Genomic DNA, 54,475 nt, shown 5'->3' on the forward strand with positions numbered 1-54,475 from the left:
TTCGCGACGAGCAAAGCGCGCGACAACTCGGCGAGGTCGCCCTTGCCGGCCAGTTTCCGGACGAATTCCACCCGCTCAGCAGGCTCCCACGGGGACGTCACCAAATCCATGGCGGGAGAGTACGGGCTGCCACTGACAGCGCACGAGCATGTTCCTCGAAGGGCTCGCTTGCCGTACCGACCCGGCTCGTCGCGACGTGTGCCGGTCAGCCCGGTCAGCTGAGTCCTGGCCACTTGAAATTGCACGTCGGAGGAGGTCAGACCGGTCCGCAAACAGTCCGCAGCGCAGTCGAAAACGGCCGTCGGAGGCCAACGCTAGCCATCGGAGAAACACCAGCTCAACGCATAAACGGCAGCTCCACCGCAGGTCAGAGGGGTGGCCGAATGGTTCATCACCAACTCCGCCACGACCCTGGACCGGTCGAGGATCGACGTCTGACCTGCGGCCGGGCCGGGCGTCAGGGGGTTGTTGGGTTCTGGAGGGTGCGGCGGAGGCGGGCGGCGGGGGCGGGGCGGTCGGCGGCGGTGAGGAGTTCTATGAGGCGGGAGCCGACGCGGTGGTGGAGGGCCGGGCCGCCCTGGGGGGAGATCGCGTAGAGGTCCATGATCTCGGTGGCCTCGTCGAAGAGGGCGAGGGCTTCGTCGAGGCGGGGGTCGGCCCGGGTGACGCGGACTTCCGCGGCGATGAGCAGGGCGCCCGCGAGGCGGTGGAGGGCCAGGGGGTCCTTCTCGGTCATGCGGCGGCAGACCATGACGCACTCGTCGGCTGTGTCGGTGGCCTCGGCGAAGCGGCCCGTGACCATCAGCGCGCCGAGCAGGACGCCGAGAGCCTCGGCCAAGGTGTGCTGTTCGGCGATCGCCTCGCGGGCGCTGACGCGGCGGAGGATCGCGACGCTCTCGTAAGCCGCGGTCAGGCTCTCCTCCGGGCGTTGGGCGACGAGCAGGCGTACGGCGAGTCCGTTGAGCCCGTCGGCGAGTTCGCGCTCGTAGGCGGCGGGATTGACCCGGGCGAGGTCGCGGTAGAGCTCGACGGCCTCGTGGGCCAGCGGGACGCTGTCGGGATCGCCGACACGTTCGAGGGCGGCGGCCAGGTGATAGAGCGCGTTGGCCAGGGACATGGCGTGGGCGGACGGGTCCTTCGCGTGCAGACGGCGGCGCAGGGCGACGCTCTCCCGGCCGTGTGAGACCGCCGACCGCGGACGGTCGATACGCAGGTGGCACACGCCGAGGGCGGCCAGGGCGGCGGAGAGGTTCGACTCGTGCTTGCCGGGCTCTTCCGCGGCCAGCGCGCGCAGGAGCGTCACGGACTCCTCCAGGGCAGCCGTCGCGTCGTCCCAGCGCTGCGCGTACGACAGATCCCGTCCGATACCGAGCAGGCCGCTCGCCAGGTCGGGGCGGTACTGCTCGTCGTACGCGGCCAGCCTGCGCTGTACGGCGACGGCTTCCTCGGTGGCGGCCAGGGCCTCTGCCCGGCGCCCGACCTCGCCCAGGCGGTCCGCGTACGCCTTGAGGGCGAACGCCAGATTGCCTTCGACCACGGGGACGAGCGAGGGATTGGGGACGCCGTCACGGGCGATGGCCCGGAACTGGGCCAGGACGGCCTCGGATTCGGCCAGCGCCTCCTCCAGCCGACCGGCGTGGTGGAGGCGGACGCCGTGCTCGTGCCGCTCCGCGGCCTGGTCGTTGGGGTTTCTGGCGCGCTCCAGGCGGTGCGGGAGCAGCCGGGTGCTGACGGCGGCGATTCCGGGGTCCAGGTCGGGACTGCGCCGGTTGAACGGCGGGAAGAACATCGCGACGGCTTCGAGGAGTTCGGGGCTGATGTCGTCAAGGGCGGCGAGCGTGGCCAGCGCGGCGCTGCCCCCGATGACGGCGAGTTGAGGGGCCGTGCCGAGCAGCGGGAACAGGTGGAGGGGGCCGACGTGGGGCCAGCGCTGGGCGGCGGCGGTCAGAAAGACCACGGCGCGCGGCATCCAGCTTCCGGTGACCGCGTCGCTCACCACGTCGGTGCCGCTGAGCATGGCGCTGACGGTGCGCCCGGCCCAGTCCTGGGCCGGGTAGTCGGCCCTGTGGCCGGGAAGGGTCAGCGCCAGGAAGTCCTCGGCGAGCCGGTCCGGGTACAGCGGTTCCAGGACGGTGTCGCGGTCGGCCTCGGCCGGTGGGTAGCAGACCGCGTGATCCGCGAGGATGCGATCGGCCGGCAGCCGGACCGCGAGGTCGCTGATGGCCACCCGTCCCTCCTCCGGGCTGACCGGCCCGGTGAGCGCCGCGGTGAACACGGTGCGGTTCATGAGCGCGGGCGAGGTGCGGAACGCCGGTGCGGACGGGGCGATCTCGTGATCCGGGTCGCCGTACAGCCGCGCCCAGTGCAACTGCTCCCGGTCCAGCAGATAGCTGGACAGGCCCGCGAGGTCGGTGGGCGCGCGCAGCCCGTGGGCGTCGGCGTCCACGGCGACCAGGGCGGCCATGTGCACGGCCAGGGTCAGGCCGAAGGCCGCGTCACCGAGCGGAGCCGGTGCCGCGATGCCGCCGGGGGAGACGCCGTAACGCGCGGCGAAGCTGTCGCGGGCCACGGCGAACATCTCGGACCGCGGGGATACGGCGGCGCCGTCACCGCCGACCTCGTCGGACAGCGGCGCGAGCCGTTGCAGCGAGGTCCTGGCCTGCTGGTTCGTGAGAGCGGCGCGCACGCTCGGCCAGACCTCGTCGCCACGGGCGATCAGCAGCACCCGGGCGCCGCGCTCGCTGTCGCGGTGCACCAGCGCGTTGCCGAACAGCCACATGAGATGGGTCAGCGGCCAGCGGTCGGCGTAGTCGACGATCAGCAGCACACCCGCGTCGCCCCGGTCGCGGAGGTCCTGACTGCCAGGAGGCGGCAGCACGCTCCCCGGTCCGTGGGTGGCGGTGACGACCTGCCAGCCCTCGGCCAACGACTCCTGCGCGAAGCGGTCGGCGAGACGGGTCTTGCCCTGTCCGCCCGGCGCGCACAGCCACTGCACGGCGAGCGGACCGCCGCCGTCGCGCCAGCGCCGTAACGAGGTCAACTCGGCGGTGCGTCCGGTGAACTCCACGACCCGGAAACGCGCGTTGAGCATCCGGCTCGGTACATTCAGCAGAAAGCCGTCGTCCGGCAGGACCGGCGGCTGCCAGCGTTGCAGCAGGTAGACCGGGACGCCGTCGCCGAACACGTGGATGTCCGCGCCCACGACCCCGTAGGCGAAACCGCTCTCGGCGCGTACGGACTGGCTCACGCTCCCGCCTCCCCACCGTGCGGTGTCCGGCGCTCCACGTTCCGCTGGCCGAGATCCGACACGGTGCCCTCCCCGTTGTCCGACGATCCGATCGCCGGTCGCTGGAAAAGCGTACGCAGCACCGCCCCCCGGACGCAGGGGATCCGCTCACCGGGCGGGCGCTCGGACCGGCGCCGGACCGGTGCCGGACCGGTGCCGGACCGGCGCGTTCGCCCACAGCACGGGGGCGTTGGTGGAGGGGGCTCCACCCGGGGGTGGAGAGGGAGATTCAACCCCCGGTTTGATCCGCTGAGCTGGGGGTTTCCGTAGATTCTGAGATGTCGGCGAACCCGCCGGCCTCGTGGGAGTCGCTTTACGGAGGCGTCCGTCATGTCCGGTCTGATCGATGCGCTGGTGATCGTGGCGGTCATCGGTGTGGTGGTCACCCGCCAGTTGCGGCCCAGGAAGGTCACGGGCGGCCGGCGGTGGTGGCTGATACCGGCGGTGCTGGTGTTCATGTCGCTGCGGCAGCACGGGCTGATCGACCCGGAGCACCGGCAGACGGCGGTCGCGCTGCTGGCCGTGGAGTTGGTGGTCGCTGTGGGGATGGGGTTGGCATGGGCGTGGACCACGCGGTTGTGGACCGAGAGGGACGGGACGGTCTGGGCGCAGGGAGGGAAGGTCACCGTCGCGGTCTGGGCGGCGGGGGTCGCGGTGCGGATCGGGCTGTACGGGGTGGGTACGGCGATGGGGGTCCACCAGGACAGCGGCTCGTTCCTGATGGCGCTCGCGGCCACGCTGCTGATACGCGCCGGGGTGCTCGCCTGGCGGGCCCAGAGCGTGGCGCCGTCGTACCGTACGGCCTCATGAGCGGTTGGACGTCCTGGCCTTCGAAGGAGGCGCTGTCCCGCGAGAGCCGGTCGTCCGCGCGGCGGGCGTTCGGCCGGGGAGTGCGGCTGCTCTTCGCCGCCGCGGCGCTCTGGGGGATCCTGGCCCGCACGGACCTCAACGGGTGGCTGACCGCGGCGTCCGTGCTGGGGCTGGCGGTGGCGGCCGTCGTGGTGTGGGCGTTCTTCCGGTTCACGCTCGAGCACCGGGCGGCGCCGTCCGTCGCACTGATCGCACTGATGCTGGGCGCCGCCTTCGGGCTGCACGCGGTGGGCGCCGATGTGCCCGCGACGCTGCTGTGGTGCGGCTGCGCGGTGCTCGGGTTGGAGCGACTGCCGTTGGCCGCGGCGGCGCCCCTCACCGGTACGGCGCTGGCCGCCTACGCACTGGTCGGCGACTCCGGCGGCTGGCTGGTCACGACGCTGACGGTGGCGGGGCTGGGGCTGATCGGGTACGTCGTGCGGCTGGACGCCGAGGCACGGGGGAACACGCAGCGGCTGCTGGTCCAGGAGCGGGCGGCGCGGGCGGCGGAGGCCGAGTCGGCGGCGTTGGCTGAGCGGGCCCGGATCGCGCGGGAGATCCACGATGTGCTGGCGCACAGCCTGTCGGCGCAGACGGTGCACCTGGAGGCGACGCGGCTGCTGATCGAGCGGGGCGTCGAGCGGGACGTGGTGCTGGGACGGGTGATCGCGGCCCGGCAGATGGCGCGGGAGGGGCTGGCCGAGACCCGGCAGGCGCTGTCGGCGCTGCGCGGGGAGATGGCACCGGTGGAGGACTTCCTGCGGGAGCTGGTCGCCTCGGAGGGGGCGGACCTGGAAGTGGAAGGGGAGGCGCGGTACCTGCCCGCGGAGGCGGGGTTGGCGGTGCGGCGGGTGGCACAGGAGGCGATGACGAATGTGCGCAAGCACGCGCCGGGAGCGAAGGTCGCGCTGCGGCTGGAGTACCGGAGTGAGGAGGTGGAGCTGGAGTTCCGGGACTTCGGGAGCAGGACGCCTGTGGATAACTCTTTGAGGGCATCCGGATCGGGCTACGGTCTTCTGGGGATGCGGGAGCGCGCGGAGCTGCTGGGCGGCGCGCTCGACGCCGGACCGGCCGAGGAGGGCTTCGTGGTGCGCTTGCGGGTGCCCGCGTGACGCGGGTGGTGGTCGCGGACGACCAGACAGTGGTGCGTGAGGGAATTGTGATGCTGCTGGGGCTGCTGCCCGACATCGAGGTGGTGGGAGCAGCGGCCGACGGGGAGGAGGCGGTACGGCTGGTGGGGGAACACCGGCCGGAGGTGGTGCTGATGGACCTGCGGATGCCGCGCTGCGACGGGGTGGAGGCCACGCGGCGGATCAGGTCGCGGTATCCGGGGACGCAGGTGGTGGTGCTGACGACGTTCGCGGACGACGGCTCGCTCTTTCCCGCGCTGCGGGCGGGGGCGCGGGGATATCTGACCAAGGACGCGGGAGGGGAGGAGATCGCGCGGGCCATCGCGGAGGTGACGGCCGGGCGGGCGGGGCTGTCGCCCGCGGTGCAGGGCAGGATGCTGGACGCGCTGACCGGGGCAGGCCCCGAGCAGCGGCCGGAGGGACGGGGGAGCGGACCGGGCGGACCGGGCGGACCGGGCGGGGCGGGAAAGCCGGGCCAAGGGGCGGCGGGACGGGGGGAGTTGCCCGACGGGACGGCCCGGGAGGCGGAAGTGCTGGCCTTGGTGGCCGAAGGGCTGTCCAACGCCGAGATCGCCGCGCGGCTGCACGTGAGCATGGCGACGGTGAAGACGCACATCAACAACCTGTTCGCCAAAACCGGGGCGCGGGACCGCGCACAGGCGGTCGGATATGCCTACCGGCACGGCATCACCTGATGGGGTGAAGGTTTCTACTTGTTCGTTCTGGATCTTCCCGCTCTGTCCATGATTGGGCACATCGGCCGATCGGCCGATGGAACGAGGAGTGTTCGGTGGACAAGCACGACGGGGGCGACCCCGGGGCGCTGCGGGTGAACGACCCGTGGCAGGACGCGGCGGACGCCGGTCTCTGGGTCCCGGATCAGACGGCCCCCGACCCCGCGCCGGGGCGGACCCGGCCCGAGGGCACACCGCAGGCGGGCCAGGACGGACGGCCGGTGGACCGGTCGGCGGTGTATCTGGAGGTGCAGGGCAGCGCGGCGTTCCAGGAGGTGCGCGACCGGTACCGGAGCTTCACCTTCCCGGTGGTGGCGGGCTTCCTGGCCTGGTACCTGCTGTACGTGGTGGCGGCCACCACGGCACCGGGCCTGATGGGACATCAGGTTGCGGGTGACGTGAATGTGGGGATGGTGGCGGGGCTGGCGCAGTTCGCCACGACGTTCCTGCTGACGTGGGCCTACGCCCGGCACGCGCGGCTGCGCAGGGACCGGGCGGCACTCGATCTGCGCTGGACGCTGGCGACCAGGACCGGGCAGGAGCGGGTGCGTTGAACAGCGGTCGGTTCAATGGCGGGTATCTGGCGGATTCGGCCGGGGAACATCAGGGCCTCGCGATCGTGCTGTTCACGATCTTCGTGTCGGTGACGCTGGCGATCACGGCGTGGGCGGGACGGCGGCGGAGCTCGTCGGTGGAGTTCTTCGCCGGGGGACGGTTGTTCACCCCGATGGAGAACGGCCTGGCCATCGCGGGCGACTACATGTCGGCGGCGTCCTTCCTCGGCATCTCCGGGCTCATCGCGCTCTTCGGGTACGACGGCCTGCTGTACTCGGTCGGGTTCTTCGTCGCGTGGCTCGTGGTCCTCATGCTGGTCGCCGAGTTGGTGCGCAACTGCGGGCGGTACACGCTCGCCGATGTGCTCTCCGCGCGGATGAGACAGCGGCCGGTGCGGATCGCGGCGGGCACGTCGTCCGTGGTGGTGTCGATCCTGTACCTGGTGGCGCAGATGGTCGGCGCCGGGAGCCTGGTCGGGCTGCTGCTCGGCGGGCACGGCGCGGCGCGCACCTGGACGGTGATCGGGGTCGGCGCGCTGATGGTGTTCTACGTGTCCTTCGGCGGGATGCGGGCGACGACGTGGATCCAGATCGTCAAGACGGTGCTGCTGATCGGCGGCACGGTGACGCTCACCGTGATGGTCCTGGTCCGCTTCCACGGCAATCCGGGGAGTCTGCTGCACGCCGCCGCGGCGGGCAGCGGGCACGGCAACGCCTTCCTGGCTCCCGGGTTGAAGTACGGCGGGAGTTGGGCGTCGAAGCTGGACTTCATCAGCCTCGGCCTGGCGCTGGTACTCGGGACGGCGGGCCTGCCGCACATCCTGTCCCGCTTCTACACGGTGCCCACGGCACGCTCCGCGCGGCGGTCGGTGGTCTGGGCGATCGGGCTGATCGGCGCCTTCTACCTGATGACGATCGTGCTCGGTTTCGGAGCGGCGGCGGTCGTCGGCACCGACACCGTCCGCTCGTCCAACGCCGCGGGCAACACCGCGGTGCCGCTGCTCGCCGAGATCCTGGGCGGCGGGGAGGGGACGACAGGGGGCACCGTGCTGTTCGCGGTGGTCGGCGCGGTGGCCTTCGCGACGATCCTGGCCGTGGTGGCGGGCATCACCCTGGCGTCGTCGGCCTCCGTGGCCCACGACCTCTACGCCACGCTGCGCCGCCGCCCCGTCGCGGAAACGCAGGCACGGCAGAACAGGCGCGCCAGGCGCGAGGCCGCGGCCCCCGGCACCGCGCGGGTCACCGCCGACGCGGTGGAGGAAGGGGCGATGGAGGAGGACGAGGTGCGGGTGGCCAGATTCGCGGCCGTCGGGATCGGCGCCGTCGCGATCGGGCTCAGCCTCTTCGCGCAGGACCAGAACATCGCCTTCCTGGTCGGCCTCGCCTTCGCCGTCGCCGCGTCCGCGAATCTGCCCGCCCTGCTCTACTCCCTGTTCTGGCACCGGTTCACCACCCGCGGCGCGGTCTGGTCGATCTACGGCGGCCTCGTACCGGCCCTGCTCCTGGTGGTGTTCTCGCCCGTCATCTCCGGCAGGCCCGACGCGCTCTTCCCCGGCGTCGACTTCCACCTCTTCCCGCTGGAGAACCCGGGCCTGATCTCCATCCCGCTCGGCTTCCTCGCGGGCTGGCTCGGCACCCTGCTGTCGCCGGAGGAGGCGGACGCGGGCAAGTACGCGGAGACGGAGGTGCGTTCGCTCACCGGCGCCGGGGCCGCGTAACGGCGGTTCAGCCGGTGGCGGCCCAGGCGTAGCGGTGTTCGGGACGGCCCGTGTCGCCGTATTTGAGGGTGAGGCTCAACCGCCCCGCCTGCTCCAGGTACTTCAGGTAGCGCTGGGCGGTGGAGCGGCTGAGCCCGGCGCGTTCGGCGACCTCGTGGGCGGACAGCGGGCGGCCCGCCTCGTGCAGGACGCGGCGGATCAGGTCGGCGGTCGGCGCGGAGTGCCCCTTGGGCAGTTCGGCCGAGGACGCGCCCGCCGTACGCAGGGCGCCGAAGATCCGGTCGACCTGCTCCTGCCCGGCCTCGCCGCGCCCGCCCACCCCCTCCAGGGTGCGGCGCAGCGCCGCGTAACCGTCCAGCTTGGCCCGCAGACCGGCGAAGCTGAACGGCTTCACCAGGTACTGCAGCGCGCCGAGCCGCATCGCCGCCTGCACGGTGGCGACATCACGCGCCGCCGTCACCATGATCACGTCCGCGTGGTGCCCGTGCTGCCGCATCCGGCGGACCAGCGTCAGACCCGTCTCGTCCGGCAGATAGTGGTCGAGCAGCACCAGGTCGATCCGGGTGCGCTCCAGCACCGACAGCGCGTGCGCCGCGGTGTGGGCCCGCCCGGCCACCCGGAAGCCCGGCACCTTGCCCACATAGGCCGAGTTGATCTCCGCCACCCGGAAGTCGTCGTCCACCACCAGTACGTCGATCATCGCGCCGCCTCCCCAGCCGCGGAAAGCACTCCTCCGGCCAGCGCCCCACCGGCCAGCACTCCTTCGGCCAGCGCCTCGGGCAGCACCACCGTGAACACCGCGCCACCGCCCGCCCGCGCCGTCACCCGCGCCAGACCCCCGTACCGCTCGGCGAGCCTGCGCACCAGCGCGAGGCCCAGACCGCGCCCCCGGTGCGGCGGACGTTCCTTCGTCGACCAGCCCTCGGTGAAGATCAGTTCGCGCGCCTCCGGCGGCACTCCCGGCCCCGTGTCCGACACCCGCAGCAGCAGGGTCGTGTCGTCCTCGGCGCGCAGTTCGACCTCCACGAAAGGCGCGGCGGACATCGCCGGGGACACGCGGTGCCCGGCGGCGGCGTCCAGCGCGTTGTCGATGAGATTGCCCAGCACCGTCACCAGATCGCGCGGGTCCACCACCCGGTCGGGCAGCAGCGTGCTCTGCGCGACCCGCAGCGACACCCCGCGCTCCGCCGCGATGGCGGCCTTGCCGACCAGCAGCGCCGACACCAGCGGATCGTGCACCCGGTCCGCGATCACCTCGGCCGACGCCCGATGGGTGTCGGCGACCTCCGCGACATAGCCCACCGCCTCCTCGTGCAGGCCCAGTTCCAGCAGCCCCAGCACGGTGTGCAGCCGGTTGGCGTGCTCGTGGTCCTGGGCGCGCAGCGCGTCCAGCAGCCCGTGGGTGGAGTCCAGTTCGCGGCCGAGCAGCTCCAGCTCCGTACGGTCCCGCAGCGTCACCACGGCCCCGCCGTCACCGGTCGGCATCCGGTTGGCGACCAGTACCCGCCCGCCGCTGACCGTCAGCAGATCCGCGCCCTCGACCCGCCCCGCCAGCACGTCCGTCGTACGGCCAGGCGGCAGCAGCTCGTCCAGCGGCCGCCCGGTGGCCGCGCCGTCACCGGCGCCGTCGAGCCCGAGCAGCCGCTGCGCCTCGTCGTTGACCAGCCGCACCCGCCCCTGCCGGTCCAGTGCGACCACACCCTCGCGGACGCCGTGCAGCATCGCCTCCCGCTCGTCGAGCAGCGCCGATATGTCGGCGAAGGCCAGCCCGTGCGTCGCCCGCTGCAACCGCCGCGAACCCCACACCGCCGCCAGCACGCCCACGCCCAGCGCCGCGCCCGCGTACATCAGCAGACCCGGCACCAGGCCGATCGCCCGGTTGAGGATGCCGTCGTACCTGATGCCCACCGACACCGCGCCCACGATCCGGTGGGAGGAGTCGTACAGCGGCACCTTGCCGCGGGTGCTGCGCCCCAGCGTGCCGCGGTCGATCTGCATGATCTCGTCACCGGCCAGCGCCACGCTGGGATCGGTCGAGACGGGTTCGCCGATCCGCTTGGGGTCGGTGTGCGACCACCGGATGCCGTGGGTGTCCATCACCACGATGTAGAGGGCCTTCGTGGCGATCCTGACCCGTTCCGCCTCCGCCTGCACCGGGCCGTCCGGCGTCGGCCGGGACGAGACCACGGCCCGTGCGACCTCGGGATCGACGGCCACGGTCTCCGCGATGGCCAGCGCCCTGTGCATCGCCTCTTCGTCGAGCTGGTGGCTGAGCGGCGCCAGGAAGAGCCCGGTGGCGAGCGCCGTGACGCCCGCCGTGATCGCCAGTTGCACCAACAGGACCTGCGCCGAGACACGGCGCGGCCATCCGATCCGCATCGTGGGGCTCCTCCGCATTCCAACCGGTCCGCCGACAGTCGCGGCGGCCGACCCGCGTCCCCACCCCACGCGTACGTCGACAGCCCTGTCGTCAACGCAAGGTAAACCCCGCAGAGCCGGATGGGCAGACTCCGTTTCGCTTTCGTTGTGCGCGGGCGAGCAAAACGAGCAGAAGACCGGCTTGCGCGCAGAAGGCTCCTTGCGCCCACAAGACTGCCGCCGCCGCGGTGGTCGCTCCTAGCCTCCACCGCCATGAGCAGCGAAACGAGCCCCGCCATCGAGCTGCGGGGGGCGAGCAAGGCGTTCAGGACTCCGTCCGGCGCCCTGCACACCGCCGTGAGAGACCTGGACCTGACCGTGGAACGCGGTGAGTTCGTCGCGGTCGTCGGACCGACCGGCTGCGGCAAATCGACGACGCTGACCCTGGTCAGCGGCCTGGAGGAGCCCACGGAAGGCGAGGTGCTGGTCTCGGGAGAGGCCGTGAACGGCATCAACCCCGGCGTCGGCTTCGTCTTCCAGCAGGACGCCGTCTTCCCCTGGCGGACCGTGCTGTCCAACGTCATGGCCGGGCCGCGCTTCCGCGGTGTCGGCAAGGCCGAGGCCAAGGAGCGGGCCCGCGACTGGCTGGCCCGCGTGGGCCTGACCGCCTTCGAGGACCGCTATCCGCACCAGCTCTCCGGCGGCCAGCGCAAGCGCGTCGCGCTCGCCGCGACCTTCGTCAACGACCCCGACATCCTGCTGATGGACGAGCCGTTCTCCGCGCTCGACGTGCAGACCAGGGCCCTGATGTCCGACGAACTCCTGGAGCTGTGGTCCGGTACCGGGTCCTCGGTGGTGTTCGTCACCCACGACCTGGAGGAGTCCATCGCACTGGCCGACAAGGTCGTCGTGATGACCGCGGGGCCCGCCACCGTCAAGGAGGTCTTCACGATCGACCTGCCGCGGCCCCGCAAGGTCGAGGAGGTCAGGCTCCAGCCGCGCTTCGTGGAGATCTACCGCGAGATCTGGTCGTCGCTGGGCGAAGAGGTCCGTATCACCCGCGAGAGGAGCGTCGGACATGCCGCCTGAGTCCGCAGCCCCGGCCGCCCCCCGGACCGGGGCCGCCCCCGAGGACGCCGTCCCGGCCGGGCCCGGCGCCGGCACCCAGCGCACCGAGGCCCGCGCCCGCGCCGTCCGCAACCGCACCCTCCTGGTGTACGCCAGCCGCCTCGCCGTCCTCGTCCTCGTGCTCGGCCTGTGGGAGTGGTCGGCCCGCACCGGGGTCATCGACCCGTTCAACTTCTCCATGCCGTCCAAGATCTGGGACCAGATCCGGCAGTGGACGATGCACGGCACACCGCAGGGCCCCCTGGGCGAGCAGATCTGGTACACGCTCTACGAGGCGCTGTACGGCTGGGTCATCGGCGTCGCCGGCGGCGTGGTGCTGGGCATCGCGCTCGGCCGGATCCCCTTCCTCTCGGACGTCTTCGGCCCGTACGTGAAGGTGCTCAACGCGATGCCGCGCATCGTGCTGGCGCCGATCTTCCTCATCTGGTTCGGCCTCGGCCCGGCCTCCAAGGTGGCCTCCGCCGTCGTCCTGGTCTTCTTCCCGGTGTTCTTCAACGCTTTCCAGGGCGCCCGCGAGGTCGACCGCAATCTGGTCGCCAACGCCCGCGTCCTCGGCGCGAGCAACCGCCGCGTCACCCTCCAGGTGGTGATCCCGGCCGCCACGTCGTGGATCTTCACCAGCCTGCACGTCAGCTTCGGCTTCGCCCTGATCGGCGCGATCGTCGGCGAGTACATCGGCGCGACCAAGGGCATCGGCCTGCTGGTCTCCGCCTCGCAGGGCACCTTCAACGCCGCCGGTGTCTACGCGGCCATGGTGATCCTCGCCGTCGTCGCCCTCATCGCCGAGGGCCTGCTGACCTACCTGGAGAAGCGGCTCTTCCGCTGGAAGCCCGCCCAGCCCGGCGCCGAACGCTGAGCCGCGGTCGCCCTCCCCGAAATCCCGCGCCCCCGCGCGCGCCCACCCTCCGCTCTCACAAGGACGTGACCATGCGCCAGTACGCCAAGCTCCCGGCATTCGCCCTCGCCGGGGCCCTCGCCCTCACCACACTCACCGCCTGTGCCAACGACGCCGCGTCCGGCTCCGGCTCCGGCTCGGATTCCACCGGGGACGCGGGCTCCACGGCCACGGCGGGCAAGAACGCCGAGAAGGTCAAGATCATGGTCGGCGGCCTGGACAAGGTCATCTACATGCCCGCCATGCTCACCCAGAGACTCGGCTTCTTCCAGGCCGAGGGCCTCGACGTGACGCTGCTGAGCGAACCGGCCGGTGTGCAGGCCACCACGGCGCTGGTCTCCGGTGACGTGCAGGGCGCCGTCGGCTTCTACGACCACACCCTCGACCTCCAGACCAAGAACAAGATGATCGAGTCCGTCGTGCAGTTCGCACAGGCCCCCGGTGAGGTCGAGGTGGTCTCCACCAAGGCCGCGGGCGACATCACCTCCGCCAAGGACTTCAAGGGCAAGAAGCTCGGCGTGACCGGTCTCGGCTCGTCCACCGACTTCCTCACCAAGTACCTCGCGGTGCACAACGGCCTCAAGGTCAGCGACTTCACGCCCGTCACCGTCGGCGCTGGCCAGACCTTCATCGCCGCCCTTCAACAGGGCTCCATCCAGGCCGGTATGACCACCGACCCGACCGTCGCGCAGATCCTCGACAAGGGCATCGGCAAGGTGCTGTACGACATGCGCACGCCCGAGGGCTCGCGGGAGGCGCTCGGCGGCCTCTACCCGTCCTCCAGCCTCTACATGAACACCGACTGGGTGAACGGCCACAAGGAGACCGTGCAGAAGCTGGCCAACGCCTTCGTGAAGACCCTCAAGTGGATGTCCACGCACACCCCCGAGGAGATCGCCGCGAAGATGCCCTCCGACTACGCGCAGGGCGGCGCCAAGCTGTACGCCGACTCCATCAAGGCCACGCTGCCGATGTTCACCACCGACGGCGTGATGCCCCCGGACGGCCCGGCCACCGTGGAGGCGGTCCTGAAGTCCTTCAACCCGAACCTCAAGGGCAAGAAGGTCGACCTGGAGAAGACCTACACCACGGAGTTCGTCAAGAACGTCAAGTAGCGCCTGCTCACATAGCGCCTGCTCACATAACGCCTGCTCACGTAGCGCCTCGCCACGAGCGCCCGGCGAAGAGCCCTACGACGCGCGGCCCCCGGCCACCCGCTCGATCCCCGTGACCTCCATCCGGGCGGGTGTGCCGAGGGCCGCGCCGCAGCTCTCCGGCCGCGGCGGCAGCGACGCGACCTGCGCCACCGTCACCTCCCAGACCCGCCCGTCGTCGTGCGCCACCCGCACCGCCCAGGCGCCGTCGCCCGAGGGCGCCGGGTCCGTACGCTCCACGGCTTCCACGACCACGGCCGCCGTACGGTCCTCACCGGTCAGCTCCCGTACGGCCAGATCCGCCGCCTGTCCGGGACGGTCCCACACCGAGCGGCCCCGGCAGCCGTCCAGGACCATTCGCCCGGAGCGCGCCGCCTCCAGTACGTCCTTCGCGTGGTGCGCGTCCACCCGGCCGTACGTGTAGCCGTAGGGCAGCACGAGCATGGTCGGCGCGAAACGGTGTCCGCCGAGGTGGGTGACCTCCCAGACCTCGCTGCCGCCCGAGGCGGTCAGCTCCGCGGCGAGCGGCCGGCCGCGCACCGCGCAGCAGCGGTCCCGCTTGCCGTTGGTGCACACCAGGGCGAGGGGCGCGCCGTCGTACGCGTCGCCGAATCCGTTGTGCGCGCCCGCGCCCAGCGCGGTGAAGTCCAGCGCGGTCAGCTCCGCCGGGTCGGCGACCTCGGCGGTACGGACCCAGGAGGCGCCCGGCGCGGTGTGCGCGAGGTAGACCCGGTGCCGACGCGGAAGGTGCAGGTCGGCGTGTCTGCCGGGGCGGCGGATCAGGGCGACGCGGGTGCCGGTGTCGTCGGCGAGCCGTTCCAGTTGGCGGCCGGTCGCCGGGTCCAGCCGGCTCGCCCCCAGCGCCTTCGCCCCCCACGGGCCCGGCTGCTCGATCAGCAGCCACGTCCGTGCGGTGGCCGCGGTGGCGGCCACCGGTTCGGCGAGGGACGCCGAGGCGCTGGTGCAGGTGCTCACCCGGCTGAGCCTATTGCCTCCCGGCGGCCCCCGAATCCCGGGGCGCGGCGGCCCCCGCCACCGCGCCCGTATCCAGCGACCTGTACGACAGCCTGTACGACCGGCCGTACGACAGCCTGTACGACCGGCCGCACGACACCCTGTGCGACAAGCCGCACGCCCCCGTACGACCGGCCCGCGTACGGCCCGGCGCTACACCGGTCCCGCCACCACCGCGACCGGCTTGACCAGCGGCACCCCCGAGCCGTCGCGGCGCGGGTCCTTCGGCGGCAGCTCGGCGGGAGTGCCGGTGGGCGTGGCGGCGCGGGCGGGCGCGGGACCCGCCCAGGCCAGCGCGAGACCGACCTCGCCGCGCAGGAACCGCTGGCAGCGCACACCGCCGGTGGCGCGCCCCTTGCGCGGATACTGCTCGAACGGCGTCAGCTTCGCGGTGCCCTCGGTCGTGTCGTCCAGCGTGCCCTCGGCGCGCGCGACGGTGAACACCACCGCGTCCACGGCGGGATCGACGGCGGTGAAGGAGATCACCTTGGCGCCGTCGGCGAGCTTGACGCCCGCCATGCCGCCCGCGGGCCGCCCCTGCGGGCGTACCTGCGCGGCCGGGTAGCGCAGCAGTTGCGCGTCATCGGTGATGAAGACCAGGTCCTCCTCGCCGGTGCGCAGCTCCATCGCGCCGACCACCCGGTCACCGTCCTTGAGGCCGATGACCTCCAAGTCGTCCTTGTTCGACGGGTAGTCGGGCACGACGCGCTTGACGACGCCCTGTTCGGTGCCGAGCGCGAGGCCGGGCGAGGACTCGTCGAGCGTGGTCAGGCACAGCACCCGCTCGCCGTCCTCCAGGGTGAGGAACTCCGACAGCGCGGCGCCGCCCGCCAGCGACGGCGCCCCGGCCGTGTCCGGCAGCATCGGCAGGTCGATCACGGTCAGCCGCAGCAGCCGTCCGGCGGACGTCACCGCGCCGATGTCGGCGCGCGCCGTGGTCGGCACCGCCGAGACGATCACATCGTGCTTGGCGCGCTTGGCACCGCCGTCGCTGAAGTCCTCGCCGTTGGTCGTACGGGCCAGCAGCCCGGTCGAGGAGAGCAGCACACGGCACGGGTCGTCGGCCACTTCGAGCGGCACCGAGGACAGCGGCGCGCCCGCCGACTCCAGCAGGACCGTACGGCGCTCGGTGCCGTACTGCTTGGCGACCGCGGCCAGTTCGGCCGAGACCAGCTTGCGCAGCTCCGCGTCCGAGTCGAGGATCCGGGTCAGCTCGGCGATCTCCGCGTTCAGCCGGTCGCGCTCGGACTCCAGCTCGATCCGGTCGAAGCGGGTGAGGCGGCGCAGCGGGGTGTCCAGGATGTACTGCGTCTGGATCTCGGAGAGCCCGAAGCGCTCCATCAGGCCTTCCTTGGCCGCCGACGAGTTGTCGCTGGCCCGGATGATCGCGATGACCTCGTCGATGTCGATGAGGGCCACCAGCAGACCGTCCACCAGGTGCAGCCGGTCGCGGCGCTTGGTGCGGCGGAATTCGCTGCGGCGGCGGACGACCTCGAAGCGGTGGTCGACGTACACCTGGAGCAGTTCGCGCAGGCCCAGGGTGAGCGGCTGCCCGTCCACCAGGCACACGTTGTTGATGCCGAAGGAGTCCTCCATCGGCGTCAGCTTGTAGAGCTGCTCCAGGACGGCCTCGGGGTTGAAGCCGTTCTTGATCTCGATGACCAGCCGCAGGCCGTGCTCGCGGTCGGTGAGGTCCTTGACGTCCGCGATGCCCTGGAGCTTCTTCGCGTTGACCATGTCCTTGATCTTCGCGATCACCTTCTCCGGGCCGACCGTGAAGGGCAGTTCGGTGACGACCAGGCCCTTGCGGCGCGGCGTCACGTCGTCCACCGCGACCGTCGCGCGGATCTTGAAGGTGCCCCGGCCCGACTCGTACGCGTCCCGGATGCCGGTCAGTCCGATGATCCGGCCGCCGGTCGGCAGGTCGGGGCCGGGCACGAAGCGCATCAGTGTGTCGAGGTCGGCGTTCGGGTGCCTGATGAGGTGGCGCGCGGCGGCGATGACCTCGCCCAGATTGTGCGGCGGCATGTTGGTGGCCATGCCGACGGCGATCCCGGAGGCGCCGTTGACCAGCAGGTTGGGGTACGCGGACGGCAGGACCGCGGGCTCCTGCTCCTGGCCGTCGTAGTTGGGGGCGAAGTCGACGGTGTCCTCGTCGATCGACTCCACCATGAGCTGGGCCGGGCCGGACATCCGGGCCTCGGTGTAACGCATCGCCGCGGGCAGGTCGTCCAGCGAGCCGAAGTTGCCGTGTCCGTCGACCAGCGGGAGCCGCTGCGAGAACGGCTGGGCCATCCGCACCATGGCGTCGTAGATCGACGCGTCCCCGTGCGGGTGAAGCTTGCCCATCACCTCGCCGACCACGCGGGCACACTTGACGAAGCCGCGGTCGGGCCGCAGCCCCATCTCGTTCATCTGGTAGACGATGCGGCGGTGTACCGGCTTCATCCCGTCACGGGCGTCGGGAAGCGCCCGCGAGTAGATCACCGAGTAGGCGTACTCGAGGTAGGAGGCCTGCATCTCGTCCACGACGTCGATGTCGAGGATGCGCTCCTCGAAATCGTCGGGCGGCGGGGTCTTCGCGGTGCGGCGGGCCATCTCGGCGGCTGCTCCTTCATCTGGACGGGCGGACAGGCGATCGGTCGGGCGGTCGGGCGGTGGCCGGTCGGACGATCGGACGGGCGATCAGCCGAACGGTCGGACGATCAGTCGAGCGATCAGTCGAGCGGTCGGACGGGCACAAGGCTCGGGTGGGACGCCGACCATTGTGGACCGCACTACCGACATCGCGGACCACCACCCGGTACGAGCGTGCCGTGGACGGCACGTTCACCCACGACGCGACGGGCACGTTCACCCACGGCGTGACCGGGAACTTCGCGGACGGTCGGCTCCCTTGCCTAGAGTGGCAGCACTCTACGCAGTCACGCAGCAGCGACCGGAAGGACAGCTTGCCCATGGGTCACACGGCCACGCCGGAGGCACACTCCAGCGGCCTGACAGCCACCGAGCACCGCCTGGCGAACGGCCTGCGGGTGGTGCTCTCCGAGGACCACCTCACTCCGGTCGCGGCCGTCTGCCTCTGGTACGACGTCGGTTCCCGCCACGAGGTCAAGGGCCGTACCGGCCTCGCCCACCTCTTCGAGCACCTGATGTTCCAGGGCTCCGCCAGCGTCAAGGGCAACGGGCACTTCGAACTGGTGCAGGGCGCGGGCGGCTCGCTGAACGGCACCACCAGCTTCGAGCGCACCAACTACTTCGAGACCATGCCCGCCCACCAGGTCGAACTGGCCCTGTGGCTGGAGGCCGACCGGATGGGCAGCCTGCTCACCGCGCTCGACCTGGAGAGCCTGGACAACCAGCGCGACGTGGTGAAGAACGAGCGCCGCCAGCGGTACGACAACGTCCCCTACGGCACGGCCTTCGAGCGGCTGACCGCGCTGGCCTACCCCGAGGGGCACCCGTACCACCACACGCCGATCGGCTCGATGGCCGACCTGGACGCGGCGTCGCTGGAGGACGCGCAGGCGTTCTTCCGTACGTACTACGCGCCCGGCAACGCGGTGCTGGCCGTGGTCGGCGACATCGACCCCGAGCAGACGCTGGCGTGGGTCGAGAAGTACTTCGGCAGTATCCCCGCCCACGACGGCAAGCCCGCACCGCGTGACGGCTCGCTGCCCGAGGTGATGGGCGGCCAGCTCCGCGAGGTGATCGAGGAGGACGTGCCCTCGCGCGCGCTGATGGCGGCCTACCGGCTGCCGGAGGACGGCACCGCCGACGGCGACGCGGCCGACCTGGCGCTGACCATGCTCGGCGGCGGCGAGTCGTCCCGGCTGCACAACCGGCTGGTACGGCGTGACCGCAGCGCCGTCGCCGCGGGCTTCGGCCTGCTGCGCCTCGCGGGCGCGCCGTCGCTCGGCTGGCTGGACATCAAGGCGTCCAGCGGGGTCGAACTGAGCACCATCGAGGCCGCGGTGGACGAGGAGCTGGCCCGCTTCGCCCAGGAGGGCCCCAGCCCCGAGGAGATGGAGCGCGCCCAGGCGCAGATCGAGCGCGAGTGGCTCGACCGGCTCGCCACCGTGGGCGGCCGGGCCGACGAACTGTGCCGTTACGCGGTGCTGTTCGGCGACCCGCAGCTCGCCCTCACCGCCGTCCAGCGGGTGCTGGCCGTCACCCCCGAGCAGGTGCGGGCCGTGGCCGCCGCGCGGCTGCGCCCCGACAACCGCGCGGTCCTCGTCTACGAGCCCACCGGCGGCGACGCGGCGGAGGACGCCACCGACGAAGCCACCGACGACACCACTGACGAAGCGACCGACGAAGCCACCGAGCAGGAGGGCGAGCTGTGAGCGAGACCGCGGCCGTCATGACGTTCCACCCGCAGCCGCAGGCCGGGGAGCCCCGGCCGTGGGCGTTCCCCGCCCCCGACCGCGGCACCCTGGGCAACGGTCTGACGGTGCTGACCAGCCACCGCCCGGGACAGCAGGTCGTCGCCGTCGAGGTGCTGCTCGACGCGCCGCTGGACGCCGAGCCCGAGGGTCTGGACGGCGTCGGCACCATCATGGCCAGGGCGCTGTCGGAGGGCACGGAGCAGCACACCGCCGAGGAGTTCGCGGCCGAGCTGGAGCGCTGCGGCGCCACGCTGGACGCGCACGCCGACCACCCCGGTGTGCGGGTCTCCCTCGAAGTGCCCGCCTCCCGGCTCGACAAGGCGCTCGCCCTGCTCGCGGAGGCGCTGCTGACCCCGGCCTTCCCCGAGGACGAGATCAAGCGGCTGGTCGCCAACCGGCTCGACGAGATCCCGCACGAGCTGGCCAACCCCGCCCGCAGGGCCGCGATGGCGCTGTCCAAGGAGCTGTTCGCACCGGAGCTGCGCTGCTCCCGGCCGCGCCAGGGCACCGAGGAGACCGTCCGCAGGATCGACGCGGCGGCCGTACGCGCCTTCTACCGGGCCCACGTCCGCCCGTCCACCGCGACCGCCGTGGTGGTCGGCGACCTCACCGGCATCGACCTGCCGCGGCTGCTCGACGACACCCTGGGCGGCTGGAGCGGCTCGGCCGCCAAGCCCCGCCCGCGCCCGGCGATCACCTCGGACGACACCGCGCGCGTGGTCATCGTGGACCGGCCGGGCGCGGTGCAGACCCAGCTCCTCATCGGCCGTACCGGCGCCGACCGGCACGACCCGGTGTGGGCGGCCCGCGTGATCGGCACCTACTGCCTGGGCGGCACCCTGACCTCCCGCCTGGACCGCGTGCTGCGCGAGGAGAAGGGCTACACCTACGGCGTACGCGCCTTCGGACAGGTGCTGCTCGGCTCCGCCGACGGTACGGGCGCCGCGCTGCTGGGCATCAGCGGCTCGGTGGCCACCGAGGTCACCGGGCCCGCGCTCGCCGACACCTGGCAGGTCATCAGGACGCTCGGCGAGGGCGGCCTGACCGACGAGGAGCGGGACGTCGCCGTACAGAATCTGGTCGGTGTGGCGCCGCTGCGCTACGAGACGTCGGCGGCCGTCGCGGCCACGCTGACCGACCAGGTCGAGCAGCAGCTCCCGGACGACTACCAGGCCGAGCTCTACGCGCGGCTGGCGGCCACGGGCACGGTGGAGGCGACCGCCGCGGTCGTCAACGCCTTCCCGCTCGACCGGCTCGTGGTGGTCCTGGTCGGGGACGCGTCCGTCATCGCCGGGCCGGTGGGCGAGTTGGGCATCGGACCGGTGAACATCATCACGTAGTACCGGACGGTCGGACCCGCGTCACGCGGGTCACGCGCCACCCGGCGCGAGCGGTCGGCACCGCTCGCGCCATCCTTCCCCGGAACCCCGGCAGCCCCCTGCGGCGCCGGGGTTCCGGGCGTTTTCGACCGCCGCGCGGGCGTTTTCGAGCGCCGTGCGGGAGTTGGGGAGGGCTTGCGGGGGAGTGTCAGCGAAGTGTGGCGTACGCAACAAATCAGCTGATCTGTTTGGCGGATGGGCGAAACCGCGGTTAGCGTCTTCGCTCGTTGCCCGTCAGCAGCAGCCGCGTCCGGCGGCACGCGGGCACACATCGCCGAGTCCCCGTCAGGGGAGCCGGGGACCCAGCCCTCTCGCGAGGGAGCAGTCCCTGGGGTGAATCGGGACCGACCGCCGAGCGGCGGGCGGACCCGTAGGAGACCTTCCTGCTCCGAACCCGTCAGCTAACCCGGTAGGCGAGAAGGAAGGAAAGGAGCGACGCCTCTTCATGGCGTTCACCGTTCTGCCCGCGCCCAGCGGGAAGCACCGCCGTCCCCGTCGCGGCGCCGCACGCACCGTCCGCGGTGGCGGCACGCTCGCCGGAGTCGCGGTGCTCACCGCGACCGGAGCGTTCGGGGCCACCTCGATGACCGCCACGGCCCACGCCGAGAGCGCGCACGACGCCGTCGCGAACACCGTCTTCGCCCGTACCGCCGATGTGACCGGCTCGCTCGCCGACTCCCTGGCCGCGCAGGCGGAGGCCCAGCGCAAGGCCGCCGAGGCCGCGAAGGCCACGGCGGAGGCCGACCGCAAGCAGGCGGAGGCCGCCGCCCGCGCCAAGGCGGCCAAGGCCAAGGCCGACGCGGCAGCCGCGAAGGCCAAGGCGGAGGCCGCGGCCAAGGTCCGGGCCGCCCGCGAGGCCAAGGCCCGCGCCGACCGCGCCGCCGCCGAGCGCAAGCGTCTCGGCTCCTTCGTCCTGCCGGTCGACAGCTCCTACGTCTCCACCGCCTACCACTCCTCCAGCGGCCTGTGGTCCTCCGGCTACCACACCGGCATCGACTTCCACGCGGCCAGCGGCACCACCGTGCACGCGGTCGGCTCCGGCACCGTGGTCGAGGCCGGCTGGGGCGGCTCGTACGGCAACAACATCGTGATCCGGATGTCCGACGGGATGTACACCCAGTACGGCCACCTGTCCTCGATCCAGGTCTCGGTCGGCCAGAGCGTCACGCCCGGCCAGCAGATCGCCCTGTCCGGCGCGACCGGCAACGTCACCGGGCCGCACCTGCACTTCGAGACCCGTACCGGACCCGACTACGGCTCCGACGTCGACCCCATCGCCTACCTGCGCAAGCACGGCGTCTCGGTCTGACCCCAGGACCCCGCAGGGGTCCCGCCACCGCCCCCCTGGAACCACCGCACCACCCCCCTCAGCGCGAAGGCCCCGGCTCCCCCCGCCGGGGCCTTCGTCCGTCCCGTACCCGTCCCGTACCCGTCCCGTACCCGTCCGCATCGGTCCCGCGCGCCAAAAGAAGTCCCATATTCGGGACTGTGATCGGAATCCCTGGTGTGCTGGAATAGGGTTACCGCAGAATGTGCGGAAAGAATGGGGTCCTGCGATGCGGAATCGGATGTGAACGGGACGGACGGCACGGGGCGGCGTATCTCCGCCCAGGTGGTGTGTACGGCCATCCGCGACGACATTGTCAGCGGTTTCTTCCCGCCGGGCGGCCGGCTGACGGAGGAACTGCTCGCGCAGCGGTACGGGGTGTCGCGTGTGCCGGTCCGCGAGGCGCTGCGCACCTTGGAGTCCGAGGGCTTCGTCCGCACCCGCAGGCACGCCGGCGCGTCGGTGGCCGAGCCCACCGAGCAGGAGGCGGCCGACCTTCTGGAACTGCGCGGCCTGTTGGAGCCGCTGGGCGCCGCGCGCGCCGCCCAGCGCCGTACCGACGCGCATCTGAAGGTGCTGCGCGGGCTCGTACGCCTAGGTCAGGAGCGCGCGGTCCAGGGCCAGTTGTCCGACCTGCCGTCGCTCGGCGGCTGGTTCCACGAGACGCTGGCGCAGGCGTCGGGCAGTCCCACGCTGGCCGCGCTGCTCACGCAGCTGCGCCACAAGATCGCCTGGGTGTACGGCGACGACGTGCCCACGCGCGCGGTGGAGTCGTGGGAGGAGCACGCGGCGCTCGTGGACGCGGTGGCGCGCGGTGACGCCGAGCGGGCCCGCAAACTGGCCGCGGGGCACGTGGAGCGGAGCGCCGCGGTGAGGATTCTGAAACATCCCGTAAACGCGGTGCGCCGCCGCCATTAACAATCGCACCGTATACAAGTGCGTAGAATTGCGGCACCCGTAAATGCAATAAAGCGGGGCCGGTGCAATCCGGGTGGATTGTCCGGCCCCGCTGAATTCCGCTGTCCGGTGGCGGGACAAAGATCCCCGGACGTGTTCCGGCCACGCGAAGGGCGCTTCGCGCGGCAGGGCGCACCGCCCGAAGGCCCGGTCGCGCGAAAGCGCGGCCGGGGAGGGCGGGCGCGCCCCGCCGCGTCTCAGACGGTCTCGGGGAGCTCTTCCAGGCCCTCGGCGACGAGCTTCGCCAGCCGGTCGAGCGCGGCGTCGGCGCCGTCGGCCTCCGAGGCGAGCACGATCTCCTCGCCGCCCTGCGCGCCGAGGCTGAGCACGGCCAGCATGGACGCGGCGTTGACCGGGCCGCCGTCGGCCTTCGCGATCGTCACGGGGACGCCCGCGGCCATGGCCGCGCGGACGAAGATGGACGCGGGGCGGGCGTGCAGGCCCTCCGCCCAGCCGACGTTGACACGGCGCTCAACCATGGTGCTGCCCTTCGGGTCGTTCCAGTTGTCTAGACCAGTTTCGCACGGCCGGAGCGCTGCTCCGGCACGTCGGCACGATCGCGGCCCCCACCAGACTGCCCCCTGCGCGTCGGCTCCGCGAGTGTGACGCGCCCGCCGGGCCACCCGCTTACGCTGGGGCCATGAGCGAGCAGACGGCGCATCCGTACCCCGTCCACTGGGAGGCGGACGTCGTACTGCGGGACGGCGGGATCGCCCACATCCGGCCGATCGGGCCCGACGACGCGGGACGGCTCGTCGACTTCTACGAGCAGGTCTCCGACGAGTCGAAGTACTACCGCTTCTTCGCGCCCTACCCCCGGCTGTCCGACCGGGACGTGCACCGCTTCACGCACCACGACTACAACGACCGCGTCGGCCTGGCCGCCACCGTCGGCGGCGACTTCATCGCCACCGTCCGCTACGACCGCACCGACGACGCGGGCCGGGCCGTCTCCGCCGACAAGGGCACCACCGGCACCCGCGCCGAGGTCGCCTTCCTCGTCCAGGACGCGCACCAGGGCCGCGGCGTCGCCTCCGCGCTGCTCGAACACATCGCCGCCGTCGCCCGCGAGCGCGGCATCCTGCACTTCACCGCCGAGGTCCTGCCCACCAACCGCAAGATGGTCAAGGTCTTCACCGACGCGGGCTTCACCCAGCAGCGCAGCTTCACCGACGGCGTCGTCCACCTCGAACTCGACCTGGAACCCACCGAGCAGTCCGTCCAGGTGATGCGGGCCCGCGAACACCGCGCCGAGGCCCGCTCCGTCCAGCGGCTGCTGCGCCCCGGCTCGGTCGCCGTCGTCGGCACCGGCCGCAGGCCGGGCGGCGTCGGCCGTACGCTGCTGCGCAACATCGTCGCGGGCGGCTTCACCGGCCACGTCTACGCCGTCAACCGCTCCTTCCCCGACGGCGGAACCGACATCGACGGCGTGCCCGGCCACCGCTCCGTCCTCGGCATCGGCGCGCCCGTCGACCTCGCCGTGATCGCCGTGCCCGCCGACCGGGTCCCCGAGGCCGTCGCCGACTGCGGCGCCGCGGGCGTCCAGGGCCTGGTGGTGGTCGCCGCCGGATACTCCGAGACCGGCGAGGAGGGCAGGGCGCGCCAGCGCGAGCTGGTCCGGCAGGCCAGGAGCCACGGCATGCGGGTGATCGGCCCGAACGCCTTCGGCGTCCTCAACACCGCCGCCGGGGTCCGGCTCAACGCCTCCCTGTCGCCCGAGATGCCGCGCAGCGGACGCCTCGGCCTGTTCACCCAGTCCGGCTCGATCGGCATCGCCCTGCTCTCCGGACTGCACCGCCGCGGCGCGGGCCCCTCCTCCTTCGTCTCCGCGGGCAACCGCGCCGACGTCTCGGGCAACGACCTCCTCCAGTACTGGCAGGACGACCCCGACACCGACGCCGTCCTGATGTACCTCGAATCCTTCGGCAACCCGCGGAAGTTCACCCGACTCGCCCGCCGCACCGCCGCCGCCAAACCGGTGGTCGTCGTCAAGGGCGCCCTGCACTCCGGCTCCGTCCCGGCAGGACACGCCGTGCCCGCCACCCGCATCCCCGACTCCACCGTCTCCGCGCTCTTCCGGCAGGCCGGGGTGATCCGCGTGGACACCGTCACCGAACTGCTGGACGCCGGACTCTTCCTGGCCCTCCAGCCGCTGCCCGCGGGCGACCGGATCGCCGTCCTCGGCAACTCCGAATCGCTCGGCCTGCTCACCTACGACGCCGCGCTCACCGCGGGACTGCGGCCCGCCGCGCCCCTCGACCTCACCACCGCGGCCACCCCCGACGACTTCGCCGCCGCCCTCGGCGCCGCGCTCGCCGACCCCGGCAGCGACGCCGTCGTCGTCACCGCGATCCCGCGCGTCGGCTCCGAGGACGCCCCCGACCCCGAGTCCGGCGACGACCCGGCGCTCGCCGAGGCGCTGCGCCGTACGACCGCCGCCGCGGGCGGCGGCAAGCCGGTGGTGGTCGCCCACCTCGCCCTGGAGACCCTGGCCGACCGGCTCGGCGCGCCCGGCGACGAGGCCGCCTCCCGTATCCCCGCCTACTCCGCGCCCGACCGGGCCGTGCGCGCGCTCGCCGAGGCCGCCGCCTACGCGGCCTGGCGCGCCGGATCGGCGGACCCGGGCCGCATCCCGCAGTTCGACGACATCCAGGAGGCCGCGGCGGCCGACGACGTACGCCGCCTGCTGCCGCCCGGCGAGGCGCCCGAGGGCGGGATCTCGCTCGGCGACGCGGACACCGCGACGCTGCTCGGCCGGTACGGCATCCAGGTGCGCGGCGCGCTCCCCGCCCCCGACGCCGACACCGCCGTGGCCGCCGCCGCCCGGCTCGGCTACCCGGTCGCCCTCAAGACCACCGCCCCCCACCTGCGGCACCGCGCCGACCTCGGCGGCGTACGCCTGGACCTGGCGGACGAGGGCGACCTGCGGCGCGCCTACGACGAGCTGACCGCGCGGCTGGGCACCCCGCGGGAGCTGCTGCCCGTCGTGCAGGCGATGGCGCCGCGCGGGGTGGACACGGTGGTACGGGCGGGCGTCGACCCCGCCGCGGGCGCCGTGCTGTCCTTCGGCCTGGCGGGCGCGCCCTCGGAGCTGCTCGGCGACACCGCCCACCGGCTCGTCCCCGCCACCGACCGGGACGCGGCCGAACTGGTCCGCTCCATCAAGGCCGCGCCGCTGCTGTTCGGCTGGCGCGGCGCCGAGCCGGTCGACACCGACGCGCTGGAGGAGCTGCTGCTGCGCGTGTCGCTGCTGACCGCCGACCTCCCGGAGGTCGTCGCGGTCGACCTGGAACCGGTGGTGGTCTCCTCGCGCGGCCTGACCGTCCTCGGCGCGTCCGTCCGCCTGGCCAGGCCGCCCGCCCGCACCGATCTCGGGCCGCGGGCGCTGTCCTCGTTCTGACCCGGCGCCCGCTCCCGCGCCCGCCCGCACGCCGGGTCGCGCTCCGAGCACGTCGCGGTCGTACCTGGCCCTTAGGATGGTCGGCATGGCGAAGACCGGTACTACGACTCAGGGCCTGCGCACGGCCATCGAGCGCAGCGGCTACTACCCCACCCTCGTGGCGGAGGCCGTCGAGGCGGCGGTGGGACGCGAGCCGGTCTCCTCCTACCTGGTCCACCAGGAGACCAGCTTCGACGCCAACGAGGTCCGTCGTCATGTGACCGTGCTGGTGCTCACCGACAGCCGCTTCATCGTCAGCCACACCGACGAGCAGGCCGCCGACGACACCTCGCCGACGCCGTACGCCACCACGTCCACCGAATCGGTGAAGATCGGCCGGATCTCCTCGGTCGTGGTCAGCCGGGTGGTCGCGAACCCGGAGTCGTACACGCCCGGCACGCTGCCCCGCGAAGTGGTGCTCACCATCGGCTGGGGCGCGGTCTCGCGGCTCGACCTGGAGCCCGCCGCCTGCGGCGACCCCAACTGCGAGGCCGACCACGGCTACACCGGCTCCTCGACCGCCGACGACCTGTCGCTGCGGGTCAGCGAGGCGGGCGACGGCCCGGACACCGTCCGCCAGACCCTGGCCTTCGCGCAGGCGCTCTCCGAGGCGACAGCGGCCACTGACTGATGGTCCAGCCGCTGCACGGCGGGTACGGTTCCGCGCCGCTCGATCCGCGTACCGCTCCCGTACCCGACTACGGCACCGGCGCGCTCTGTGACGTCATCCCGGCCGCCGTCGCCGGATTCGCCGTCCCCGGCATGCCGGCCACCGGCCTGGAACTGGCGCCCGCCGACCGGGTCTGCGTCTTCCTCGTGGACGGCCTCGGCTGGGAGCTGATCCTCGCCCACCCCGACGAGGCGCCGTACCTCACCTCGCTGCTGCCGACCTCGCGCGGCGGCACCGGCCGCCCGCTGACCGCCGGATTCCCGGCGACGACCGCGACCTCGCTCGGCTCGGTCGGCACCGGGCTGCCGCCGTCCGCGCACGGCCTGGCGGGCTACACCACGCTCAATCCGGCCACCGGCGAGCTGATGAACCAGCTGCGCTGGCAGCCCTGGACCGCGCCGCACGTCTGGCAGCCGCACCCCACCGTCTTCCAGCTCGCCGACGCCGCCGGGATCGCCACCTGCCAGGTCTCCTCGCCGACCTTCGTCAACACCCCGCTGACCAAGGTCGCGCTGTCCGGCGGCACCTTCCACGGGCGTCTCACCGGCGAGGAGCGGATGGACCTGGCCGCCGACCGGCTCGGCGCCGCCGACCGCACGCTGGTCTACACGTACTACAGCGAGCTGGACGGCATGGGGCACCGGCACGGCGTCGACTCCGACGCCTGGCGCGGCCAGCTCATGATGGTCGACCGGCTGGCGCAGCGGCTCGCCGAGCAACTGCCGCCGCGCAGCGCCCTGTACGTCACCGCCGACCACGGCATGATCGACATCCCCTTCGACGAGCGGTCCCGGATCGACTTCGACGAGGACTGGGAACTGCGCGCCGGGGTCGCGGTGCTCGGCGGCGAGGCCCGCGCCCGGCACGTCTACGCGGTGCCCGGCGCCGCCGCCGACGTGCACGCGGTGTGGAGCGAGGTCCTCGGCGAGCAGATGTGGGTGGCGACCAGGGCCGAGGCGATCGAGGCGGGCTGGTTCGGACCGCCGCCCGACGAGCGGGTGTTCGGCCGGATCGGCGACGTCGTGGCCGTCGCCCGCGACGACATCGCGGTCGTCGCCCACCGCACGGAATCGGGGGAGTCGAAGATGGTCGGCCTGCACGGTTCGATGGCCGCCGCCGAGCAGCTCGTACCGCTGCTCGAAGTACGCTCCTGAGGCCCGCCCGCCCCCGCGCTCTCCCGCCCCCGCGCTTTCCCGCCCCCCATCGAAAGGCCGTCGTCCTTCCCATGCCCGAGCTGGTCTTCTTCTCCGGAACGATGGACTGCGGCAAAAGCACCCTCGCCCTCCAGATCGTCCACAACCGCACCGCTCGCGGCCTCCAGTCGGTGATCTTCACCAGGGACGACCGCGCGGGCGAGGGCAAGCTCTCCTCGCGGCTCGGCCTGGTCACCGACGCCGTCGAGGTCGCGGACGGCATGGACCTGTACGGCCACGTGGTCGGCGTGCTCAGCCGCGGCGGCCGGGTGGACTACGTGATCGTGGACGAGGCGCAGTTCCTCGCGCCCGAGCAGATCGACCAGTTGGCGCGGGTGGTCGACGAACTCGACCTGGACGTCCACGCGTTCGGCATCACCACCGACTTCCGCACCCGGCTCTTCCCCGGCTCGCAGCGGCTGATCGAACTCGCCGACCGGGTCGAGGCCCTTCAGGTCGAGGCGCTGTGCTGGTGCGGCGAGCGCGCCACCCACAACGCCCGTACGGTCGACGGCGTGATGGTCGTCGAGGGCGCGCAGGTGGTGATCGGCGACGTCGACCGGTCCGGCGAGGTCGGCTACGAGGTGCTGTGCCGCCGTCACCACCGCCGCCGGATGACCAGCGCGACCGCGGGCGCGGGCACGCTCTCGCCCGACGTGCTGCCGGTCACCCACTCCTGACCGCGGCGGTCACCCGCTCATGACGACGGGCCCGGCCGGCCGCACGACGGCGGTCGACCGGGCCCGCCCGCCGGTCAGTTGACGCCGACCGGACCGAAACGCGCCACGACCGTGCGGTCCCCGGTCACCGGCACGGTGATCGTCGGCCCGCTGTCGGGCAGTTGGGCGCCGTCGAGCGTCCAGCCCAGCAGTTGGAAGCCGGGCGCCGGTACGGCCGTCACGGTCGCGGTGTCGCCGCGCTCGAAGCGGCCCGGCTCCGTCTGGTTCCCGCCGACGGTGACCTTCCCGCCGCTCGCGGGCTCGGCCGTGGCGGTCACCGACTGCTGCACCATGTTGATCGCCATGATGCCCAGCAGCTTCGCGGGACCGGTGGACGTCGCGCCGTTGTAGCGCAGCACGTTGACCGCCGTGACGTCGGCTGAGGCGCCCGCCTTCACGGTGTAACCGCCGTCGCCGAGGTTGTCCGTGCCCAGGTTGAAGGCGCGGACGTCACCGGAGGTGACCACCAGACCGTTGTGCATGCCGTAGCCGAAGACGTCCGAGACCGTCAGGCCGCGGGCGCCGTCGACATGCACCAGGTCGGTGTTCTTGCGGGTGAACCCGTCGATGGTCTGCGCGAACAGATCGCTGCCGAGGCCCCAGCCGGGAATGCCGAAGCCGGTGCGGTTCACCGCGTTGCCGTTGCTGAGCACACCGTCGACCAGACCGCCGCGGCCCGCGCGCGCCGTGACGCCCCGGTTGAGGAAGACCCCGGTCAGCTTGTGCACCACGAAGCCGTCGTTGCCCTCGTCCACGGCGTTCCACGCGTTGGTCAGACCGACGTCGACCACATACGTGCCGCGGCCGGTGCCCCGGATGTCGTACGGGTAGGGGACGTAGCCGGTCGCGGGGTTGTTCTCCGGGTGGAAGACCCGCAGACCGCGCACGCCCGAGCCGTTTCCGGCGAGCGTGACGAAGGCGGCGTCGGTGTCGGCGTTCGCGGTGTTCCGGCCCGCGTAGGCGAACAGCACGGTGCCGCCGCTGGCGCCGTCCTCGTCGCGGTTCGGCGAGGACGAGGCGCCCCGCAGTTCGACCCCGGCCGGTACCCGCAGCCGGCCCTCGACCCGGTACCAGCCCGCGGGCAGGTACACGGTGCCGCCGCCCCGCGCGCCCGCCCGGTCCAGCAGCCGCTGGATGCCCGCGGTGGCGTCGGCGGCGGGCTGATAGCCCACGCCGTGCGGGACGGCGCCCGCCGCGTACAGCGCGTGCCCGCGAGGCGCGGGCAGGTCGGGTGCGGCGGCCCGGACCGGTACGGGACCGGGCATCGTCACGACCGTGCCGGAGGTCGCGCCGTCCAGCGCCGTGCCGGTGACCTTCACAAATCCCTTGGTGGCGTTGCGGATCGACGCGACGCTGCCCTGGAGCGTGCCCCCGGCCACCGTCATGCCCCAGCGGGTGTCGATGTCGTCCACCTGGAGGGCCACATCGGTGCGCACCACCCGGGTCTGCTGGAACGCGCCGACGAAAGCCGCCCGTTGGCCCTTCACGACCTGGATGCCGGTGCGGTAGTCGGACAGCGAGATCCGGGAGAACTGGTCCCACTCCAGGTCACCGAGGACGAGTCCCGTGCCGTTGGCCCGCGTCCACCGGTCGAGCGCCGACCGCGCGGGCGGGTCGTACGCCGAAGGCGCGTGCGCCCAGTAGGAGTTGGAGAAGGTGATGTCGCTCCAGGTGCCGACGTCCGAGCCGTTGTAACCGGTGGCCCCGGTGAACAGCACCGTCCCCTTGATGTCGGCGAGCGTCGCCGACTCGTGCACCTGGCCCTGCACCGCGGGCCTGCCGCGGTCGTCGGTCTTCGTGGAGACCCCGACACCCTTGTACGAGTTGAGCATCGTGACGTGCGCGACCGTGCTCATCATGAAATTCGCGTCGCTCTGCCAGGCCGACCCCGGAATCTCGAAGGTGTTGTTGTACGGCACCGGGTGGGCCGCGTTCTGCCGCGGGTAGTAGGTGGTCAGGCCCTGGACAGAGGCGCTGCCGCCGACCCGGAAGAGCACCGGCCCGTCGGCGCCCGGCGGCAGGTCGGCGCGGATCACCGTGCCGTAGCCGCCGGACCCGCGGTCCGGGTCGCGCCGGTCGCCGATCAGCGAGCAGAAGGCCGGGACCTCCACGGTGGTGGTGAGGCGGTAGGTGCCCGCGCCCAGCCACACCGTGCCGCCGCCCGCGTCCTGGCAGTCGTACAGCGCGGACTGCACGGCGGCGGTCGCGTCCCTCCTCCCCGAGGTGTCGACGCCGTAGTCGCGGATGTCGAAGTCGGCGACGACCGGAGCGCCGGTCGAGTAGCGGGTGGTGACCAGCTTCGGGTGCGGTGTGACCACCCGCTGGTCGCGGACCTCGAGGACGGCGAGACCCACCTTGGTCTGGCCCGCGCTGTACCCGTGGATCGCCAGCCGGACGTACCGGGCGGTCGTCGGAGCGAAGGCGGTGGTGAACACCGAGCCGCCGACGGCCCCGGTGCGGCCCACGTCCGTGAAACGCGTCCCGTCCGTGGACACCTGGACGGTGTAGTCGGAGGAGAAGGCGCCGGTCCAGCCGGCCTTGACCTGGTTGAAGCGCTTGGCCGCGCCCAGGTCCACGGTGAAGGTCTCGCCCGTCCCGCCGTCCCCGCTGACCCAGGCGCTGCCGCCGTTCCCGTCGATCGCCGCGGCCGGGGCGGACCCGGCGGCGGTGGACGAGGCGGTGGCGGTGCCCAGGTGCGCCAGGTCGGTGTTCACGGCGGCGGCGTGGAAGACGTCGAGCGCGGCGGCCAGCGCGTGGAAGGCGGTACGGGCCTGCTCGTCGGTGACGCCGGCGCCGTTCGCGACCGCGCGGGCCGCGTCGGCGGCCTGCTGGAGCGCGGCCTTCGCGCCGACCGGGTACTGCCCGTCGCGGGTGCCCTCGCGGGCCGCGAGGTAAGCCAGATCGGCCTGCGCCACAAGCTGCTTGAGGCCGGTCGTCGGGTCGAGCACGCGCGGCAGCGCGGTCACCGAGACGCGGGCGACCTTCAGTTCGGCCGGGCTGCCGCCGGTGGTGATGCGGAAGTCCGAGCCGTTGGAGCGGTTGGTGAGGATCGCGTCGTCCAGCAGGAAGGTGTGGGTCTTCCAGGTCCCCGAGTCGCCGTAGGTGAAGACCGGCGAGTTCTTGAACATCTCCGGGATCGTGTCGCCGGGGGAGTCGTACTGGAGCTGGATCGCTCCGTTGCCCCGGTCGAGGTAGTCGACGGTGACCGCGACCGGGTCGCGGTTGTCGTACAGCGCGGTGTCGTCCACGTTCATGTAGAAGAAGCCGGTCTCGGCGCCCGGGTGGCTCTGGTCGGTTCCCCAGTAGCCGCGGCCCGCCTCCGTGCCGGTCACCAGGTGCGTGTCGTTGTCGCCCGCCCGCGGCGAGATGCCGTGCGCGTCGACCGCGGTGCCGAGGTCCACGGACTGGCCCGCGGCGACCCTCACCGACGCCACCGTCACGTCGGCGGGCGCCCCGTCCTTCGACCCCGACAGCCGCAGCTCACGGCCCGCCTCCGTCCCGAAGTCCGCCGGTACGGTGAAGGCTTCCGTCGTCCATCCGGCCGCTCCGGTGAGCGGCACGCTGCCGACGAGGTCGCTCGCGCCGCGCGTCAGCCGAAGCGTCGTCCCGTCGGGCGCGTCGTCGTACGTCACCGCCACGGTGACCTGGCCGGCGCCGCCGACGGTGTCGGTCCACTCCCGGTCCAGCGCCAGCTTGATGTAGTCCGTGCCGGCCGCCACATCGGTCTGCCAGTACGGCTTTCCGTTCTTCTCACCGGTGCGCAGGCCGTCGGCGGAGTCGCCCGCGCTCGCCGTCAGGCCCAGCGTGACCGGTTTCGGGCCGAGGTCGGCGCCGACGCCCAGCGGATACAGCGCCGCCGCGGCGGCCCGCGACGACGGAGGGAGCAGCAGGGCCGCGAGCAGCAGCAGTGCTAACGCGGCGGGGGGCCGCAGCCATCGTGCGAGGGTGGGTCTCATGTGGCTTCTCCTACGGAGGGTCGGTTTCCAGGGGGAAGGGCGGTACGCCAGGTCTTGAGAGGCGCGGGGAACGGTGCGATCAGCCACGACGGGCCTGCGGGGGCAACCGGCCCGCGTCGGGCGGACACTAAGGACGCGCCAGGCGGAGCGTCAGGATCTGGAACGGGCGCAGGTCCAGCGGGAAGGAGCCGTCCCCGGCCCGGGGGAGGGGAGCGGTGGGGCTCTCCAGGAGGTCGGTGACGTGCGCCGCGGCGACGGGGAAGCCGGTGTGCAGCGCCCCGCGCGCGCCGCCGCCGCGCGACTCGTAGAGCCGGACGACCACATCGCCGCCGCGGTCGTCGGCGAGCTTCACCGTCTCCACGACGATGTCGGGGTTGTCGACGGTGACGAACGACGGCCCGGCGGCGGCCCCGCCGGTCGACGCCGAACTGCCCGGCCGCAGCGGCAGGTTGAAGGAGTAGCCGGAGGCGACGGCGTCGCCGACCCCGGCGCCGACCACCAGGCCGTAGGCGAAGGAGTGCCGCCCCCGGTCGGCCTGCGGGTCGGGGCTGTGCGGCGCGCGCAGCAGCGACAGCCGCAGCGTGGTGGTCGTACCGCCGTCGTCGCGGGTCAGGCGCGAGACGTCGTGGCCGTAGGTGGAGTCGTTGACGACGGCGGCTCCCCAGCCGTGCTCGCCCACGTGCACCCAGCGGTGGGCCCAGAGTTCGAAGCGGGCGGCGTCCCAGCTCGTGTTCTCGTGGGTGGGGCGCTGGACGTGCCCGAACTGGATCTCGGCGCTCTCGCGCTCCGCGTGCACGTTCAGCGGCCACGCGGCCTTGAGGAGGGTGTCCCGCTCCTGCCAGTCGATGTCGGTCCGGACGGTCAACCGGGCGCTTCCGGCGGTGAGTTGCAGGTCCTGCGCGAGGTGCGAGCCGCCGAAGGAGCGCGTGACGCGCACCGACGCGAGCAGCGGCCCGGCCTCGGTGACCTCGACGGCGTCGGCGGCGGTGAGGTCGCGGACGGTGTCCCGGTAGTAGCCGTCGATGTTCCAGGCGCTCCACCGGTTGGGGTCGTCCGGGTGGAGTTGCAGCAGATTGCCCGCCGCGCCGGGGGCGATCGCCTCGCGTCCGGCGCGCAGGTCGTACGCGGACCGCACGAGGCCGTCGGCGTCGATCCGTATCCGCAGCACCCCGTTGTCGAGGGTGATCCCGGTGGTGTCCTCGGTGACCGAGACCGGGGGCAGCGCGGAGCGCACGGCCTGACCGGTGCCGAAGGCGGGGGCCTCGACGAGGACGGCGGTACGTCCGTCGGACAGCGGCTGGCCGTCGGCGGCGGGGGTGCCCGCGGGCAGGACGGCCACCTCGCGGCGCGCGTAGGGCCCGGCGTTGTAGAAGACGGGTCCTGAGTCGGCGGGTCCCGAACCGGCGGGTCCTGAGCCGGCGGGCCCCGAACCTGCGGGTCCCGCGCCCGTCCCCGCACCCACCGCGGCCTCGATCACCTCGGCCAACTCGGCCTGCAACTCGCGGTGTACGGCCTCCGCCTCCCGGTGCACCCAGGCGATCGAGGAGCCCGGCAGGATGTCGTGGAACTGGTGCAGCAGCACCCGCCGCCAGATCGACTCCAGCCGCTCGTACGGGTAGGGGGCGCCGCCGCGGACCGTGGCCGCCGCCGACCACAGCTCGGCCTCGCGCAGCAGCGCCTCCGCACGCCGGTTGCCGCGCTTGGTACGGGCCTGGCTGGTGTAGGTGCCGCGGTGATTCTCCAGGTACAGCTCGCCGCGCCAGACCGGCAGCCGCTCGTACTCCTCGCGCGCCTCGTCGAAGAAGGCCGAGGGGTCGCCGACTTCCACGCGGGTGGAGCCCTCCAGGTCGCGCAGCCGCCGCGCCTTCTCCAGCATCTCGCGGGTCGGCCCGCCGCCGCCGTCGCCGAAGCCGAAGGGGGCGAGCGAGCGGGTGGCGGCGCCCTTGTCGGCGAAGTTGTGCTCGGCGTGGGCCAGTTCGGCGCCGGTCAGGGAGGCGTTGTAGGTGTCGACCGGCGGGAAGTGGGTGAAGATCCGGGTGCCGTCGATGCCCTCCCAGTGGAAGGTGTGGTGCGGCAGCCGGTTGGTCTCGTTCCACGAGAGCTTCTGGGTGAGGAACCAGCGGGCCCCGGCCAGCGCGGCGAGCTGCGGGTACGCGGCGGTGTAGCCGAAGGAGTCGGGCAGCCACACGCCGTCCTGCGGGATGCCGAACTCCTCGGCGAAGAACCGCCGCCCGTAGACGAGTTGGCGGGCCAGCGCCTCACCGCCGGGCAGATTGCCGTCCGCCTCCACCCACATGCCGCCGACCGGCGCCCAATTGCCGTCGGACACCGCCTTCTTGATCCGCTCGAAGATCTCGGGGCGGCGCTCCTTCATCCACGCGTACTGCTGCGCGGAGGAGCAGGCGAAGACCAGCTCCGGGTACTCCTGGGCCAGCGTCGTCATATTGGTGAAGGTCCGGGCGCACTTGCGGACCGTCTCGCGGACCGGCCACAGCCACGCCGAGTCGATATGGGCGTGCCCGACCGCGGTGACGGTGTGCGCGGAGGCGTGCGCGGGCCGGGACAGCACGTCCGTCAGCCGGTCGCGGGCGGCCTGCGCGGTGGCCGCGACCGCGCGCACGTCGACCGCGTCGACCGCCCGCTGGAGCGCCCGCAGGATCTCGTGCCGCCGCGACCCGTCTGTCGGCAGCTCGCGCATCAGCTCGTCCAGCACCTCCATGTCGTGCAGCAGGTGCCACACCGCGTCCTCGCGCACCGCGATCTCGGCGGCGCGCAGCCGGTACAGGTGCTCCTCGCCCGCGGTGTCCCGCGAGCCGTAGTGCGTGCCGACCGCGAGCGCGCCCTCGATCATCGGGTTCGCCGCCAACTCCACCAGCAGCTCGACCGGTTCGCCGCCCGCGGCGGGCTCCGCGAGCAGCACCGAGCGGTGGTGCGGGTGCAGGCCCTGCACGGGTGCGCCCGCCGCGTCGTGGACGAAGCCCTCGGCCTGGCCGCCGGGGCCCTTCGTCGGGTCGAAGCCCAGGTCGAAGACGGCCTCCACCCGGCGGCCCGCCCAGGCCGCCGGTATCCGGCCGGTCGCCCGCAGCCAGGTCGTCGACCACGGACCGCCCCAGGTGTCGCCGATCGCGGCGGGCGCGTACGTCGCGGCCAGCGCGTCGGCCACCGGTACGGGTTCGCCCGGCACCTGCCAGGCGGCGAGATCGAGGGTCAGCGCGTCACTGTAGAGGGCGGGACGGACCACCTGAGCGAGGAATTTGGTGATCCGCTCTTCGACGATGTGCCGGTCGTCATGCACAGTTGCGTTTCCTTCTGCCGTGGGCGGGCGGGTGCCGGAAGGGCGGGCGGATGCGGGAGGGCGAGTGCTCGCGGGAAAGCCGTGGGGGACGTGGGGGAGGGGTCAGGTACGGCGCTCCGCTCCGGCCGTACGCCAGGTGCGCCGGGGCGTGAAGCCCAGCAGCTCCGTGCAGGCGGCCGTGTCGAAGAGCGAGGCGTGGTCCGGGAGGCCGCTGCGCAGCGGCACCCCCGGATGGTGACGGGCCATCAGTTCCGCGGACGGCAGCGCGGATGTCGTGTCGGCGGCCGTGACGTTGACGACGTGACAGCCGGTCAGCTCGGTCTCCAGCGCGCGCCGTACCGCCTCGGCCGCGTCCAGGGTGTGCAGCCAGCCCCACAGGTCGTGCCGCTGACCGGCCGGGTCGGCGGCGCAGGCGTCCAGGAAGTGGCCGAGCCGGTCGCCGGTCCCGGTGAAGGGCAGCCGCAGACAGACCGCGTCCAGGCCCCAGCGCCGGTGCGCGGTGCGTGCCACCTCCTCCAGCGCGGCCTTCGACAGGCCGTACGGGTCGCGCAGCACGCTCGGATGGGCCTCGTCCAGCGGGACGTAGGACGGCGAGACCGGCACCGGTGACCAGGCCAGGCCCACCGCGGCCATGCTGGAGGCGGCCACCACCCGGCGCACCCCGGCCCGGCCCGCCTCCTCGAACACCCGGTGCGCCGTCAGGCAGTTGTGCGCGAACAGCGTGCTCGGGTCGGTGTCGTTCGGGTGCGGGATCGCCCCGAGGTGCACCACCGCCTCCGCGCCCGCCATGGCCTCGCGGACCAGTTCCGGGTCCTGGAGGTCGCCGGTGTGCACGCGCGCGGCGCGCGGCTCGGTCACCGGCAGCAGGTCGGTGAGCACCAGGTCGTGCCCCGCGGCCAGCAGCGCCGCGGTGACATGGCCGCCGATGTGTCCGGCGGCCCCCGTGATCAGGACACGCATCAGCCCTTCACCGCCCCGACCAGGCCGTTGACGAAGTAGCGCTGGAGGCTCAGGAACAGCAGCGCCACCGGGATGACGACGATCAGCGCGCCCGCCATCAGGTTGTTGTAGTGCGGCACGTTCGACGAGGCGAGCGTCTGGAGCCCGAGCGGCAGCGTGTACGTGCTCTCGTCGTTGAGCGACACCCGCGTCAGCAGATATTCGTTCCAGGTGGGGATCGCGGTGAGCAGCGCCACCGTGATCAGCGCGGGCCGGGCCAGCGGCAGATAGATCCGGGTGAAGATGTGGAACTCGTTGGCGCCGTCGACCCGCGCCGACTCCCGCAACTCCCTTGGCACGGCGCTGAAGGCGCCGGTCATCAGCAGCACCGACAGCGGCGCGCCGCCGTTGACGAAGGGCAGCACCAGACCGATGTGCGTGCCCAGGATGCCCATCTTGTTCTCCAGCAGCACGATCGGCAGCATCACCGTGATGCCGGGCACGAACAGCAGCGCGACGAAGAGCTTCTGGAGCAGGCCGCGGCCGGGGAAGTCCAGCACCGCGAAGGCGTATCCGGCCGCCGCGTACACCCCGAGCGTCAGCACCACGGTGAGCGCGGTGACCTGAAGGCTGTTCAGGAAGTAGTGGAAGAAGTGCAGTTGGTTCCAGGTGTGGGTCAGCGTGTCCAGCGTCGGGTGGTGCGGGATCAGATGGCCGCCGCGTACCACCTCGACCTGGTCCTTGAAGGCGGCCGAGACCATCCACAGGAAGGGGTAGACGCTGACCAGGCCGTAGAGCGTCAGCAGGATGCCGACGGTCCAGCGCGCGGCGGCGCGCGAGACGGCGGCCCTGGCCGGCGAGGCGGGTCCTGTGGTGCGCGAGGGGCCCGCGCCGGAGATGTTCGTCGTCATGTTCTGCTCCGCATGACTCGCAGGTTGATCAGGGCGAGCACCACGGCGGCGGCGAACAGCAGCCAGCCGAGGGCGCTCGCCAGGCCGAGCGTCGGCGCCAGGTCCTTGAGGAAGGCCAGCCGGTACGCCTCGAGGCCGAGGACGTTGGTGTGGTCTCCGGGACCGCCGTTGGTCATCACCAGGAAGGTCTGGAAGCCCTGGAGGGAGTCGCGGAGATTGAGCAGCACGACGATCGAGGTGATCGGCCGGACCAGCGGCCACACCACCGACATGTTCGTCCGCCACCATCCGGCGCCGTCGAGCTGCGCGGCCTCCATCACGCTGCGGTCGATGGTCTGAAGACCGGTGAGGTACATCAGCATCGCGACCGGCACCGCCCCCCACACGGTGACCACGATCATCGTGGGCAGCGCGGTGTGCGGGTTGCCGAGCCAGCCCTGCGGCTGCGCGAGCGACCCCATGCCGACGCTGCTGAGCAGGGTGTTGACCGCGCCGTCCGGCTGGAGGATGTACTGCCAGGCGAAGAAGACGGCGATGCCGCTGGTGACGTACGGCACGAAGTACACCGAACGCAGCACGCCCTGCATCCGCTTGGCGGAGTTGAGCAGGATCGCCAGTGGGAAGGACACCGCCACGGTCAGCAGCGGGACGGCGATCATCACGTACAGGGTGTGGAGCGCCGCGTGGTGCAGCCGGGGCGCGTAGGCCGGATTCTGCCAGAGCAGGTCCTTGTAGTTCTGGAGGCCGACCCAGTCCCAGTGCGGCGCGAAGCCGTTCCAGCGGGCGAAGCTCAGCAGGAAGCCGTAGCCGACGGTGTACAGGCCCATGACCGCGAAGAGCACGACGGCGGGGGCGACGAACAGGTAACCGGAGACGGCCTCGTAGCCGCGGCGGCGCGGGGGGCGCGCGCCGCGGCCGGCGGCGGCGCGCGCGGCCGGCCGGGGATCGCCTCCCCGGCCGGCGCCGGCCGTCTCCGTGAGCGTGGGACGGGGTGCGGTGGTCACTTGGACGTCGCCCAGAAGGAGTTGTTGAGCTTGGCCATCGCCTTGCCGGTCTGGTCCACGCTCTTCTGCTTCAGCGGCGTCAGGTCGGCCAGCACCTCACCCATCGAGTCCTGGTCGTACGTCGGCGGCCGGAAGGTGTTGTCGCTCGGGTCGTAGGTGGTCTCCGGCGTGCCGACGAAGGTCTTCAGCATGTCGGCGAGCGTCGGGCCCATCACCGAGGCGGCGTCCGCGCCGAGTTCGGTGGCGGGCACGTCGGTGGCGTCCTTGGCGAACTTCGAGGCGATGTCGGGCCGCGCCAGGAACTTCATCCACTTCTCGGCGTTGTCCGGGTGCTTGCTGGTGGAGGTGACCGTCAGACCGGTGAGCGCCAGCGGGCCGAGCGCCCGGTGGGGCACCGCGCCGTCGCCCGGCGAGGGCAGGCCGAAGGCCATCACGTCGTCGGGGTTCATGCCGTTCTGCTGGAGGAAGGCCAGCGTGAAGGTGCCGCCGATGTCGAAGGCCGACTTGCCCTGGGCGAACGCCTGGTCGGCCGCGTCGATGTCGAGGGTCTGGGTGCCCGGCATCCAGTACGGCTGGAGCTGCGCGTACTGCGTGAGGACCTTGGTGCCGTCGGCGGAGGAGAAGTCCGCGCCGGCGTCCTTGCCGAACAGCGCCTGGTACTTCTCCTTGCCCAACTGGGCGAAGGCCAGCGGCTGGAGGACCCAGGTCAGACCGGTCGCCTTGACCTTCAGACCGAGGCTGACCCCGCCGTTCTTCGGGTCCTTGGTGGTGGTGGCCTTCAGGTCGGCCAGGAACTCGTCCCAGTTCGCGGGGGCCTTGGTGATCCCGGCGGCGGCCAGCATCTTCTTGTTGGCCATGACGATGCCGAAGGTCCCGGAGGTGAAGGGCACACTGAAGCGCTGGCCCTTGCTCACGCCGTGCGTCTTGGAGTCGGCGGGCTTGGACTCGGTGTACTTCGCGTCCGTGACGGTGCCCGAGACCTGGACGCCCTTCTGGTACAGGCCGCTCCAGGCGGCGTCGACGTCGCCCGCGATGTCCTTGGCTATGCCGGTGGCGCCGAGCACCAGGTCCTCGCCGTCGGAGTGCGTCTCCAGCACATCGGGCAGGTCGTGGGTCTTGGCGGCGGCCTGGAGCTTGGTGCTGTACGCGTCGTCCGGTCCGTACGCCTCGATCTTGACGGTGATGCCGGTCTGCTTCTTGAACTCGGCCGCCGCGTTGCGCAGTCCGGCGACGTGCGACTGCTTGAAGGTCCACATCTCCAGCGACTTGCTGTCCCCCGATCCGGAGGAGCCGCCGCCGCAGGCGGCCAGCGGGCTCAGCGAGAGGACGGTGGCCACAGCGGCTGCGGCGAGTCTCGTCTTCGGGGTAAAACGTGCGAATGGTGTGTTCATGGGCCCCTACCTAGGATTCGACCGTTCAGAAGACCGAATGACGTTGGAGTGACTGAACTTAGGGTCGTGTTTGATATAGCGTCAAGACGCACGCCGCGATGGGAGTGGGCACTCTTATGCGTCGTGCATCGGCGGCGGGGAGCGGAGGATCGGTGGAATCGGTGGCAGAAGCGGCGCGCGGGCGGAAGCCCGAAGAGGTGAAGTCCGCAGCTCGGGTACTGGAAGTGCTCGAACTGCTCGGCGCGGACGGCGCCCGGCTCTCGCTGGCGGAGATGGCGACGGCGATGGCGGTGCCGAAGAGCAGCCTGCACGCCATCCTGCGCACGATGCAGGCGCGCCGGTGGGTGGATCTCGACCCGTCAGGGACGCGCTACAGCCTCGGTCTCAAGGCGCTGTTGACGGGCACCGCCTACCTGGAGGGCGACGACGTCACCAGCCTGGCGGGGCCGGTGCTCGACGCGCTGGCCGAGGAGACCGGCGAGGCCGTGCACCTGGGCAGGCTCGACGGCACGCACGTCGTCTACCTGGCCAAACGCGAGTCGCGGCACGCGCTGCGGATGTACTCCGCGGTCGGCCGCAGGCTCCCCGCGCACGCCACGGCGCTCGGCAAGGCGGTCCTCTCGCAGTACGACCACGCCGAGGTGCAGCGGCGGCTGGACTGGCCGCTGGAGCGGATGACCCCGACCACGGTGGTCGATCCCGACGCGTTCCTGGCCCAGTTGGCCGAGGCGCGGCTGCGCGGCTGGGCGGCGGACGACGGCGAGAATTCCGTCGACATCCGCTGCGTCGCGGTCGCGCTCGGCGGCGGCCAGGGCGAGGACGCGATCAGTTGCTCGGCGCCCAAGAGCCGGATGGACGACGCGCGGGTCGAGGAGGTCGCGCAGGCGGTCACCGAGGCCGCGCAGTCGCTGAGCACCCTGCTCAAACGGCTGGGCCAGCACTGACCGGCCGCCGCCACCGCGCCGACCGGCCACGGGCCGGCCGCTGAACCGGCACGGGCCGCCCGGCGGCTCGCCGACGGCCCGCCGCCCGCCTGCCGCCGGGCCTGACGCGCTGTCGGGCCCGGCCTGACGGGCCGTCCGGCCGACCGGGGCGTGCCGACCCCTTGTGTGTCCCGCGTGGCGGGGGTTACGGTCGTTCCGAGTTTGTCAAAGTGATTGACAAACTCGGAATGCCCTCTCTACGTTCGGATACCGGTACGTCATTCCGTTACCTGTACGTGGGAGTTCGTATGGCATTGCCTGATGCCGGCCCCGCACCGCTCGCCCCGGCCCCCTGGGTCGACGAGCGCGGCGCCAAGATCCGCATCACGGCCGTTCGCACCTTTCTGACCGCCCCCCACGGGTGCCCCCATCTCATCGTCCGCGTCGAGACCGGCGAACCGGGCCTCTACGGCCTCGGCTGCGCCAGCGACCCCCAGCGCACGCTGGCCGTCCGCTCGGTGCTCGACGACTACCTCGCCCCGCTGCTCACCGGGCGGGACCCCGACGACATCGAGGACATCCACCGGCTGATCCTCAACAGCGCCTACTGGCGCGGCGGTTCGGTCACCGGCAACGCGCTCGGCGGCATCGACGTCGCCTTGTGGGACCTCAAGGCCAAGCGCCTCGGCGCGCCCCTGCACTCGCTGTTCGGCGGCAAGGTCCGCGCCTTCGCCGAGGCGTACACGCACGTCGACGGCCGCGACGCCGCCGAGATCGCCGACAAGGTCCAGGCCGCGAGGGAACACGGCTACCGGCACGTCCGGATCCAGGCCGCCGTGCCGGGCGCCGACACCTACGGCGCCTCCGGCGGCGGCACCGCGGACGCCGACGCGGTACGCGAGCGACGCGCGCCCTGGGACAGCGCGGGCTATCTGCGGCACGTGCCGGGCGTTCTCACCCGTGTGCGCGAACTCGTCGGCGACGACGTCGAGTTGCTGCACGACGTGCACGAACGGCTCGACCCCCGGCAGGCCAGGGACTTCCTGCGCAGGGTCGAGGACGCCGGACTGTACTTCGTGGAGGACCTGCTCGCGCCCGAGGACACCCGGCACTTCAAGCGGCTGCACGACGCCTCGCCCGTACCGCTCGCGGTCGGCGAACTCTTCCACGACACCGCCCAGTTCACCGCCCTGCTGGACGGCCCCGACATCGACTTCGCGCGGATCCGCGTCCCCACCCTCGGCGGCCTCACCCCCGCCCGCAAGATCGCGGCCTTCTGCGAACTGCGCGGTGTCCGGCTCGCGCCGCACGGCCCCGCCGACGTCAGCCCGGTCGCCCAGGCCGCCACGTTGGCCATGGACATCGCCAGCCACGCCTTCGGCGTCCAGGAGGCCGCGGTCTTCAGGCCGCCCGTCCACGAGGTGTTCCCCGGCACGGTCACCGCGACCGCGGGCGGCCTCGTACCCCATGACACCCCGGGCCACGGAGTGGACTTCGACGAGGCCGCCGCCCGCCGTCACCCCGTGCCCGAACCCCTGGCCCACGACCGCTGGGCCCTGCTGCGCAACACCGATGGGAGCGTGCAACGCCCGTGACGAATCCGATCAGAGCCGGTGAACCCGGAGCCGGAGCCGACCAGGACGGGGCCGGCCGGGAGCGGTCCGCACGACGGGCGTTGGTGGTACGCGGCGGCTGGGAGGGCCACGCGCCGATCGCGATCACCGACCTCTTCCTGCCCTTCCTCAAGGACGAGGGCTTCACCGTCCAGACCGCGCAGTCGCTCGACGTCTACGCCGACCGGGAGCTGATGGCCGCCACCGACCTCGTCGTCCAGTGCTGGACGATGGGCGAGATCAGCGGCGAGCAGACCAGGGGCCTGGCCGAGGCGGTCAGGGCGGGCACCGGCTTCGCGGGCTGGCACGGCGGGATCGTCGACTCCTTCCGCGGCGACGTCGACTACCAGTTCCTGACCGGCGGTCAGTTCCTCATGCACCCGGCGGGATTCCTCGACTACCGGGTCCATGTGCGGCCCGAGCGCGCCGACCACCCGGTGATCGCCGGGATCGGCGACTTCGACGTGCACACCGAGCAGTACTGGCTGGCCACCGACCCCGACATCGACGTGCTGGCCACCACGACCTTCCCGCCGGACGGCGAGCGCGCGCACCCGGTCGTGATGCCCGCGGTGTGGACCAGGAGGCAGGGCGCGGGACGGGTGTTCGTGTCCGCCATCGGGCACAAGGCCGACGACTTCGACGTGCCCGAGGTGCGGGCGCTGACCGAGAGGGGACTGCTGTGGGCGAGCCGTTGAGGATCGGCATGGTCGGCGCGGGCAAGATCAGCGGCCAGTACCTGGACACCATCGCCGGGCTCGAAGGGCTGCGGCTGACCGCCGTCACCGACCTCGACCCCGGCCGGGCCAAGGAGGCCGCCGAGCGCGCGGGCGCCGAAGTGGCTGCAAGCGTCGCGGAGTTGGTGGCGCGCGACGACGTGGACGCCGTCCTGAACCTCACCGTCCCCGCCGTGCACGCCGAAGTGGCGCTGGCCGCGGTCGCCGCGGGCAAGCACGTCTACGGCGAGAAGCCGCTCGCCGCTACCCGCGAGGAGGCCGCCGCCGTGCTCGCCGCCGCGCGCGCCGCGGGCGTCCGGGTCGGCAGCGCGCCCGACACCGTACTCGGCACCGGCACCCAGACCGCCCGCAAGGCCGTGGACGACGGGCTGATCGGCACGCCCGTCGCCGCGACCGCCTTCATGACCACCGCGGGACACGAAGCCTGGCACCCGGACCCGGAGTTCTACTACCGGCCCGGCGGCGGCCCGCTGCTCGACATGGGCCCGTACTACCTGTCCGCGCTGGTCCACCTGCTGGGCCCGGTCGTCAAGGTCACCGGCGCCGTCGCCACCCCGCGCGCCGAACGCGCCATCGGCAGCGGCCCGCGCGCCGGGGCGCGCTTCCCCGTCGAGGTCGACACCCACGTCACCGGCGTCCTCCAGCACGAAGGCGGCGCCCTCACCACGCTGATCATGAGCTTCGACATCCACGCCGCCCGGCTGCCGCGGATCGAGGTGTACGGCACCGAGGGCTCGCTGTCCGTCCCCGACCCCAACGGCTTCGACGGCCAGGTCGAGTTGTTCACCGACGGTACGTGGCAGCCGCTGCCGGTCTCGGCCGGATACCGCGGCGCGGGGCGCGGCACCGGCCTCGCGGACCTCGCCGCCGCCGTCGCCTCCGGACGCCCGCACCTGGCGTCGGCCGAACTCGCCCAGCACGTACTGGACGTGATGCTGACACTGCTGGACGCCGCGCACGACGGGACGGCGCTGCCGGTCACCAGCGGCTGCGAGCGGCCCGCGCGGGTGGATTCCGTGACACCGTAATTCCACCGAGGGCGGCAGGAAGGGCCACGGCCCTTCCTGCCGCCTTTTGCCGTTCCCAATGTCAGGTGAATTAACTGACGGCTGACTCCCTTTTCGGTTCCAAATTAGCCTGACAATTTGATAGTTGCAGGTCACGACCTGCGAGAAGAAGGAATCCGCGCGAGGCGTTGACTTGATAACACACATGGTTTTACATGGCGGTTACTGGCTGGACAGGAAGGGCTGCCGATGCATGACCGGATGAAGTCCGGCGAAGAGCGCATAGCCGCATTCCTCGCCGAACGGCTGCGCCCCGCGCTCTACCCGCAGAAGCTGCCCATGGACGTCGGCGCCTGGCACATCGCGGGCGAGCCCGTCCCCGCCGAGGTCGCGCTGCGCGCCGACTACACGCCGTTCGCCGTCGGCGAGGCGTGGGGGCGCCCCTGGGCGACCACCTGGTTCAGCGTCCACGCCACCGTGCCGGAGCGCTGGGCCGGGCGGCGTGTCGAGGCGCTGTTCGACCTCGGCTCGGGACCCGACGACGGGACGGGGGAGGGAACCGGGGCCTGGACCGGGGCCTCCGGCGGCCCGGCCGAGGGCCTGGTGCACGACGCGCACGGCATCCCGCTCCAGGGCCTGCACCCCGGCCTCGGCGCCGTCCTGATCGCCGGCTCCGCCACCGCCGGCTCGTCCGTACGGCTGCTGGTCGAGGCCGCCGCCAACCCGCGGATCGCGGCGGGCAGCGGCGCGGGCACCCGGTACGGCGACCCGGCCACCGCGGGCGACACCCTCCTGTACCGGCTGCGCCGCGCCGACCTCGCCGTGCGCGACGAGGACGTCTGGCAGCTCGTCCACGACGTGCAGACCCTCGAAGGGCTGATGCGCGCGCTGCCCGAACAGCAGCCGCGCAGGCACGAGATCCGGCTCGCGCTGGAACGCGCCCTGGACGCCGTCGACCCGCGGGCCGTGGGCCGCACCGCCGGATACGCCCGTACGCTGCTGACCGACGTGCTCGCCCGGCGCGCCCACGAGTCCGCGCACACCGTGACCGCCGTCGGCCACGCGCACCTCGACTCCGCCCGGCTGTGGCCGGTGCGCGAGACGGTCCGCGAACGCGCCCGCGCCTTCAGCACGATGGCCGCGCTCGCCGACGAGTACCCCGAACTGGTCGTGGCCGCCTCCAGCGCGCAGCACTACGCCTGGATGAAGGACCACCAGCCGCATGTCTTCGAGCGGATACGCAAGGCGGTCGCGGACGGCAACTGGGCGCCGGTCGGCGGCATGTGGGTGGAGGCCGACACCGAACTGCCCGGCGGCGAGGCGCTGGTGCGCCAGCTCGTGCACGGACGGCGCTTCTTCCGCGACGAGTTGGGCACCGAGACCGACGGCGTGTGGCTGCCCGGCGCCTCCGGCGCGTCCGCGGCCTTCCCCCAGCTCGCCGCGCTCGCGGGCGCCCGCTGGTTCCTCGGCCGCCGCCCGGAGCCCGGCCGCGGCTCCGCGCTGCCGCACCACACCTTCCGCTGGGAGGGCCTGGACGGCACCAGGCTCTTCGCGCACCTCGCTCCGGTCGGGACCGACGGCGAACGCGGAACCGAGGCCCCTGCGCTGACCGGCGGCGACCTCGTACGGTCCGTGGACGACTTCGCCGACAAGGGTGACGCGACCCGCTCCCTGCTGCCCTTCGGCCGCGGCGACGGCGGCCCCGACCGGTCGATGCTGGAGCGCGCCCGCCGCCTGGCCGACCTCGACGGCGCGCCGCGCGTCACCCTCGGCGCCCCGGCCCGCTTCTTCCGCGACGCCCAGGCCGAGCATCCGGCCGCCCCCGTGTGGCGCGGCGAACTCGACCTCGCGCCGCACCTGGGCACGTACACCAGCCAGGCGCGCACCAAGCGCGGCAACCGGCGCAGCGAGGCGCTGCTGCACGAGGCCGAGCTGTGGTCGGCGACCGCCGCCGTACGGCACGGAATCCCGTACCCCTACGACGAGTTGGAGCGGCTGTGGAAGAAGGTGCTGCTCCAGCAGTGCCACGACATCCTGCCCGGCACGTCGATCGCCTGGGTGCATGAGGAGGCCGAGCAGACCCACCGGGACGTACGGCGCAGGCTGGAACGGCTGATCCGGCGGGCGGTCGGTGACCCGGACGGCGCGACCGTGCTCAACGCGGGGCCGCGGGCCCGCCGCGAGGTCGTCGTCCTCGAACCGGAGGACGGCCCGGCCCGCGGCACGCTCCTGACCGGCACTCTTCCCCTCGACGCCGCACAGCCTGGCACCGCACAGCCTGGCACCGCCCGACCCGGCACCGTACAGCCTCGTGCGGCGCGGCCCGGCACCGTACAGCCGCTGTCCGACGGCCGGTTCGCGGTCCTCGCGCAGGCCCCGGCGCACGGCTCAGGACCCGCGGGCATCGCGCTCGGCGACCTCGCCCCGGTCACCGTGACGGCGGGCGCGGACGGCGGCCACGTCCTGGACAACGGGCTGCTGCGAATACGGGTCGACGCGGCCGGTCTGGTGCGGTCCGCCGCCGACCTCGGCACCGGGCGCGAGGCCATCGCGCCCGGCGCGGCGGGCAATCTGCTCCAGCTGCACCGCGACGAGCCTGGCGGCTGGAGCGCGGCGCGCTACGCCCCGGCGGCCGGGTCCCGCGATCTGGACCGGGCCGACCGGGTGGAGGTCACCGCCGCGGGACCGCTGCTGGCCCGGCTGCGGATACTGCGCGGCACCGGACGCTCCACCGTCGTACAGGAGTTGACGCTCACCGCGGGCAGCCACGCGCTGACCGTCGACACCGAGGTCGACTGGCGCGAGCAGGACACCGTGCTCAAGGCCGCCTGGCCATTGGACGTGCACGCGGAACACAGCCGCGCGGAAACGCAGTTCGGCCACGTCGCGCGCCCCACGCACGGGAACACCGACGGGGACGCGGCCCGCCGCGAGTCGGTCGCGCACCGCTGGATCCACGTCGGCGAGCACGGCTGGGGCGTCGCGCTCGCCGGGGACTCGACGTACGGCTACGACGTGACACGGCACACCCGCGAGGACGGCGGCACCACCACCGTCGTGCGCAGCACGCTGCTGCGCGCGCCGCGCAGCCCCGACCCGCACGCCGACCGCGGACTCCAGCGCTTCCGGCACCGGCTGCGGCCCGGCGCCGACGTGGACGACGCCGTCTCCGAGGGCTACGCGCTGCACCTGCCGCTGCGCCCCGGCCCGGACACCGGCGCCGTCACCCGACCCGATTCCCCTCCCGGCAACGCTTCTGACGCGGCGTCACCGCCCCCGCTGGTCGCCGTCGACCACCCCGACGTCGTGGTCGAGACGGTCAAACTCGCCGACGACCGCAGCGGCGACGTCGTGGTCCGGCTGTACGAGTCGCGCGGCGGGCGGGCCCGCACCGTCCTGACCGCGGGCTTCCCCGCGACGGCCGTCCAGGAGACGGATCTGCTGGAGGAACGGCTCGCCGACCACCCGCACGACGACGGACGCACCCCGCTGACGCTCCGCCCGTTCCAGGTCCTCACCCTGCGGCTGGTCCGCCCCCGCGAAGGCCAGGAGGGCCGCGTTGCCTGAAACACCCCACTCGCCGCTCCCCGAAGTGCCGTCGCAGGACAGGGCGTTGCCCACCTTCCCCGACGAGCGGCGCCCGCCGGGACCGCCGGACGCGCGGACGCGGGACCTGCTGCGCCAGTGGGCCGCGGGCGACGGTCCGCTGGCCACCCGCGCCAGGGTCGTCCTGCTCGCCGCCGAAGGACTGCGGGACGCCGAGATCTCCCGGCGGCTCGGCGTCTCCCGGCAGACCGTGGGCAGTTGGCGGCACCGCTGGCAGAGCGCGGGGCTGCGCGGCCTCGAACAGCGGCCCCGCACCGGCAGACCCGCCACCGTGGACGAGGCCGAGGTGGTCACCCGGGCACTGCTCGCGCCCGGCGGCAGCGGCGCCAGCCGGGCCATCGCCCGCGAACTGGGCCTGTCCCACGCCACGGTGGCCGCGATCAGACGCCGCTGGCAGCTCACCGCGGACGAGACGACACCCGCCCCGCACGTACCGACCAGACCGCCGCTGCCCGGCACCGACGTGTGGGTGATGGGCCTGTACGCCGACGCGCGCGGCGCGGTCCTGCTCGCCGGCACCCGCGCCGCGGCCCCGGCGCCGGGACCCGCGGCCACCGTCATCGGCGAGGACGTCCTGGCCGGACTCGGCCGGGCCCTCGACGGGATGCGCCTGGCCGTGGCCCCGGACCCCGGCGGCCCGCCGCCGCTCGGGCTCACCGGCTACCTCGCGGCGGCGGCCGAACACCACCCGGACATCGCCCTGCACGCGATCACCCTCTGGGAGACCGGCCGGATCTCCGCGCCCCCGCCCGGCACCACGCCGGTGACCTTCCACCAGCTCCCGGCCCGCTCCACCTGGCGCGGCTTCCTGCGCGCCATGATCGCCCTGGACAGCACCAGCCACCCCGAGTCCTCCCGGCGGGTCTACCTCGACCTGGTCGCCGCGCTGGAACGGCAGACCGCGGGCGCGCCGGGCCCGGTCCGCTGGCTGCGCGAGAACGTCGCGGGCCACCTGCGCGCCCCGCACACTCCCGAGGCCGTCGCGCACCCGCCCTCGTTCAGCGGCGTCAACCAGATTGACCTCGGCTCCTTCAACGAGTGCGTGGTGATCGAGACCGTCCGGCTGTCCGGCACCATCACCCGCGGCGAGATCGCCCACCGCACCGGACTCACCCAGCAGTCGGTCTCCCGGATCGCCCGCTCGCTGCTCGACCGCGGCATCCTCGTCGAGGACGCGCAGCGGCGCGCCACCTCGGGCAAGCCCCGCACCCCGGTGCGGCTCAGCGGCACCGCCGCGCACGCGCTCGGCCTGCACATCGACCCCGAGGTGCTGACCGCCGTCGTCATCGACCTCGACGGCGCGATCGTCTGCACCCGCACCCGGCCGGTGAGCGCCGACATCGACCCGGCCGAATTCGTCGCGCAGGTGGTTGAGTTGGGCCGCGAGACGCTGCAAAAGGCGGGCGGCGCGGTCCGCGAGGACGGCTTCCTCGGCATCGGCGTCGCGGTGCCGGGCCCGGTCGACATCGCCTCCGGTACGGTGCTCGGCCCGCCGCTGCTGTCGGCCTGGAACGACCTGCCGCTGCTCTACCTGCTCAAGGACCACTTCCCGTGCCCGGTGATCATCGAGAAGGACTCGCTGGCCGCGGCGGCGGGGGAGCGGTGGATCGGCCGCGACCGCAGGGCCCGCGACTTCGCGTACCTCTACCTCGGTACGGGCGTCGGCTCCGGGCTCTACCTCAACGGCGACCTCTACCGGGGCGTCAGCGCCAACGCCGGTGAGTTCGGGCAGCTCTGCGCCATCGCGCTGGGCCGGGTGGACGCCGACGGGCGGCCCGAGCTGCTGCCCGAGTGCAATCCGCCGGTCTCCGTGACCGACTTCGCGGTCCGCCGCGGCCTGCCCGCCGCCGACGCCGCCCGCGGCAGCACCGCCGCCTACCGGGAGGTCGGCCGGGCCGCGGCGGCCGGTGACCCGGCCGCGACGGCCGCGCTGCGCGAGGTGGCGGGGGCCGTCGGACGCGGCGCGCTCGGCCTGGTCGACCTGCTGGACATCGACCTCATCGTGCTCGGCGGCCCGTTCTTCACCGACGACGTCGCCGACTTCTACCTGGACGAGATCGGCCGCGCCGTCAACGAATTCCCCACCGCCCGCAGGCTGCGCCGGGTCGAGGTGGAGCGCTCGGTGCTGAGCGCCGAGGCCGCCGCCGTCGGCGCCGCGTCGACCATCTTCCACGCCACGTTCACCCCCCGGCTGCGCGGGCGCGAGCGGCCCTGACCGCGACCCGAGCCCGGACCGGCTCCGGGCACAGGCCGGTGAGCAGCCCGCTTCCAGCTTTTTGCATCGAGAAGTCAAAAAATGCCGGTCCGATCACGTTCTTTGTCTTGACGCTGCGTCAAAGATGGCAACACACTGCCCAACTGATGACGCGAGACCCGGACTTCCTTCGGACTTGCACCGAAGTCGGTACCGGCATCTGCTCGATGCTGCTCGATGACGACGGAGGCAGGATGGACGAGCGAAAGCGCCGACGCGCGGGACTGGCCGCGGTCTGCGCCATGGCGTGTGCGATCGGTCTGACGGCGGGCTTCGGCCCGAGCGCGGCCGCGAACACCCCACAGGAGGCGGTCGCCGCCACCCCGGTCTACCTCGACACCCACTACTCCTTCCAGGAGCGGGCCGCCGACCTGGTGTCGAGGATGACCTTGCAGGAGAAGGTCCAGCAGCTCAGCACCAACAGCGGCCCCGCCATCCCCCGGCTGGGCGTCCAGCAGTACACGTACTGGAGCGAGGGCCAGCACGGCGTCAACACCCTCGGGGCCAACCAGAACAACGGCGGGGCGCAGGGCGGCGTCCACGCCACCAGCTTCCCGACCAACTTCGCCTCGTCCATGTCCTGGGACCCGGCGCTGCTCTACCAGGAGAGCACCGCGATCTCCGACGAGGTGCGCGGCTTCGTCGACAAGTCGCTCTTCGGCACCGGCCAGAACAACCTCGGCCCGTCCGCCGACGACTACGGCTCGCTGACCTACTGGGCGCCGACGGTCAACCTCGACCGCGACCCGCGCTGGGGCAGGACCGACGAGGCGTTCGGCGAGGACCCGTACTTCGTCGGGCAGATGGCCGGCCAGTTCGTCGACGGCTACCAGGGCAACAACCCCGACGGCACCTCGAAGACCGGCTATCTGAAGGTCGCCTCCACCGCCAAGCACTACGCGCTCAACAACGTCGAGGACAACCGCACCGGCATCAGCTCCGACGTCAACGACACCGACCTGCGCGACTACTACACCGCGCAGTTCCGCTCGCTGATCGAGGACGCGCACGTGTCCGGGCTCATGACGTCGTACAACGCGATCAACGGCACCCCGTCGGTCTCCGACACCTACACCACCAACCAACTCGCCCAGCGCACCTACGGGTTCAACGGGTACATCACCTCCGACTGCGGCGCGGTCAGCACCAACTGGCGGCAGTTCCCCGGCGGTCACGACTGGGCGCCGCCCGGCTGGACCACCGACCACAAGGACAACCCGACGTGGACCGAGACCGCCACCGGCACGACGATGTCCGGTCAGGCCGGCGGCCAGGCGTACGCGCTGCGGGCCGGTACCGACCTCAACTGCACGGGTGACGAGGCGACCACCGCCAACATCCAGGAGGCCATCGAGGCGGGCGCGCTCAGCGAGGGCGTGGTCGACACCGCCCTGGTGAAGGTCTTCACCATCCGCATGGAGACCGGCGAGTTCGACCCGGCGAGCGCGGTGTCGTACACGAACATCACCAAGGACCAGATCGAGAGCCCGGCCCACCAGGCGCTCGCCACCACGGTCGCCGACAACTCCCTGGTGCTGCTGAAGAACGACAAGCGGGCCTCCGGCGGCGGCAAACTGCTGCCCGCCGACCCCGCCACCACCAAGAAGGTCGTCGTCCTCGGCGACCTCGCCAACACCGCGACGCTCGGCCTGTACTCGGGTGACCCGACCTACCGGACCAGCCCGCTGCGCGGCATCCAGAACGAGATCCACGCGATCGACCCCACGGCGTCCGTGGTCTACGACGCGGCGGGCACCTCGTCCACCGGCACCGGCGCCGCGGTGCTCTCCGACAAGACCAAGGCCGACATCAAGGCCGCCGACCTCGTGGTGCTGTTCGTCGGCACCACCCAGGCCAACGGCGACGAGGGCAACGACCGCGACAACCTGAACATGCCCGGCAACTACCAGTCGCTGATCGACCAGACGTCGGCGCTCGGCACCGACAAGCTCGCCCTGGTCATCCAGTCCGACGGCCCGGTCGACATCCAGAAGGAGGCCGCCGCCGGCTCACCGGTCTCCTCGATCGTCTTCAGCGGCTACAACGGCCAGTCCCAGGGCACCGCGCTCGCCCATGTGCTCTTCGGCGACGTCAACCCGTCCGGGCACCTCAACTTCACCTGGTACAAGGACGATTCACAGCTCCCCGACAAGCAGGACTACGGGCTGACCCCGAGCGCCACCGGCGGCCTCGGCCGTACGTACCAGTACTTCACCGGCGCCCCCACGTACCCCTTCGGCTACGGACTCAGCTACAGCTCCTTCTCCTTCACCTCGGTCAGCGCCAACAAGACGCAGATCACGCCGGACGGCACCGTGAAGATCGGCGTGGACGTCACCAACACCGGCAAGACGGCGGGCGCCACGGTCGCGCAGCTCTACGCGGCGACCCCCTTCACCGTCCCCGGCGTGGAACTGCCCGCCAAGCGGCTGGCGGGCTTCGCCAAGACCAAGGTGCTGGGGCCCGGCAAGAGCCAGCACCTGACCATCACCGTCAAGGCCGCCGACCTGTCCTTCTGGGACGCCAAGAGCTCCCGGCAGACCGTCTACAACGGCACCTACGCGTTCCGGCTCGGCCCGGACTCCGCGCACCCGGCGGGCACCGCGAACGTGAGGATCAGCGGCACTCTGACGCCCAAGGTGCGCTACGTCACCGTGCAGCCCGAGAGCGTCGTCCACGACGCGGGCCAGACCTTCTCGCTCACCGGCAAGAACAAGTGGATCAAGGACGACACCAACCCGGCGAAGGAACAGCGCGACCTGTCCGTCACCGCGGACGACGTCGTGGAGGCCGTCAACAACGACCAGTCCTTCGTCGACCTGTCCACCGCCAAGGTCACGTACCGCAGCAGTGACCCGGCGGTCGCCACCGTCGACAAGAACGGCCTGGTGCACGCCGTGGCCGACGGCGTCGCCACCGTCTCGGCGACCGTGGGCGGCGTCACCGGCTCCACCCCGGTCGTGGTCCGCGGCACCCTCACGCTCAAGGCGCTGCCGATCGCCAAGGCGGGCAGCACCCTGACCGCGACCACCACCTACACCAACGGCGCCGCGTCCGCGGTGCGGAACGTGTCGGTCACGCTCGCCACCCCGGCGGGCTGGACGGCCACGGCCACCAGCCCGGCGACCTTCGACACCGTCGGCGCGGGCCAGAAGGCCACCACCACCTGGCAGGTGACCGTCCCGGCCGGTGCGGACCCCGACAGCTTCACCCTGGACGCCACCGTCATCACCCCCTCCGGGGAGGAGAGCGCCCAGGCCCCCGTCACCGTGCCGTACGCGTCACTGACCGCCGCCTACAACAACTCCGGCATCAGCGACGACGCCCACACCACGACCGGCAGCCTGGACGGCGAGGGCGCCAGCTTCTCGCTCCAGGCGCTGGCCGCCCTGGGCTGGCACGCGGGCCAGAACACCGACCACGACGGGGTGTCCTTCCCCTGGCCCGCCACCGCGGGCACCGGGGACCCCGACAACGCCGTGGCCGGCGGCCAGGCCGTCGAGATCACCGGCACCGGAACCAAGCTGGGCTTTGTCGGCACCAGCGCCTTCGGCGCCACCTCCGGCACCGGCACCATCGTCTACACCGACGGGACCACGCAGACCTACGCGCTGGCCCTGTCCGACTGGTGGGCCGGATCACCGTCGCAGGGCAGCGACTTCGCCGCCAGCACGCCCTACCTCAACAACGGCGGCGGACAGCAGCAGCAGACCGTGCACATCTCCGCGGCCACCGTGGACCTGCTGCCCGGAAAGACCGTCCAGGCGATCACCCTGCCCAACGTGAGCAAGACGCAGGTCGACCACCAGGTCGCCATGCACCTGTTCTCGATCGCGATCGGCGGCTGACACGCAGCGGGGGGGGGGGGGGGGGGGGGGGGGGGGGGGGGGGGGGGGGGGGGGGGGGGGGGGGGGGGGGGGGGGGGGGGGGGGGGGGGGGGGGGGGGG

Annotated in this window: 36 protein-coding genes and 1 riboswitch (1 of these 37 running past the window's edge); of the genes, 23 read left to right on the forward strand and 13 right to left on the reverse strand. The window is 72.6% G+C overall.

Annotated features, from left to right (window positions below; all coding sequences use genetic code 11):
• Together ACZ4EF_RS31650 and ACZ4EF_RS31655 are read right to left on the reverse strand one after the other, a co-directional pair.
• On the reverse strand, window positions 1-110 hold the 5' end (the start) of the coding sequence (locus ACZ4EF_RS31650; RefSeq protein WP_467507587.1) for a hypothetical protein. The gene continues 886 nt to the left of window position 1, outside the view; the window shows 110 of its 996 coding nt (coding positions 1-110); the start codon lies at window positions 108-110; its stop codon lies beyond the left edge, outside the window.
• 347 nt (window positions 111-457) lie between these two features.
• Complete coding sequence (locus ACZ4EF_RS31655; protein WP_467507588.1) at window positions 458-3,247, reverse strand: hypothetical protein; 2,790 nt, start codon at window positions 3,245-3,247, stop codon at window positions 458-460.
• A gap of 369 nt (window positions 3,248-3,616) precedes the next feature.
• Here ACZ4EF_RS31655 and ACZ4EF_RS31660 point away from each other — a divergent pair, with 369 nt between their 5' ends.
• The 5 genes from ACZ4EF_RS31660 (at window position 3,617) to ACZ4EF_RS31680 (ending at window position 8,271) form a co-directional block, all read left to right on the forward strand.
• Window positions 3,617-4,096 (forward strand): DUF1453 domain-containing protein, encoded by a 480-nt coding sequence (locus tag ACZ4EF_RS31660; protein WP_467507590.1) that lies wholly within the window; start codon window positions 3,617-3,619, stop codon window positions 4,094-4,096.
• Window positions 4,093-5,247: a sensor histidine kinase gene (locus ACZ4EF_RS31665; RefSeq protein WP_467507592.1), complete on the forward strand. Its 1,155-nt coding sequence runs from the start codon at window positions 4,093-4,095 to the stop codon at window positions 5,245-5,247. The genes ACZ4EF_RS31660 and ACZ4EF_RS31665 overlap by 4 nt, the downstream gene beginning before the upstream one ends.
• Before the next feature lie 50 nt (window positions 5,248-5,297).
• Window positions 5,298-5,960, forward strand: coding sequence for a response regulator (locus ACZ4EF_RS31670; RefSeq protein ID WP_467507621.1), 663 nt, complete (start codon window positions 5,298-5,300; stop codon window positions 5,958-5,960).
• Between the two features lie 95 nt (window positions 5,961-6,055).
• The gene (locus ACZ4EF_RS31675; protein ID WP_391048972.1) at window positions 6,056-6,553 is read left to right on the forward strand and encodes a DUF485 domain-containing protein; all 498 of its coding nucleotides are present in this window, start codon (window positions 6,056-6,058) and stop codon (window positions 6,551-6,553) included.
• On the forward strand, window positions 6,550-8,271 hold the full coding sequence (locus ACZ4EF_RS31680; protein ID WP_467507594.1) for a solute symporter family protein: 1,722 nt from the start codon (window positions 6,550-6,552) through the stop codon (window positions 8,269-8,271). Before ACZ4EF_RS31675 ends, ACZ4EF_RS31680 begins: the two co-directional genes overlap by 4 nt.
• 7 nt (window positions 8,272-8,278) lie before the next feature.
• Here ACZ4EF_RS31680 and ACZ4EF_RS31685 read toward each other — a convergent pair whose 3' ends face one another.
• Together ACZ4EF_RS31685 and ACZ4EF_RS31690 are read right to left on the reverse strand one after the other, a co-directional pair.
• On the reverse strand, window positions 8,279-8,971 hold the full coding sequence (locus tag ACZ4EF_RS31685) for a response regulator (protein ID WP_355338364.1): 693 nt from the start codon (window positions 8,969-8,971) through the stop codon (window positions 8,279-8,281).
• A complete protein-coding gene (locus ACZ4EF_RS31690; protein WP_355338367.1) occupies window positions 8,968-10,650 on the reverse strand; it encodes a sensor histidine kinase in 1,683 nt (560 codons plus the stop codon). The genes ACZ4EF_RS31685 and ACZ4EF_RS31690 overlap by 4 nt, the downstream gene beginning before the upstream one ends.
• 252 nt (window positions 10,651-10,902) lie before the next feature.
• On the opposite strand from ACZ4EF_RS31690, the gene ACZ4EF_RS31695 reads away from it, so the two are divergent.
• The 3 genes from ACZ4EF_RS31695 to ACZ4EF_RS31705 all read left to right on the forward strand — a co-directional run bounded on the left by ACZ4EF_RS31695 (window position 10,903) and on the right by ACZ4EF_RS31705 (window position 13,767).
• Window positions 10,903-11,718 (forward strand): ABC transporter ATP-binding protein, encoded by an 816-nt coding sequence (locus ACZ4EF_RS31695; RefSeq protein ID WP_355338370.1) that lies wholly within the window; start codon window positions 10,903-10,905, stop codon window positions 11,716-11,718.
• Complete coding sequence (locus ACZ4EF_RS31700; protein WP_402713662.1) at window positions 11,708-12,613, forward strand: ABC transporter permease; 906 nt, start codon at window positions 11,708-11,710, stop codon at window positions 12,611-12,613. The genes ACZ4EF_RS31695 and ACZ4EF_RS31700 overlap by 11 nt, the downstream gene beginning before the upstream one ends.
• Window positions 12,614-12,684: 71 nt before the next feature.
• Window positions 12,685-13,767, forward strand: coding sequence for an ABC transporter substrate-binding protein (locus tag ACZ4EF_RS31705; protein ID WP_467507597.1), 1,083 nt, complete (start codon window positions 12,685-12,687; stop codon window positions 13,765-13,767).
• A gap of 75 nt (window positions 13,768-13,842) precedes the next feature.
• Here the strand turns inward: ACZ4EF_RS31705 and ACZ4EF_RS31710 are convergent, their stop codons facing one another.
• Both ACZ4EF_RS31710 and ACZ4EF_RS31715 read right to left on the reverse strand, forming a co-directional pair.
• A complete protein-coding gene (locus tag ACZ4EF_RS31710; protein ID WP_467507599.1) occupies window positions 13,843-14,781 on the reverse strand; it encodes a sucrase ferredoxin in 939 nt (312 codons plus the stop codon).
• 192 nt (window positions 14,782-14,973) lie between these two features.
• Complete coding sequence (locus ACZ4EF_RS31715; RefSeq protein ID WP_467507601.1) at window positions 14,974-17,418, reverse strand: DNA gyrase/topoisomerase IV subunit A; 2,445 nt, start codon at window positions 17,416-17,418, stop codon at window positions 14,974-14,976.
• A gap of 359 nt (window positions 17,419-17,777) precedes the next feature.
• Between ACZ4EF_RS31715 and ACZ4EF_RS31720 the strand changes: the two genes are divergently transcribed.
• The 4 genes from ACZ4EF_RS31720 to ACZ4EF_RS31735 all read left to right on the forward strand — a co-directional run bounded on the left by ACZ4EF_RS31720 (window position 17,778) and on the right by ACZ4EF_RS31735 (window position 22,832).
• Entirely contained in the window at window positions 17,778-19,166 is a 1,389-nt protein-coding gene (locus ACZ4EF_RS31720; protein ID WP_467507603.1) for a M16 family metallopeptidase, read from the forward strand.
• On the forward strand, window positions 19,163-20,548 hold the full coding sequence (locus ACZ4EF_RS31725; RefSeq protein WP_355338387.1) for a M16 family metallopeptidase: 1,386 nt from the start codon (window positions 19,163-19,165) through the stop codon (window positions 20,546-20,548). Before ACZ4EF_RS31720 ends, ACZ4EF_RS31725 begins: the two co-directional genes overlap by 4 nt.
• A gap of 301 nt (window positions 20,549-20,849) precedes the next feature.
• A riboswitch (cyclic di-AMP (ydaO/yuaA leader) is annotated at window positions 20,850-21,017 on the forward strand.
• 15 nt (window positions 21,018-21,032) lie between these two features.
• Window positions 21,033-21,896 (forward strand): M23 family metallopeptidase, encoded by an 864-nt coding sequence (locus tag ACZ4EF_RS31730; protein ID WP_467350585.1) that lies wholly within the window; start codon window positions 21,033-21,035, stop codon window positions 21,894-21,896.
• Between the two features lie 234 nt (window positions 21,897-22,130).
• Window positions 22,131-22,832: a GntR family transcriptional regulator gene (locus tag ACZ4EF_RS31735; protein WP_355338392.1), complete on the forward strand. Its 702-nt coding sequence runs from the start codon at window positions 22,131-22,133 to the stop codon at window positions 22,830-22,832.
• 236 nt (window positions 22,833-23,068) lie between these two features.
• Here ACZ4EF_RS31735 and ACZ4EF_RS31740 read toward each other — a convergent pair whose 3' ends face one another.
• Window positions 23,069-23,350: an HPr family phosphocarrier protein gene (locus tag ACZ4EF_RS31740; protein WP_355338395.1), complete on the reverse strand. Its 282-nt coding sequence runs from the start codon at window positions 23,348-23,350 to the stop codon at window positions 23,069-23,071.
• Window positions 23,351-23,511: 161 nt separating this feature from the next.
• On the opposite strand from ACZ4EF_RS31740, the gene ACZ4EF_RS31745 reads away from it, so the two are divergent.
• The 4 genes from ACZ4EF_RS31745 to ACZ4EF_RS31760 all read left to right on the forward strand — a co-directional run bounded on the left by ACZ4EF_RS31745 (window position 23,512) and on the right by ACZ4EF_RS31760 (window position 28,853).
• Window positions 23,512-26,271, forward strand: a complete 2,760-nt coding sequence (locus ACZ4EF_RS31745) for a bifunctional acetate--CoA ligase family protein/GNAT family N-acetyltransferase (protein ID WP_467507606.1) — start codon at window positions 23,512-23,514, stop codon at window positions 26,269-26,271.
• Between the two features lie 76 nt (window positions 26,272-26,347).
• Window positions 26,348-26,941, forward strand: a complete 594-nt coding sequence (locus ACZ4EF_RS31750) for a DUF5998 family protein (protein WP_188286046.1) — start codon at window positions 26,348-26,350, stop codon at window positions 26,939-26,941.
• Entirely contained in the window at window positions 26,941-28,134 is a 1,194-nt protein-coding gene (locus ACZ4EF_RS31755) for an alkaline phosphatase family protein (protein WP_391048945.1), read from the forward strand. The genes ACZ4EF_RS31750 and ACZ4EF_RS31755 overlap by 1 nt, the downstream gene beginning before the upstream one ends.
• A 71-nt stretch (window positions 28,135-28,205) precedes the next feature.
• The gene (locus ACZ4EF_RS31760; protein WP_355338403.1) at window positions 28,206-28,853 is read left to right on the forward strand and encodes a thymidine kinase; all 648 of its coding nucleotides are present in this window, start codon (window positions 28,206-28,208) and stop codon (window positions 28,851-28,853) included.
• A gap of 74 nt (window positions 28,854-28,927) precedes the next feature.
• Here ACZ4EF_RS31760 and ACZ4EF_RS31765 read toward each other — a convergent pair whose 3' ends face one another.
• The 6 genes from ACZ4EF_RS31765 to ACZ4EF_RS31790 all read right to left on the reverse strand — a co-directional run bounded on the left by ACZ4EF_RS31765 (window position 28,928) and on the right by ACZ4EF_RS31790 (window position 40,388).
• Window positions 28,928-32,848 carry a discoidin domain-containing protein gene (locus ACZ4EF_RS31765; protein ID WP_467507608.1) on the reverse strand — a complete coding sequence of 1,307 codons (3,921 nt, stop codon included), beginning with the start codon at window positions 32,846-32,848 and terminating at the stop codon, window positions 28,928-28,930.
• A 127-nt stretch (window positions 32,849-32,975) separates the two neighbouring features.
• Window positions 32,976-36,143, reverse strand: a complete 3,168-nt coding sequence (locus ACZ4EF_RS31770; protein ID WP_467507610.1) for an alpha-mannosidase — start codon at window positions 36,141-36,143, stop codon at window positions 32,976-32,978.
• 102 nt (window positions 36,144-36,245) lie between these two features.
• A complete protein-coding gene (locus ACZ4EF_RS31775; RefSeq protein ID WP_355338412.1) occupies window positions 36,246-37,103 on the reverse strand; it encodes an NAD-dependent epimerase/dehydratase family protein in 858 nt (285 codons plus the stop codon).
• Window positions 37,103-37,993: a carbohydrate ABC transporter permease gene (locus ACZ4EF_RS31780; RefSeq protein ID WP_391048933.1), complete on the reverse strand. Its 891-nt coding sequence runs from the start codon at window positions 37,991-37,993 to the stop codon at window positions 37,103-37,105. The genes ACZ4EF_RS31775 and ACZ4EF_RS31780 overlap by 1 nt, the downstream gene beginning before the upstream one ends.
• Window positions 37,990-38,997 (reverse strand): carbohydrate ABC transporter permease, encoded by a 1,008-nt coding sequence (locus ACZ4EF_RS31785; RefSeq protein WP_391163838.1) that lies wholly within the window; start codon window positions 38,995-38,997, stop codon window positions 37,990-37,992. The genes ACZ4EF_RS31780 and ACZ4EF_RS31785 overlap by 4 nt, the downstream gene beginning before the upstream one ends.
• Window positions 38,994-40,388, reverse strand: a complete 1,395-nt coding sequence (locus ACZ4EF_RS31790) for an ABC transporter substrate-binding protein (protein ID WP_391048929.1) — start codon at window positions 40,386-40,388, stop codon at window positions 38,994-38,996. The genes ACZ4EF_RS31785 and ACZ4EF_RS31790 overlap by 4 nt, the downstream gene beginning before the upstream one ends.
• 197 nt (window positions 40,389-40,585) lie before the next feature.
• Between ACZ4EF_RS31790 and ACZ4EF_RS31795 the strand changes: the two genes are divergently transcribed.
• From ACZ4EF_RS31795 to ACZ4EF_RS31825, 7 genes are all read left to right on the forward strand, one after another.
• Entirely contained in the window at window positions 40,586-41,332 is a 747-nt protein-coding gene (locus ACZ4EF_RS31795) for an IclR family transcriptional regulator (RefSeq protein WP_355338424.1), read from the forward strand.
• 287 nt (window positions 41,333-41,619) lie between these two features.
• Window positions 41,620-42,906 (forward strand): enolase C-terminal domain-like protein, encoded by a 1,287-nt coding sequence (locus ACZ4EF_RS31800; RefSeq protein WP_467507613.1) that lies wholly within the window; start codon window positions 41,620-41,622, stop codon window positions 42,904-42,906.
• Window positions 42,907-42,986: 80 nt separating this feature from the next.
• Window positions 42,987-43,622, forward strand: coding sequence for a ThuA domain-containing protein (locus ACZ4EF_RS31805; RefSeq protein WP_467507622.1), 636 nt, complete (start codon window positions 42,987-42,989; stop codon window positions 43,620-43,622).
• On the forward strand, window positions 43,607-44,689 hold the full coding sequence (locus ACZ4EF_RS31810) for a Gfo/Idh/MocA family protein (RefSeq protein ID WP_467350570.1): 1,083 nt from the start codon (window positions 43,607-43,609) through the stop codon (window positions 44,687-44,689). Before ACZ4EF_RS31805 ends, ACZ4EF_RS31810 begins: the two co-directional genes overlap by 16 nt.
• Window positions 44,690-44,917: 228 nt before the next feature.
• Window positions 44,918-48,235, forward strand: a complete 3,318-nt coding sequence (locus ACZ4EF_RS31815) for an alpha-mannosidase (RefSeq protein ID WP_467507615.1) — start codon at window positions 44,918-44,920, stop codon at window positions 48,233-48,235.
• Window positions 48,228-50,489 (forward strand): ROK family protein, encoded by a 2,262-nt coding sequence (locus ACZ4EF_RS31820; RefSeq protein ID WP_391163842.1) that lies wholly within the window; start codon window positions 48,228-48,230, stop codon window positions 50,487-50,489. Before ACZ4EF_RS31815 ends, ACZ4EF_RS31820 begins: the two co-directional genes overlap by 8 nt.
• A 233-nt stretch (window positions 50,490-50,722) precedes the next feature.
• Window positions 50,723-54,376 carry a glycoside hydrolase family 3 C-terminal domain-containing protein gene (locus ACZ4EF_RS31825; protein ID WP_467507618.1) on the forward strand — a complete coding sequence of 1,218 codons (3,654 nt, stop codon included), beginning with the start codon at window positions 50,723-50,725 and terminating at the stop codon, window positions 54,374-54,376.
• Window positions 54,377-54,475: the final 99 nt, after the last annotated feature.

Source organism: Streptomyces sp. NPDC025721, assembly GCF_055558595.1.

What these genes read in the sequence shown, in the direction of transcription:
- ACZ4EF_RS31660 (WP_467507590.1), top strand. Translation starts at nt 3,617, where the DNA reads ATGTCCGGTCTGATCGATGCGCTGGTGATCGTGGCGGTCATCGGTGTG.
- ACZ4EF_RS31665 (WP_467507592.1), top strand. Translation starts at nt 4,093, where the DNA reads ATGAGCGGTTGGACGTCCTGGCCTTCGAAGGAGGCGCTGTCCCGCGAG.
- ACZ4EF_RS31670 (WP_467507621.1), top strand. Translation starts at nt 5,298, where the DNA reads ATGCTGCTGGGGCTGCTGCCCGACATCGAGGTGGTGGGAGCAGCGGCC.
- ACZ4EF_RS31685 (WP_355338364.1), bottom strand. Translation starts at nt 8,971, where the DNA reads ATGATCGACGTACTGGTGGTGGACGACGACTTCCGGGTGGCGGAGATC.
- ACZ4EF_RS31690 (WP_355338367.1), bottom strand. Translation starts at nt 10,650, where the DNA reads ATGCGGATCGGATGGCCGCGCCGTGTCTCGGCGCAGGTCCTGTTGGTG.
- ACZ4EF_RS31695 (WP_355338370.1), top strand. Translation starts at nt 10,903, where the DNA reads ATGAGCAGCGAAACGAGCCCCGCCATCGAGCTGCGGGGGGCGAGCAAG.
- ACZ4EF_RS31700 (WP_402713662.1), top strand. Translation starts at nt 11,708, where the DNA reads ATGCCGCCTGAGTCCGCAGCCCCGGCCGCCCCCCGGACCGGGGCCGCC.
- ACZ4EF_RS31705 (WP_467507597.1), top strand. Translation starts at nt 12,685, where the DNA reads ATGCGCCAGTACGCCAAGCTCCCGGCATTCGCCCTCGCCGGGGCCCTC.
- ACZ4EF_RS31715 (WP_467507601.1), bottom strand. Translation starts at nt 17,418, where the DNA reads ATGGCCCGCCGCACCGCGAAGACCCCGCCGCCCGACGATTTCGAGGAG.
- ACZ4EF_RS31720 (WP_467507603.1), top strand. Translation starts at nt 17,778, where the DNA reads ATGGGTCACACGGCCACGCCGGAGGCACACTCCAGCGGCCTGACAGCC.
- ACZ4EF_RS31730 (WP_467350585.1), top strand. Translation starts at nt 21,033, where the DNA reads ATGGCGTTCACCGTTCTGCCCGCGCCCAGCGGGAAGCACCGCCGTCCC.
- ACZ4EF_RS31735 (WP_355338392.1), top strand. Translation starts at nt 22,131, where the DNA reads ATGGGGTCCTGCGATGCGGAATCGGATGTGAACGGGACGGACGGCACG.
- ACZ4EF_RS31740 (WP_355338395.1), bottom strand. Translation starts at nt 23,350, where the DNA reads ATGGTTGAGCGCCGTGTCAACGTCGGCTGGGCGGAGGGCCTGCACGCC.
- ACZ4EF_RS31745 (WP_467507606.1), top strand. Translation starts at nt 23,512, where the DNA reads ATGAGCGAGCAGACGGCGCATCCGTACCCCGTCCACTGGGAGGCGGAC.
- ACZ4EF_RS31750 (WP_188286046.1), top strand. Translation starts at nt 26,348, where the DNA reads ATGGTCGGCATGGCGAAGACCGGTACTACGACTCAGGGCCTGCGCACG.
- ACZ4EF_RS31755 (WP_391048945.1), top strand. Translation starts at nt 26,941, where the DNA reads ATGGTCCAGCCGCTGCACGGCGGGTACGGTTCCGCGCCGCTCGATCCG.
- ACZ4EF_RS31760 (WP_355338403.1), top strand. Translation starts at nt 28,206, where the DNA reads ATGCCCGAGCTGGTCTTCTTCTCCGGAACGATGGACTGCGGCAAAAGC.
- ACZ4EF_RS31765 (WP_467507608.1), bottom strand. Translation starts at nt 32,848, where the DNA reads ATGAGACCCACCCTCGCACGATGGCTGCGGCCCCCCGCCGCGTTAGCA.
- ACZ4EF_RS31775 (WP_355338412.1), bottom strand. Translation starts at nt 37,103, where the DNA reads ATGCGTGTCCTGATCACGGGGGCCGCCGGACACATCGGCGGCCATGTC.
- ACZ4EF_RS31780 (WP_391048933.1), bottom strand. Translation starts at nt 37,993, where the DNA reads ATGACGACGAACATCTCCGGCGCGGGCCCCTCGCGCACCACAGGACCC.
- ACZ4EF_RS31790 (WP_391048929.1), bottom strand. Translation starts at nt 40,388, where the DNA reads ATGAACACACCATTCGCACGTTTTACCCCGAAGACGAGACTCGCCGCA.
- ACZ4EF_RS31800 (WP_467507613.1), top strand. Translation starts at nt 41,620, where the DNA reads ATGGCATTGCCTGATGCCGGCCCCGCACCGCTCGCCCCGGCCCCCTGG.
- ACZ4EF_RS31815 (WP_467507615.1), top strand. Translation starts at nt 44,918, where the DNA reads ATGCATGACCGGATGAAGTCCGGCGAAGAGCGCATAGCCGCATTCCTC.
- ACZ4EF_RS31825 (WP_467507618.1), top strand. Translation starts at nt 50,723, where the DNA reads ATGGACGAGCGAAAGCGCCGACGCGCGGGACTGGCCGCGGTCTGCGCC.